The following is a 56,657-nucleotide window of genomic DNA, read 5'->3' as shown; positions in this document are numbered from 1 at the left end:
ATGCCGAAGCGCTGCTGCGCGGAGGTCCCGGAATGAACACCGTCCTGGTGCCGCCCGGCCGCACATGGTGGCTCGCGTCGGCCTTCATCGTGTGGTGCGTGGCGCTGGCGGTGCTCTATGCGCTGCATGCCGTCGGCTGCGCCTTCGGCTGGTCCACCGGCGCACTGCGCTGGAGCCTCGTGCTGGTGTTCGTCGCGCACCTGCTCGTGATCGGCTGGATGTGGCGCAAGTTCGCCCGCGGACGGCCCGACCCGGCCACCGGCAAGACCGGCAGCTTCCTGCACGAAGCCATTCTCTGGACCGTCATCGCGGCCTTCGCCAGCACGGTGTTCGCGCTCGGGCCGCCGCTGCTGCTCACGACCTGCATCTGAGGCCCGCATGCGAAGCAGGACCGTCTGGGCCGCCATCTACCTGCTGTTCATCCTCGCGCCCCTGCTGGCGCTGCTCGCGGGCGCGATGCCGCCGGCCCGCGACTTCTGGACCGAGTTCTCGGTGGCGCTCGGCTACAGCGGGCTCGCGATGATGGGGCTGCAGTTCGGACTCACCGCGCGCTTCCGGCACGTGACCGAGCCGTGGGGCGAGGACGTCATCTACCACTTCCACCGGCGCATTTCGCTGATCGCCGTGGCGCTGGTGGTAGTGCACCCGGCCATCCTCGTCGCGGCGGGCTCGGAAAAGCTGGCGATGCCCGATTCGGTCGCCGACGTGCCGATGGGCGCCGTCTTCGCGGTGCTGTCGCTGGGCTCGGTGGTTCTGCTGGTGATCATGGCGCTGTGGCGCGTGCGGCTGAAGATCAGCTACGAGTTCTGGCACATCAGCCACATCGTGCTCGCGGTGGCCGCGGTCGGCGGCGGACTGCTGCACATGGTCGGCTGGGGCTTCTACCTTGCGGACCCATGGAAGCGCGCCCTGTGGATCTGCATGACGATCTTCTGGATCGCCCTGCTCTTCTACGTGCGCCTGTTCAAGCCGCTCTTCATGCTGCGCCGCCCCTACCGCGTGACCGAGGTGCGCGCCGAACGCGGCGACACCACGACGCTGGTGATGCGCCCCGATGGCCATGCGGGATTCCGCTTCACGCCGGGCCAGTTCGGCTGGCTCACGCTGTGGGGCAGTCCTTTCAGGATCACCGGGCATCCGTTCTCGTTCTCGTCGAGCGCCGAGGCGGGCGACGGGCGCGTCGAGATGACGATCCGCAACCTCGGGGACTTCACCCAGGGCATCGCCAAGGTGCCGGTGGGCCGGCGCGTCTATCTCGACGGACCCTACGGCGCGTTCACCATCGGCAACCCGGCCGACATGCATGTGCTGATCGCGGGCGGCATCGGCATCACGCCGATGATGAGCATGATCCGCACGCTCGCCGACCGCGGCGACAAGCGCCCGCTGATCCTGCTCTATGGCGGCAAGGACCTCGCATCGATGACCTTCCGCGAAGAACTCGATGCGCTCTCCCGCCGCATGGACCTCACGGTGGTGTACGTTCTTTCGAGGCCCCCGGCAGGCTGGACCGGCGAGACCGGCTACATCGACGCCGATCTGTTCAAGCGCCACCTGCCGCCGCACTATGCCGATCACGAGTACTTCATCTGCGGGCCGGACGTGATGATGGATGCGATCGAAATCGCGCTCGGCGAAATGAAGGTGCCAATCGGGAAGTACCACTCGGAGCGGTACAGCTTTGTTTGAGATGACGCACCGCGCGGTCGAAGCATTCCTTGAGCCGGCCCTGTGCCTTGGCCGCAGCTTGCACGAGCCGCCGCAGCATGACGCTCATTGCACCGAGCCTGTCGTGACTGCCAACTCGACTAGATCACGCGGAAATGATGAGTCCCATCCGCCCCGAGTTGCGCAACCAGCCCGAATTCCCAGTCCAGGTAGGCTTGCATCGCTTCCGCGGGTGCGTCAGTGCCCTCGTAGGGCCTGCGATAGCGGTCCGTCGGCGGCGTGGCGACGTTCTTCCAGCCGGACTCGCCCGGCTGACCGGCCGCGAACCACGCCGCATTGCCGCCGGCGAGCACCACCACTTCGGCGTCGCTGCCGCGTGCGTTCAAGTGGCCTCGCAGATCTCGCGCTGCGAAGCGCGCGAGCAGGCTGCTGCCGCAGGTGAGCACATAGTGGCGCGCGGGCGGGATCGCATCGAGCGCCTGCGGCAGCTGCGCCCGGATCGCGAACCACGCGCCCGGGATGTGCCTGCGCGCGTGGTTGACGCCGGCCGTCACGTCGATCACTGCCGTGCGCTCCGGCGCGTCGCGCAGGCATTTCGCGAGCTGCTCCACGGAGATCTCGTGCACGATCGGTGCGTCGGGATGCACCGCCGGCGCGGCGCCGCGGACCTTGCGCGCCGCAGCCGGATGGTCCTCCACCACGTACACCTCCCACCCCATCTGCGCGAGCCATGAGGCCGTCATTGGTGCGCGCACGCCATCATCGTCCGCGAGGACGATGCGCGCGCCCCGCACCGGCGCCTGGTGGTCGGTCTCCTGCACGAGCTGGCCGCCAGGGGCGCTGCCAAATCCCGGCAGGTGCCCGGCCTCGTATTCCTCGGGGGTGCGCACGTCGAAGCGGTAGACGGTGCGATCCGGCAGCTCCAGCGACTCGATGGCATCGAGCGACACCTGCTTCACGCCTGCGCGACGCGCCACATCCTGCGCGCTGGCCCGCGCGGCCGCACGGTTCGCCTCGGCAGCCTCGGGCGCGCGCCGCGATGCCTGATGGTCGAGGACCTGCCCCGCGAGCTTCCAGCCGATGGTGCCGTTGCGCAGCGCAGCGACCGGGTTCGGAATGCCCGCGTTGACCAGCGATTGCGTGCCGATGATGCTGCGGGTGCGTCCCGCGCAATTGACGATGACCTGGGTGGCCGCATCCGGCGCGAGTTCGCGCACGCGCAGCACCAGCTCGGCGCCCGGTACGCTGGTGGCCGTCGGAATGCTCATCGTCTGGTACTCGTCGAAACGGCGCGCATCGAGCACGACAACATCGGCCTTCGCGTCGATCAGCGCCTTCACTTCCTGTGCCGACAGCGACGGCGTGCGCCGCTCATGCTCGACCAGTTCGCCGAACGCCTTGCTCGGCACGTTGACGTCACGGAACAGCTCGCCGCCCGCTTCGCGCCAGCCGTCGAGGCCGCCTTCGAGCAGGTGCACCCGCGTGTAGCCGAGCCCGGCGAGTCTTGCGGCGGCAATCGGCGCAAGGTCCGCGCCCGCGTGTTCGCCGTAGAGCACGATGAGCGTGTCCCGGCGGGGAATGCGGCGCCAGGCTTCCAGCTCCAGCCTCGAGAGCGGCAGGTTCGCGGCCCACAGCGGATGGGCCTGCGCAAAGGGGTCTTCCTCGCGCACGTCGAGAAGCGCGATCTCCCTGCGCGCCAGCAGTTGCTCGCGCACGGCGGCAAACGAAAGGGTCGGAAATCTGGATGTCATGATTGGCGAAGCTCGGCAGAACGGTCCCACAAGTCGGGAAGTTGCGTATTGGAATAGCCCGAAACGAAGGGCTTGCGCCCGCCGGCGGTAGGGTAAGTGTGCCGCCTCACGGCACCGATGTTGGCGCCGTAGACATGAATGCTGATCGACACGCGGTCGTCATACGCGTTGTGCACCCGGTGCACGTCGCCTACCAAGGGCGACACCGCTTCGACCTCTCCCGGTTCGAGCCGAACCGCAGGACCGTGCGATTCAAGCAGCGCATCGCGCTCCCGATAACGCTGGCTGTACTCCGCGCCTCGCAGCATGCCGATCAGGCCCCAGACCGTGTGGTCATGCACCGGCGTGGCTTGCCCCGGGCCCCAGACGAAGCTCACCACCGAGAAGCGCCCGGTCGAATCGGCGTGCAGCAGGAACTGCTGGTAGCGCTCCGGGTGCGGCAGTGCGAATGCCTCGGGCAGCCAATCGTCGCGCGACACCAGCTGACGCAGCAGGGCCGCGCCTTCGCGCAGGATTTCCGGCTCGGCCGGCCGGCGGTCGAGCAAGTGTCCGAAGCGAACGACGAAGTCGCGGAGGGGGGCAATGGAAGAGGCGCGCGCCACAGGTGCCGCCCCGCTCATGCTGCAGCCACCAGTGCGGCCTTGCCAGCATTGACCAGGATCGCGTCGTTCTGCGGCGTGTGGATGCGGCTGCACAGTACATCGCGATAGTGCCGCTCCAGCGGGTTCTGCCGCGTGAGGCCATGATTGCCGCTCAGTTGGAGTGCAAGCTCGACCGCCCGGATCGAATGGCTCGTGACCGAATATTTGAGCAGGCCGCTTTGCGTGGCCGAAGGCGGCTGGCCGGCATCGGCTCGCGCCGCAGCCTGATCGAGCAGCACGCGACTTGAGTGCAGCAGCGCTTCGATCTCGCCCACGTTTTCCTGCACGCGCGGCAACGTAGCCAACGGGGCTCCCAGCCCGCTCGGCGCTCGCCGGTTGACAAAGCCCAGCAGCCAGTCGCGCGCGGCCCTCGCCACCGCGTCGTAGAGCGTCCCCAGCAGCACGGTCATCCACACTTGCTGCGTCGCATGGGCATCGATGTCGGTCTGACTGCCAGCGTCTGGTGCCCATGCGGCGGGCGCCCGCAGGTCGGCCGCATGGTCGAGCGGGATCGCCACATCCTCGAACACCACCTCGTGACTACCCGAGGCGCGCAGTCCCAGATGATCCCAGCTTGCGATCACGCGCACGCCGGGCGCATCGCGGGGCACCAGGAAGACGCCCACGCGTGGCGAAGCCTCGTCGGTGCGGCCCCAGACCGCGAGCCAGCGCAGGCCCTCGATGCCGGTCGTGTAGAGCTTGTGGCCGCTGAGCCTCCATTGGTCGCCCTCGCGCTGCGCGATCGTCGCCGGCAAGCCTCCGCGCGCGGGCGAGCCGAGCGCAGGCTCCACTCGCAGCGCGTTGATGAGCGCCCCGTCGCGAACCGAGTCACGCAGCACACGTTCGCGCAGGTGCGCCGGCCAACGACTGTCACCGCGACCGATCGCCTGATGTTGCAGCCAGGTCATCGTGAGGATCAGCGCCGTCGCGGGTTCACCGTAGGCCACCGCCGCCAGCACGCGGCGTGCGTCCTGCAGCGACGCGCCGCTGCCGCCATGCACGCGCGGTGCGACGAGCGCGATCAAGCCGTGCTCGTGCAGCGCCGCGAAGTTGTCGTGAGGAAAGGCGCCGCTGCGGTCGTGGTCGGCCGCGGTTTCGGCAAAGCGTGCAGAGAGGCTCTCGAGCAGCGCGTCATCCGCTTCGGGGGCCACCGGAAGGCGGCGCAAGACTGGGGAACTCATGGGCAGGGACCTTATCGGCCGCCTCCCGCGCGTGGAACGACGGAAGACGCATATTCAAAGTCGATTTCCTGCCTTCGCGTTGCAGCGGCCGAGCGGTACGGTCACGCCTCATCCCCTCCCCTCTTTCACTCTCCCAGCAAGGACACGCAACCATGAGCGACATCGAATTCATCGGCATGATCCAGAGCCAGAAGGTCTCCGAGATCCATCCGGCGCGCGGCCCCGCCATCGACCGAGACTACGTGCGCGCCTTCGCGCAGGCGCACGAGCAGGCGGGCTTCGACCGCATCCTGGTGCCGCACCATTCGACCAGCCCTGACGCCACGTTGACAGTGGCCTACGCCGCCTCGGTGACCGAGCGCATCCACTTCATGCTCGCGCACCGGCCGGGCTTCGTCGCACCGACACTGGCCGCGCGCCAGTTCGCCTCGCTCGACCAATACAGCGGCGGGCGCCTCGCGGTGCACTACATCTCGGGCGGTTCCGACGACGAGCAGAAGCGCGACGGCGACTGGCTGGACCACGACCAGCGCTACGCGCGCACCGACGAATACCTCGACGTGCTGCGCAAGGTCTGGACCGCCGACAAGCCCTTCGACCACGAAGGAGCGCACTACCGCTTCCAGAGCGCCTTCTCGGAGGTGAAGCCGGTGCAGACGCAGAACGGCAAGCCGCATGTGCCCGTCTATTTCGGCGGCGCATCGGAAGCCGCCATCCCGGTGGCCGGCAAGCACGCGGACGTCTATGCGCTCTGGGGTGAATCGCTCGATCAGGCGCGCGAACTGACTGGCCGAGTGCGCGCCGAAGCGGCGAAGCATGGCCGCAGCCTGCGCTTCTCGGTGTCGTTCCGCCCGATCCTCGCCGACACCGAGGAGAAGGCCTGGGCCCGGGCCGACGCCATCCTGGCCGAGACGCGCCGCCTGCGCGTGGTGCAGGGCTTCGGGCGCGGCGGTCCGCAGCAAAGCGAAGGCGCGAAGCGCCTGCTTGCCGCTGCCGAGAAGGGAGCGCGCCTCGACAAGCGGCTGTGGACCGCCATCGCGCAGGAGATCGGCGGCCGCTCGAACAGCACCGCACTCGTCGGCACACCCGAGCAGGTGGCCGATGCGCTGCTCGACTACTACGACCTCGGCGTCACCACCTTCCTGATCCGTGGCTTCGACCCGCTGGAAGACGCCATCGACTATGGCCGCGAACTGATCCCGCGCACGCGGGAGCTGGTCGCGCAGCGCCTGGCCGCACGCCGCAAGGCCGCCTGACGCCGGCATGCATCCACGCCACCGAAAGGCCATGAACGCCATGAACGACATACATCTCTCACGACGCGGCGTGCTGCGTACCGGCGGCGCCGCCGCCGTGGTCGCTGCGAGCGGCCTGATCACCACGCGCGCCTGGTCGCAGCAGCGCAAGCTCACCTTTGCATGGAACGCATCCGCCTTCTGCCTCTCGCCCGTGGTGGTGGCGCAGGAGCGCGGCTTCTTCGAGAAAAACGGCCTGCAGGTGGACCTGATCAACTACACCGGCTCCACCGACCAGTTGCTCGAATCGCTCGCGACTGCGAAGGCGGATGCGGCGGTCGGCATGATCCACCGCTGGCTCAAGCCGCTCGAATCGGGCTTCGACGTGAAGATCGTCGGCAGCTCGCACGGCGGCTGCGTGCGGCTCGTGGGCGTGAAGGAAGCCGGCGTCACCGACCTGCAGAAGCTCAAGGGCAGGACCATCGGCGTGTCGGACATCGCGAGTCCCGGCAAGAACTTCTTCTCGATCCTTCTCAAGAAGAACGGCATCGACGCCGACAAGGACGTGACCTGGCGCCAGTACCCGGCGGACCTGCTCGACATCGCCGTCAACAAGGGCGAGATCCAGGCGATCGCGGACGGCGACCCCACGCTCTACCTGATCGAGAAGCGCAACAAGGGCCGCTACCAGGAAATCGCCTCCAACCTCTCGGGCGAATACAAGGACAAGGTGTGCTGCATCGTCGGCGCGCGTGGCGAACTGGTGCGCAACGAGAAGCCTGTCGTGGCCTCGCTGGTGCGCGCGATCGTGCAGGCGTCGGACTTCGTCGCCGAGAACCCGAACGAATCGGCGCGGCTCTTCGCGAAGTACTCGCCCAAGGTGCCGGTGGAGGATCTGCAGGCGCTTCTGGGCACGTTGACGCACGGGCATCATCCGACCGGCAAGAGTTTGCGCGACGAGGTGGAGTTCTACGCGCGCGACTTCAAGTCGGTTGGCGTTCTCAAGCAGAACACCGATCCGGTGCGGCTGGCGAACCATGTCTCGGTGGACGTGCTGGCATGACGACGGCGGACCACATCCTTGACGCACCGGCTTCGCAAGCGGCGCCATCGCACCGGGCGATATGGCGACGCGTGGAACTGGTGGCTCACACGCCCGCGGCGCTGTCGGAGTCCATCACGGAGGGCATCTGGCGCACCGGCCTCGCCGCGGCCTTGGCCTGGTTGGCGCTCGGCGTGCTCACCATTGCCTGGCCCAACCGCGAAGTGGGCTTCAGCGACTGGAACTTCACGCAGGAGTTCGGCGGCGCCGCCATCGCGGTCGCCGCGCTCCTGCTGCTGCTTTCGTTGCTCGGCGCGCGCGCCGGACACATCGCGCAGCGCCTGCGGCCCGCCGGCCAATGGCTGATCGCGGCGCCCGTGCTCCTTGCACTCTGGGAAGTGCTCACCGCCAAGCTCGGCGTGTTGCCGCCGCCCTTCTTCGCACCGCCGCAGAGCCTGATCGACGTCGCCTACGAAGATTGGGGCCGCCTTGGCCTGTCGACGGTGCACTCGCTGCGGCTGCTCGCCCACGGCTTCGTGCTCGGCGCCGTGGTGGGATTTGCGACCGGTGTGTGGATCGGCTGGTCGCGCATCGCGGGCTACTGGGTGCACCCTCTGCTGCGCTTTCTTGGCCCGGTGCCGGCTTCCGCGCTGCTGCCGCTGGCCTTCTTCTTCGCACCTTCGAGCTACGCGGCGGCGGTGTTCCTCGTCGGGCTCGCAACCTTCTTCCCGGTCGCGGTGCTGACCTGGTCGGGCGTGGCCTCGGTCAACAAGAACTACTACGACGTGGCCCGCACGCTCGGCGCGCCGGAGTGGTTCCTGGTGCTGCGCGTGGCGGTCCCGGCCGCGCTTCCGCAGGTCTTCGTCGGTCTGTTCATGGGCCTCGGCGCATCGTTCTCGGTGCTGGTCACGGCCGAGATGATGGGCGTCAAGGCTGGGCTCGGCTGGTATCTGCAGTGGTCCCAGGGCTGGGCGGCCTACGCCAACATGTACGCGGCGCTGCTGGTGATGGCCGTGCTGTGCTCGGGCCTCATCACGCTGCTCTTCGCGGTGCGCGATCTCGCGCTCTCGTGGCAGAAGGGAACGGTCAAATGGTGAGCACTGTAGAAGCAACGAAGACCGGCGCGCACATCGGCATCCGCAACGTCAGCCACTGGTTCAAGCAACGGGACGGCGTGCTGCAGGTGCTCGACGGCATCGATCTCGAGGTGCGCCCCGGGGAATTCGTTGCGTTGCTCGGGCCCAGCGGCTGCGGCAAGTCCACCTTGCTGCGGCTGGTAGCGGGGCTGGAGCCGGCGACCACCGGCACGCTGACGCAGGACGGCGAGCCGATCACGCGGCCCGATCCGTCGCGCATCGTGGTGTTCCAGGATCCGACGCTGTACCCGTGGCGCAACGTGTGGGACAACGTCGCACTCGGCCTCCAGGCGCGCGGGCTCCTGAAGGCGCAGCGCTCCCGCGTCGACGACGCGCTCAAGCTCGTCGGCCTTTCGGAATTCGCGAAGAGCTTTCCGCATCAGCTCTCGGGGGGAATGGCGCAGCGCGTCGCCCTGGCGCGTGCATTGGTCAACGATCCGCGCCTGCTCGTGCTAGACGAACCGCTGGGCAAGCTCGATTCGCTGACTCGCATCGCCATGCAGAGCGAACTGGTGAACCTCTGGCAGCGCACCGGCTTCTCCGCGTTGCTGGTAACGCACGACGTGGAGGAAGCGCTCTTCCTCGCGAACCGCGTGATCGTGCTGAGCGACCGGCCGGCGCGCATCGCCGCCGAGCTGACGGTGGACCTGCCCTACCCGCGCCATCGCGGGCATCCGCGGCTGGCCGAGCTGCGGCATGAAGCGTTGCGCCATCTCGGCCTCGACGACACCTGGTGACCATTGACAGTTCCCGAATGGCTCAACACCCTGATCGGAATGCTGCAGGGCACGCAGGAAGGGCTGCTCCGGCTGCTGGCCTGGATCGGCCTCGCGGGAACGAGCCACGGCCAGCCCGCGTGGCCTTGGCCGCTTCGACTGTCGGGCGAGAACCTGCCGATCGATCTCGGGCAGGCGCGAAGGCTCGCTCTGGGCCTCGGCTTTCTTGTGACCGCAGGGGTCGCGATCGTGCTCGCCTGCGTCTGGCGACGGCCCCGCCGGTATCTGTTGGCAACCGTGCCATTGCTGCTGATCGTCGCGCCATGGCCTGCCGCGCAGGTGGTGCTCGTGCCGGCATACCCGACGAGCTTTCATCGTTCGCCGACCGGCTTCAGCGCGTCGTCGATCGCGCTGGGGCAGGCGCTCTATGCACACCATTGCGCCGGTTGCCATGGCGACGACGGACGCGGCCAGACGCCGATCGCGGCATCGCTTTCGGTGTGGCCACCGGACCTCGCCGGCCCCCTGCTCTGGCGGCGCGCCGACGGCGACCTGCTATGGCATGTGCGCCACGGCATGAAGGACCGGCAAGGCACGATGACGATGCCGGCCTTCTCGCCACTGCGCGACGAAGACGGGTGGGCGCTGATCGACTTCATGAAAGCGCAGGGCGCTGGGCAGAGCCTGCGTGCCCGCGGCGTGTGGATCCGGCCGATCGGCCTGCCCAACGCCGAAGTGCACTGCGAGGGCCGCGAACCGCGCGCCCTGTCGAGTTGGCGCGGACAGCGCATTCGTATCGTGGCGGCGTCCATGGGCGGAGCCCCCGTGACCGAGGACCCGCGAATGACGACCGTGTTGTTGCGCCCCGGGCATGACGACACCGGCCGGCAGCAAGCCGAATGCGTCATCGAGTCACGCGATGCATGGAAAGCCTTCGCCCTGATCGCGGGCACCGATCAGCTCGCAGGCACGCAACTGCTCGCCGACCGCGATGGCTGGCTCCGCGCCCTCGGTGCGCCGGGCAGCGGCGGTTGGTCGGAGGACGACCTGCTCTGCCGCTCCGATACCGCCGCGGCCGCGTCCTCCACGCCACCCGCCGACGGCCTCGGCGCGCTCGTCGTGCGCATGGACGCCGAGCCGGTGCGCTTTCTCAAGGGCGGCTTCGTCCATTGAGCCGCCCTTTTCAATCTCTTCATTCAAGGAGCTATTCATGAATCATTCGTCCCGCCGCCAGTTCCTCGGCCGCACGCTCGCAGGCGCGGCCACACTGGGATTGCCTTCTGTCGCGCTGCACGCGCAAACTCGTGCGGTCCTCAAGGCCGGCGACCAGAAGGGAGGCCTTCGCGCACTGCTGGAAGCAGCAGGCGCACTCGAAGGCCTCGACTACGACATCCAGTGGTCGGAGTTTCCGGCTGCTGCACCGCTCGCCGAAGCACTCAACGCCGGTGCGGTGGACTCTGGCCCCATCGGCGATGCGCCGCTGATCTTCGCGCTGGCCGCGGGCACGCGCGTGAAGGCCATCGGTGCGAACCGGTCCGATTCCTACGGGACCGCCGTGCTCGTGAGGCCCGACTCGCCACTCAAGACGGCGTCGGACCTCAAGGGCAAGAGCATCGCGACCAATCGCGGCTCCATCGGTCATTTCGTCACGCTCAAGGCCATCACCACGGCCGGCCTCAAGCCGGAAGACGTGAACATCCGCTTCCTCGCGCCAGCGGACGCCAAGCTCGCGCTCACGCAGGGTTCGGTCGATGCATGGGCCACGTGGGAGCCCTACACAGCACTCGCCGAGACCAGCCACCACGCGCGAGTGCTGGTGGGCGGCCGGGGCCTGCTGCCTGGCTTGAGCTACCTGGCTGCCACCGATGCCGCCATCGCAGCCAAGCGGCCCGTGCTTCAGGACTTTCTGCAGCGTGTGGTGAAGGCGCAGGACTGGTCTTACCGCAACGTCGATGCCTTCTCGGCCACGCTCGCCAAGATCATCGGCATTCCACCCGAGGCCGCGAAGCTGCAATTCGAGCGCCGGCAGCAGAAGTGGGTACCGATTGATGCGCAGGTGATCGCCGATCAGCAGCGCACCGCGGATTTTTATCACCAGGTCGGCCTCATCAGGCAGGCGCTGGATGTGCGCCCGACCTTCGACACCGGTTTTGCGACCAGCGCCTGAACGCAAAGGTCTGGGTGAATCGAGTCTGTACGCTGCAGAGTGACCTGCCGATGCGTCGTATACGCACGCGTCGACGCCCGCGTAGCTCACTGGCGTCTTGGGGCGGCCCACTACCGCTTCTGAAGTGGGAATGGAACCATGCACGCCGGGGATCTCCAGCCACTCGCCCAGCTTGAAGCAGGCCCCCGCTGCTCAACGCAAAGGTGCCATCTCGAGGCGCGCGCACAGCGGCAACGCGAGCGCCGGCAACAGCGCCATCAGCAGGAATGCGCCGCCTCCGAGGCGTGCATACAGAATGCCGGATGACACGGTCAGCAGCGCTGTGAGCAACGCCGGTCCGAGTGCATAGAAGGCTTGACCCGTCGCAGCGAGATGCGGAGGCACAACGGCCCGCATGAGGCGCATGCAAGCGAGATGCAGAAGCGCAAAGGTCAATCCGTGCAGCGGCTGTACGAGTGCAAGCACTCCAGCATCGGTCGTGGACGCCATCACCCCCCATCGCAGCACGGCCGCCGCGGACGCGATTGCCGCTGCACCGCGCGGCCCGAGTGCATCGATCAATCGAGGACCGATCAGGATGAAGACCAGCACCTCCGCAACCACGGCCTCCGACCAGAGAATGCTGGAAGTGGCTGGACCGATGCCGGCCGCGTTCCATCGGATGACCGCGAACGCGTCATGCATTGCATGGCTGCCGTAGACAAGGGCCGCGACAAGCAGAATGCGCCGGAACGCGGCGATGCCCAACAGTTCTCCGAGCGCCCTCGAGGACGACGCTTCGGGGCCTGCATCGGCGTGGCTTTCGGACACCGGCAACAGCAGGGTGCTTGCTGCGGCGACCACAAGCAAGGTGCCCTGCATCCATGCGATCGACGTGAGTGCCGCCCACCCGATCACCTGGCCGGCAGCCAGCGTTCCGAGAACGAAGGCAGCCGAGGCCGAACCGCGAACCCATCCATATTCAAAATTCGTTCCGGGCGCGGCGCGCGACTTGGAAGCATTTAACGCCAAGGCATCGGCAAGCGATGTCGTCGGTGTCAGTGCGGCTTCATGGCAGAGGCGAACGATCAGAAAGATCCAGAACCCTGCTACCCATGGAAGGGTGAATGCAAGGCAGGCAGCAAGGGCAGCAGCCGCAGCCAGTACGTGGCGCAATCGTTGCGACCGGTCCGCGAGTCGCGCCGTCACCGGTCCTGCGATCAGCCGTACGACAGTGCTCAGTCCCAGCAGGAGTCCGATCTGCTCGGGTGTCATCCCCCGCGTTTCGAAGAAGCGGGGCCAGAAGGGCGAGGCCACCCCGAACGAGGCGTACATCGACACATAGACAAGGACGAACGAGCGTAGCGCACGAGACCGGGTCGTTCGCATGGTGTCATGCATATGCTTTGCACGAGCGCGGGACGAAGCCTTCATCGCCGCGGCGGAATCGCCCACACGCCGTCGCCGCCGATGGCGTAGAAGTCGCGCCCGGGCGCCGGCTCGATCGTCCACCCACCCGTGAATTCGCCGAACGCCGGAAGCACCGCCTGACCGATTTCAGCGACGAAGCAGGGCAAGCGAACACTGTCACGCCCTTTTCCATGCAGGCGGCAGACCGGATGCAGATGTCCGGCCAACACGAAGTGGGTCGGATGGGATTGCGGATGATGGCAACAGGCAAAGGGCCCGAGGAGCCAGGGCTCGTCGACGATGGAAATGCCCAAGGACTGCGGCGGATCGCCGGCGCGGCTGTCGTGATTGCCGCGAACGAGCGTCATGCGCACGCGGCGGCGATGGTTGCGCCAATCGCCCAGCGCTTCCAGCAGGCGCGGCGTCCGCGCCTGTCGGGCGTGCAGGAAGTCGCCGAGAAAGACGATCGTGCTCGCATCGAGCGAGCCGACGAGCGCATCGAGCCGGTCGAGGCTCCCCCCTGTCGTGCCCGCGGGCACGGGCTGGCCGAGCGCGCGGAAGGTCTCGGCCTTGCCCAGGTGCAGGTCCGCGACGAACAAGGTACGTTCCGCCGGCCACCACAGCGCGCGCTGCGGCAGCAGATGCAGGCGTTCGCCGGCCCAGAGCACCTCGCAAAGGCGACCGGCTGTACGAGGGGCGCTGGAAACCATGGTGCTAGTTTGCGCGCCGCTGCCGCGCACTCCGGCGTTGCCTGCCGCCCCGCTCGGGCCCGGCCGGGGCCTGCGAATCGCCCGTTCCCTCGACACCGAACACGAGGTTCGACCGCACTGCCCCCGGGTCATTCGCCGCCGCGCCCGGCTCGCCACCGGCCGCCTTTTCGAGCTGCGCCACCATGCGCGCGATGCGGTCGCCCACGTCCTCGTTGGAGAGCTTCTCGCGGAACAGCTCGACCATCAGCGGGAAGGCGAAGGGCGTCGGCCTCGCCAAGTTGTGCAAGGTCAGCCGCTGGGCCGCCATGCGACGCAGGCTCGCATGCAAGCGGCCGATCTCGAGCTCCTGCGACAGCAACTCCTGCTCCGCCTGCGTGAGCAGGCGGTTCGCAGGGTCGTACTTGCGGAAGACCTCGTAGAAAAGTGACGACGAGGCCTGGAGCTGTCGGTTGCTGCGGCGCTCGCCCGGATAGCCCTGGTACACCAGTCCGGAGATGCGCGCGATCTCGCGAAAGCGCCGCCGCGCGAGTTCGGTCGCGTTGAGGCTCGCGAGCACTTCGCGCAGCGGCGCGGCCCGCTCGCCCTCCCCGCCTTCATGCGACGTGTGCAGCAGCCGGGGCAGCAGCGCAGGCCAGTCCACCGGGGTCGCGCTCAGCAGTTCGAATCCGTAGTCGTTGACCGCGATCGAGAAGGTTGCCGGTGCATGCTGCGCCACCCGCCACGAAAGCAGGTTCGCGAGGCCCATGTGCACCGGACGCCCCGCGAAGGGATAGAGAAACAGATGCCAGCCTTCGCGGGTCACCAGCGTTTCGGCCAGAAGCGTCTCTGGCGTTGGGAGCGCCGACCATTTCTGCTGCAGTTCGAGCAGCGGACGCACGCGCTCCATTTCGGGCGAGTCGTAGCGGCCCCCGTCGGCGAGCGCAAGCTGCTGCACGACCGCATCGGCGAGCGTGCTGCTGAGCGGCATGCGGCCGCCGTTCCAGCGCGGCACCACCGGCCTGCGACCGCTCGCACGACGCACCAGCGCAGTCATCTCGTGCACCCGCACCAGCTCCAGCATGCGGCCGCCGAAGAGGAAGCAGTCGCCGGGCTTCATTCGTGCGATGAAGCTTTCCTCGACCGTGCCGAGCTTGGCGCCCTGAAGGTACTGAACGCTCATGCTGGCATCGCTCACGATGGTGCCGATGTTCGAGCGGTGGCGGCGCGCGAGCCGCGCATCGGGGACGCGCCAGAGGCCATCGTCATCCGGCAGCGCGCGGCGGTAGTCCGGGTAGGCCGTGAGCGACGGGCCGCCCCGCGAGACGAAATCGAGGCACCACTGCCAGTGCTCGCGCGAGAGATGTGCATAGGCGGCCGTGTCGCGCACCTCGTCGTAGAGCGCATCCGGCGCGAAGCCTCCGCCCAGCGCGACCGTGACCAGGTGCTGCACCAGCACGTCGAGCGGCTGTTCGGGCGAATGCCGCTCTTCGATGTGCCCGGCCGCGATGGCCGCTCGTGCGGCCGCGCCTTCCACCATCTCGATGCTGTGCGTCGGCACCAGCGTCACGCGCGACGGCCGGCCCGGTGCGTGCCCGGAGCGACCCGCCCGCTGCAGAAGCCGCGCGACGCCCTTGGGCGAGCCGATCTGCAGGACGCGCTCCACGGGCAGGAAGTCCACGCCGAGATCCAAGCTCGAGGTGCAGACCACCGCACGCAGCGAGCCGGTCTTGAGCCCGAGTTCCACCCATTCGCGCACCGCTCGATCGAGCGATCCATGATGCAGCGCGATCTGCCCTGCCCACTCGGGCCGCGCATCGAGCAGCGCCTGATACCAGATCTCCGCCTGCGACCGCGTGTTGGTGAAGACGAGTGCGGTGCGGCTCGCGGCGATCTCGTCCGCCACCTGCGGGAGCATCGCGATGCCGAGGTGGCCTGCCCACGGGAAGCGATCGGCGCGTGGCGGCAGGAGCGAGTCGATGACCAGCGTCTTGGGCACCTCGCCCTGCACCAGCACGCCATCGCTGCCGGCGAGCAGCGTGCTCATCGCCTCTTCGAGATTCCCCACCGTCGCGGACATGCCCCAGACCTGCAAAGCCGCGTTCCAACGCCGCAATCGTGCGAGCGCGAGCTGGACCTGCACGCCCCGCTTGTTGCCCAGCAGTTCGTGCCATTCGTCGACGATCACCAGGCGAAGCGTCCCCAGCCTGTCCTTTGCATCGGGGCGCGACAACATCAGCGACACGCTCTCGGGCGTGGTGACCAGAACCGTGGGCAGCCGCCGGTCCTGCGCAGCGCGCTCGGACGACGAAGTGTCGCCGCTGCGCGCGGCCGCGCTCCAGGCTCGCACCGACGGCGCAAGCGCCTCCAGCGACTGCTGGATCGAGCGCAGGGTGTCGGCCGCGAGCGCACGCATCGGTGTGATCCAGAGCACGCGGAGGGGCGCGGGTTTCGTCGTCGGCTCAGCCCCGTGCGGATCGGCCAGCGCGAGGAGCGCGCCCAGCCACACGGCGTAGGTCTTGCCCGCACCGGTCGTTGCATGCAGCAGGCCGGAATGCCCGTCGCCGATCGCCTGCCATACCGCGCGCTGGAAGGCGAACGGCTGCCAGCCGAGCGACGCGAACCAGCGCTCGACGGCTTCCTCGATGCCCCGTGCAGCACGATTGCTCATGGGCGGGACGTTAGTGCAGAACGGCTGCGCAACGCCGCGCGCAGCGGCTCCGACCGGTGTAGGCGGAGAGCGCCACCTGCGTCGCCCGAGGCTGGCTGAGCTGTGGCGACCTCTCCTGCGGGGCGGGGCCAGCCACGGATCGATCCGGCAGAGACGCCCGCCGTGGCGCGCGCCTGCTGCCGCAGGCCAGTTCAACGTGAAGCGTTCGGCGGCGGCTTCGAAGCGCTGCGCTTGCGCGGGGTGGTGGCCTGCCTGGCTTCGCCCCGGGTCCGCTGCTGCACCTGTCCGCAATGGGTCTCCTGGCCCGGGCCGGTCTCGATCAGTGGAATGAGGGGCGCGAGCGGGCCGACCAGGGACAGTGCCGCCACCGCAGCGCCGCGCACGACGAGCGGTCCCTTCCTGAGCTGGTAGTCGGGATGGGAGAAGGTCCCGTACAGGCGCACCGGCGTTCGCAGCGAGAGCAGGCCCACGTGCTTGGGCTTGGGCGCCACGGTGAAGTCGAAACGCTCGTCCGCGAAGTCGAACCACCCGTCGCCCAGCACCTGCGTCTGCTCGGTGTCGATCACGAAGAGGCTCGATTGGCCGCGCCCGTTCTTCACGTCGAACACCGCGCCGCCGCAGTTGATGCCGATGTCCTTGTCGCCGCCCACCAGCAGCGTGATCACCTTGCCCATGTTCAGGCCGCTGGCGGCGTCGAGCAGATTGGAGACGCGGCCGTTGACCACCGTCGTGGCGATGCGCCCGTTGGATCTGGCAGCCGCGTCGGCAATGGAGTTGCCCTCCCCCGAAAGACGCAGCGTGGCGCCGACGCGGCCGGCGCCCTTGGCGATCACGCTGTCCTTCGGCACGAACTGGCCCAGCCGGATGCCCTGCAGATCGATCGCCACGTCCGCCTTGATGATGGGCTGGCGCGCGTCCAGCGTGGCCTGGCCCGCGAGGGTGCCGCCGGCGAATCCGAAATCGACAGGCGCGAGCTTCATCACCGCGTCGTTCAGGTGCAGCGAGGCCTTCAGGCTCTCCAGCGGCAGGCCCTTGGGCACCTTCAGGCGGGTGGCGTGCAGCTCGACTTCGGCGTCGATCTTTTGCAGGCGGCTGACCTCGAAGGAGCCGGCGGGCAGCAGGTGGTCGGGGTCGATCGTCTTCTGCTTGGCGCTGGCGGTGGGGCGGTCCCGTGTCTGCGCTTGGGTGAGTTTGGGCTTGCCGCCGGTCTCCCGCGTCTCGATGCCGATCAGCGGGCCCAGGTCGGCGAGGTCGAGGTAATTGCTGTGCAGGTCGGCCTGCAGCAGCGGACGGGGCTTCTGGTCGATATAGGCGCCCTTGCCGAAGACATCGGTGGACCCGATGCGACCGCGCAGGTCGTCCATGGTGTAGCGGTTGCCCTCGAGGACCAGGTGCCCCTCGAGGCGGTAGGGCGGCGAAGCCGGCAGCGGCAGGAGCAGGAACGGGTAGAGGTTGGCCAGCGTCTTGCCCTCGATGCGCAGCTGCGTGTCGATCCCGCTGATGCGTGCGGCATCGGCGATGGTGCCCTCCACCCACAGCCTGGTGGTGCCCGCATGCAGTTCGCCCTGGATCGGGAACGGAACGCCCGACTCCTGGAAGCTCAGCACCTCACCCGTCAGCGCCGTGCCGTCGAACCTGGCGCCGTGGTAGTTGCCGGTGAACTTGTATCGGGTCGAGTACCGGTCGTTGGCCGGTGCGGCGTCGGCGCTCTTCACCTTCTCCTGCCTGGCTGGATCGAAGGTCGCGGCTTCCACGTCCAGGTCGAAGGGCTCGCCATGGTCGATATAGCGCAGCCGGCCGTGGTCCACCGACAAGGTGCTGATGCGCAGCTTGCTGGGCGACGTGTCCGAAGGATCCGAGAGGATCCAGTTCCTGCGGTCGTCGGGCAGGCGCTCGAAGAGCAGTTCGGGCCGCGTGAGCGCCACCCGCGGCACAAGGATCTTCTCGGGCAGATCGCGCAGCGAGACGGAGAACTCCAGCTGCTCGACCTTGGCCATCGGCTGGTCTTCCCTGGACCAGTCCGCGTTGCCGAAGCGCACGCCGCGCATGCGGATGGTGGGCGCGAGGCCGAGCCGCACGTGGAGGTCGTCCATCCGGAACTCGCGACGGGTCTTTTGCGAGATGTAGCGCTCGATAGGCGGACGCACCCAGTTCCAGTCGAACAGCAGCACCACCAGCACGAGCAGGATCAGCAGGCCCGCGAAAGCGGAGCCGATCGGATGGCGTCGCAGCAGTGTGGCAGTGGGCAACGAGATGGGCCGGTCCATGGCGTGATCGCGGTTCGGAAGAAACAGCGCAGTGCTCAGGATGCCGGCGCGACGCGCGGCTGTCCATCCGGCACGAAGCCCGAGGCGTGGTCGCAGAGCTAGCGCTTGTGCACATGCACGACGCCGGTCATGAACGGATGCACGGTGCAGAAGTAGGCGTAGTCGCCCTCTTTCGGAAACGCGGCCTCGTACTGGTCGTCTGTATCGAGCGCCTTCGAGCCGATGACCTTCTCCTGCCCCTGCGCACTGGCCACGGTGTGCGGCACCTCGTCGTGGTTGATCCAGCGCACTCTGGCGCCAGGCGCGATCGTGATCTCCCGGGGTCCGAAGGCGAACTTGCTGACGTCCACGGTCGTGACGGCGTCGGCGGCTGCGCTGGCCGACAGGCCCGCCGCGACGCACGCGATCAGCGCGATCCCCGCGCCCCAGAGTTTCAGGTGGCTTCGATGGAACATGGCACGCACCTCCTCAGCCTTCGAGCGGCCGGTCGACCATGGCCAGTTCGTGCTTGCCGCGGACCACGCTGACCTGCCGCGTGCCGAGCAGCTTGCCGAGCTCGCCTGCGGGAACCTTCATGGGGCCGGGCTCGCCGATTCCCTCCTGGCCCGGCGTGGGCAGCGGATAGGCCAGCGACATCGCCGTGTGCATCGCGACGGTGCCTTCCACCTTCTGCAGCACCTGGTGGATGTGCCCGTTGAGGACCGTGACCGATCCGTAGGGACGCAGCATCGAAATCAGCTGGGCGGAATCGGCGGTGCCCCAGCCCCAGGGCTCCCAGACCGTCCAGAGCGGGATGTGGGCCATCACCACGAGCGGCGTCGAGCGCGAGACGCCGGAGAGATCGCGCTTGACCCAGGCCAGTTGCTCGTCGCCCAGACCGGCCAGCATGCCGGCCTTGAAGTTGAGCGTGTTGGTCAGCCCGATGAAGTGCACGCCGCCCTGGTCGAAGCTGTACCAGGCCCGGCCCTTGCCGTCGTGGTCGAAGAACTTCAGATAGCCATTGACCCCGTCGTCGATCGTGTCGTGCTCGCCCGGCACCGTGTGCACGCGGTCGACGCGGATCTCCGTGAGGATCTCCCTCGCACTGCCGAACTCCTCGGGTTTGGACAGATGACTGACATCGCCCGTATGCACGACGAACGCCGGCGCCTGGGGCAGGGCATTGATCTCTGCGATCGCATGGCGCAGGCTGCCGACGACATCGGGGTTGGCTTCCTTGCGAAAGCCGATGTGGGTGTCGCTGATCTGGACGAAAGTCAGCGCATCGGGTGAAGCCGCTGTCGGCGTACCGGCACCCGTCGCGCCGAGGGCGCGCGGTATGCCGCCGCTCACGGTCCAGACGATGGCCGCGCCGCTCCATGCGGACAGGCACCTGAGGGCTTCGCGACGGCCGGGAACGTGCGTGTTCATCTGCTTGCTCCTTTCAACGGATCGAAGGCCGTTGCAAGCTGCAGTACGCAAGCAGTCCCCTATTTATTCCCGCTTTCCGATGCGTGAATGCGTGGATGCGTCGATGTGCCTCTATCGGCCGCGGCGCGCAGCCTTCAGGACATCGGCGATCAGGAATGCGAGCTCCAGGCTTTGCGACCCATTGAGCCGCGGGTCGCAAGCGCTCTGGTAGCGACGGGCGAGTTCCTCGTCCGTGAGTTCCTGCGCACCGCCGCGGCATTCGGTGACGTCCTGGCCCGTCATCTCGAAATGCAGACCGCCGGGATAGGTGCCCGCAGCCTGATGCGCGTCGAAGAAGCCCCGAACCTCCTGCAGGATGCGGTCGAAGTCCCGCGTCTTGTAACCCGAGGACGAGGTGACCGTGTTCCCATGCATGGGATCGCAGCACCACACCGGATGGCGCCCGGCGCGCTCGACGGCACGCAGCAGCGGCGGCAAGGCGTCGCGGACCTTGTCCGCGCCCATGCGTGAGATCAGCACCATCCGGCCGGGCTGGTTGTCCGGATCGAGCCGGTCCAGCAGCCCCAGGACATCCGATGCCTTCGCCGTGGGCCCCAGCTTGACGCCGATGGCATTCCCGACGCCGCGCAGGTACTCGACGTGCGCACCCTCCAGGGCGCGCGTGCGCTCTCCCAGCCACAGCATGTGCGCCGAAGCGCCGAACCAACGGCCGTCCTGCTCGTCGAGCCGGGTCAGCGCTTGCTCATAGTGCAGGTGCAGCGCTTCATGCGAGGTGTAGAACTCGACCGCGTGCAACTGCGGCGCCCTGGCGGCGTCGAAGCCGCAGGCCTCCATGAACGCGAGCGACTCGGCAATGCGATCGGCCAGTTCCTCGAATCGCTCGCCCTGGGGGCTCTTTCGCACGAAATCGGTCGTCCAGCGGTGCACCTGATGCAGATCGGCGAACCCGCCCTGCGCCAGCGCGCGGAGCAGATTGAGGGTCGCAGCAGAGTGCGAATAGGCCGTCAGCAGTCGGGCAGGATCGGCTTGCCGCGCCCGCGCACTGAATTCGCTGGCGTTGACGATGTCGCCCCTGTACGAAGGCAGGCTGACGCCATCGATCGTTTCCGTGTCCGACGATCGCGGCTTGGCGAACTGCCCGGCGATGCGCCCGACCTTGATCACCGGCACCGAGGCGGCATACGTCAGCACCACCGCCATCTGCAGGATGACCCGGAAGGTCGACTCCACCGGCACCTGACCGAACTCTTCGAAGCTCTCCGCGCAATCCCCGCCCTGCAGCAGAAAGGCCTCGCCGCGGGAAGCGGCGGCCAGGCGCGCCTTCAACTGCGAAATCTCGCCCGGGAAGATGAGCGGCGGCAGCTTCGCAAGGCGGGCCTCGACGCCGGCGAGGACATCGGCGTCGTCATACACCGGCAGCTGCTGCGCTGCGCGCGATCTCCATGATGTCGGTTCCCACGGATTCATGGTCGCTCCCCTTGAGGTGGGTTCTGGCGGCGGACCTGCACGGTCTGCCGACTGCGTCGGAGACAAGACTATCAGGGTGCATTCGCCGATGCACGCCTACTGCATCCGAGAAGTCATTGCCTTGATCCAGATCCAAGAACGAGGCGGCGGATGCGCCTAGAGTCGGTCCACGCTCCTGAAAGATCGCGGAGGTTTCACATGACAAGCCAGATCGCGCAATGGCATGCCGAACACGGCAATTTCTCCCTGCTTCTCAGCATTCTTGAAGAACAGGTCGCCCGGTTTCGCGACGGGGAGAGTCCGGACTACCACCTGATGCTCGAAATCGTCTCCTACCTGCGGGAGTTCGGAGACTGCTATCACCATCCGCGCGAAGACGCCGCGTTCGACATCCTCGCGGCGCACGATCCGCAAATGCGACTGCCGATCAACCGCCTGCTGCAGGAGCATCGCGTCATCGCGGTGGCCGGCGAAGAACTGGTCGCGCGCCTGAACCAGGTCATCAGCGATGCCTACGTCCTGCGCGCGAGCGTGGAAGCGGCGGCGGCGCTCTACCTCGCCTACTACCGGCACCACATTGCCACGGAAGAAAGACTGGTCCTCCCACGCGCCCGGCTGCTGCTGAGTGCGCAGGACTGGGACGCCGTCGCGCGTGCCGCTCCGTCGTACCCGGATCCCCTGTTCGGAAGTTCGCCCACGGCAGCCTACCTGAGGCTGGCCAGGCTGACGGCAGAGCGGACCACGGCGCAGGCGCGACAGGAAGACGTGGCCGCGCCCTGACCGGCGAGGCGCGCTGCCCCAGAACTTCCGAGGTGTCCCGGACCCGGAAGAAGAACACAATGGGCGCCCCCGGACCCGCCGATCGGAGGCCATCCCATGTCGATCCAGACCGCGCTCACCCAGCGACTGGGCATCCGCAACCCCGTCCTGCTGGCCCCCATGGATGTCGTCGCCGATGCGAGGCTCACCTCGGCCGTGAGTGCCGCCGGCGGGCTCGGAATCCTCGGCGGCGGCTACGGCGATGCGGAATGGCTGACGCGCGAGATCGCGCGGCTCAAGGAAACGCAGGTCCGGTTCGGCATCGGCTTCATCACATGGAGCCTCGCGAAGCAGCCCCACCTGCTCGATCTTGCGCTGGAGAGCGCGCCCGCGGCGATCATGCTGTCCTTCGGCGATGCGGCGCCCTTTGCCGAACCGGTCAAGCGGTCGGGCGCCGCGCTGATCTGCCAGGTGCAGACGCTCGACATGGCGCGCAAAGCGGTGTCCGTCGGCGCGGACATCCTCGTGGCCCAGGGCACCGAGGCCGGCGGGCACGGTGCCTCGCGCGCCACCCTGACGCTGGTGCCGGAACTCGTCGATGCGATCGGCCCGGATGTGCCCGTGGTCGCCGCTGGCGGCATCGCCGACGGCCGAGGACTCGCCGCGGCGCTGATGCTCGGCGCGTCGGGGGTGCTGATGGGCACGCGCTTCTATGCCACGAAGGAGGCGGCCGTTGCCGCCGAAGCCAAGGCGCGCGTCCAGCGCGCGACCGGCGACGAGACCGCGCGGGGCCTGGTCTTCGACATCGTGCGCAAGCGGGTGTGGCCCGTACCTTTCACGGGGCGCTGCCTGCGCAATGCGCTTGTCGAGCGTTGGACGGGACGCGAACTCGAACTCGTGCGCCACGCCGATGAAGAGCACGCGAAGTTCCTCGCGGCCCGCGAGGCCGGGGACTTCGACATCGCCGCCGTGATCGCCGGCGAGGCCGCCGGACTCGTGCGCGACATTCCCTCTGCCCGCGAAGTGGTCGAGCGCGTCAGCCGGGATGCCGAGGCGCTGCTCGACGGCGCGAGCCAGCGCCTCCGGGCCTGATTCGCGAAAAAGGCGCGGACGGACGGGCTGGCTTCGTTGTTATCTTTGGTATTACATTCCCGACACACCGAGCTTCCCCTTCCACCCACAACTTCTTCGGGGGTGTCATGAGAATTCAGTCCAATTCGCGCGCCCCGCACGCCGCGCAAATGCCGTTCAGCAAGGATCCAGCAGAGGTCAGGGACCGGTACGACTGGACGCTCAGTTCCCTGGAACAGGAATACCCGGTCATCGATCCCGACTCGAGCGAATACGACGAGGCGTTGATGTTCGACGTGTATCGCCGGCTGAAGCGGCTCGTGTGGAGTGGCATCCCGCCCGCTCGTGCCCTGGAACTCGCGGCCTCCGAGGTGCTGCGGCCGTTCTCGCACTGATTGATCCGCGCCCGCGCGTGATCTGCGCCCGCGCGGAGACGATCTAGGGTAAACCCTGATGATTAGGGGTTTACCCTATATAATGGACGCCTCACCAAAGGAAAGTCCACATGATCAACGCCATCCTCTGCCTTGTCGCCGTCTTCGGAGTCGCCGCTTTCGGGCTTGCAAAGCTCGGAATCAAGGAAGTCGCGGAACGCGGTTGAGCCCGCTGCCGCAACCTGCGGCAGTGCCCAGAGATCAGCATACGGTCCCCTGCATCGTCAGGACGGATCGCCCCTCCGACACACGCATCCGCTACGCGCGAGCCTTCGCTGCGTGTCGTCGGTTCCGAACGGCACTCGCCAGTTCGTCCAGCACCGGAACGGTCTGCCTGAAGCTGATGCAGGCATCCGTGATCGAGACGCCCCGCTTGAGCGCCACGCCGGGAACCAGATCCTGCCGGCCCTCCTCGAGGTTGCTTTCGATCATCACGCCGGTGATGCGTCCGTCACCCGCAGAAATCTGCTCAGCCACATCGTGAGCCACCGCGATCTGCCGGTGGTGCTGCTTGCTGCTGTTGGCATGCGACACGTCGATCATGACCTGCTCCCTGAGGCCACTCGCGCGCAGCGCTTCGCAGTTCGCGGCCACGTCCGCGGCTGAATAGTTCGGCGTCTTGCCGCCGCGCAGGATCACGTGGCAGTCGTCGTTGCCGCGGGTCTCGAAGATCGCGGCCATCCCCATCTTCGTCATCCCCATGAAGGCATGCGGCGCCAGCGCGGCGAGGATCGCATCGGCCGCGACCTTGATGCTGCCGTCGGTGCCGTTTTTGAAGCCGACCGGGCAACTGAGTCCGGACGCCAGTTGGCGATGGCTCTGGCTCTCGGTGGTCCGGGCGCCGATGGCACCCCATGCGATGAGATCGGCGATGAACTGCGGACTTAGAAGGTCGAGGAACTCGGTGCCCGCAGGAAGCCCCAGCAGCGTCAACTCGAGAAGCAGGCGACGCGCGCGCTCCAGGCCCTCGTTGATGGCGAAGCTGCCATCCAGGTGCGGATCGTTGATGTAGCCCTTCCAACCCACGGTCGTGCGCGGCTTCTCGAAGTAGGTCCGCATGACGATCAGCAGGTCGTCCTCGACGCGGTCCGCTTCCTTCTTCAGCAGGTGGGCGTATTCGATCGCCTGGTCGTGGTCGTGGATCGAACAGGGTCCGACCACGACGATCAGCCGGTCGTCGCGGCCATGCAGGACATCGGCGATCGACGAGCGCGCCGCTTCCACCAGGGCGAGGGTGTCGTCCCGAACGGGAACCCTCTCCTGCAGCAGCGCAGGCGTCATCAGCGGGCGGACCGCGCCGATGCGCACGTCGTCGATGCGGGTCGTGTCGATGGTGCTGTCGCGGGAGCCGATCTCGGCGTCGTGGAGGGGGTCGTCGAGCTTCGTCATGTCTTTCGGGTGAAGTAGCCCCGCATTTTCCCTCACGGACCGCTCGCGACATCGTTCAGGCGCTGGCTCAATCTGAAGCACATTGCTCCGCGAAGGCACACGCCCTGGCGCGACGCTGGCACACGCGAATGGCGTCGCCGAACTCGAAATCGTTGCGCGACAAGGACTTGCGTCCTCGGCCACCCCCTTGGCACGCACTGGCCCGCCGATTGCGAAGTGCTCCATGCGATTCCTTCCTCAACCTCAACGGAGATGAACCCATGGACATGGCTGAAATGCGCAACCTCGGCATTGCGAACCCCTTCAAGAAGCAGTACGGCAACTACATCGGCGGCGAGTGGGTCGCGCCGATCGACGGGCAGTACTTCGACAACCTGACCCCGGTCACCGGCAACGCCTTCACGAGCATCCCGCGCTCCAACGCGAAGGACATCGAGGCCGCGCTGGACGCCGCGCACAAGGCCAAGGCCGCATGGGGGCGCACCTCGCCGACCGAGCGCGCCAACATCCTGCTGAAGATCGCCGACCGCATGGAGCAGAACCTGCAGACGCTGGCGGTGGCCGAGACGCTCGACAACGGCAAGCCGCTGCGCGAGACGATGGCCGCGGACCTGCCGCTGGCCATCGACCACTTCCGCTACTTCGCGTCCTGCGTGCGGTCGCAGGAAGGCGGCATCAGCGAGATCGATCATGAAACCTACGCGTACCACTTCCACGAGCCGCTCGGCGTGGTCGGCCAGATCATCCCGTGGAACTTCCCGCTCCTGATGGCGGTGTGGAAGCTGGCGCCGGCGCTCGCTGCAGGCAACTGCGTGGTGCTGAAGCCCGCCGAGCAGACGCCCGCCTCGATCCTGGTCCTGATGGAAATCATCGGCGACCTGCTGCCAGCGGGCGTGATCAACGTCGTGAACGGCTTCGGTCTCGAAGCCGGCAAGCCGCTCGCATCGAGCCCGCGCATCGCCAAGATCGCCTTCACCGGCGAGACCACCACCGGCCGGCTGATCTCGCAGTACGCGAGCCAGAACCTCATTCCGGTCACTCTGGAGTTGGGCGGCAAGTCGCCCAACATCTTCTTCGAGGACGTGCTCGCGGCCGACGACGCCTTCTTCGACAAGGCATTGGAAGGCTTCACGATGTTCGCGCTGAACCAGGGCGAGGTCTGCACCTGCCCGAGCCGCGCGCTGATCCAGGAGTCGATCTACGACCGTTTCATGGAGCGCGCGATCCAGCGCGTCGAAGCGATCACGCAGGGCCATCCGCTCGACACCGGCACGATGCTGGGCGCGCAGGCGTCGCAGGAGCAGATGGAAAAGATCCTCTCGTACATCGACCTCGGCAAGCAGGAAGGCGCCCAGTGCCTGACCGGCGGCGCGCGTAACGTCAAGAGCGGCGAACTGGCCGGCGGCTACTACATCAAGCCGACGGTGTTCAAGGGCCACAACAAGATGCGCATCTTCCAGGAAGAGATCTTCGGCCCCGTGGTGTCGGTGACGACCTTCAAGACCGAAGAAGAGGCGCTGGAGATCGCCAACGACACGCTGTACGGCCTCGGCGCCGGCGTCTGGAGCCGCGACGGCGCGCGAGCCTTCCGCATGGGCCGCGGGATCCAGGCAGGCCGCGTGTGGACCAACTGCTACCACCAGTACCCGGCCCATGCCGCGTTCGGCGGGTACAAGCAGTCGGGCATCGGCCGCGAGAACCACAAGATGATGCTCGACCACTACCAGCAGACGAAGAACCTGCTGGTGAGCTACAGCCCGAACAAGCTGGGCTTCTTCTGAACGGAGCACGCATGAGCGATCGAAAAGCCGGCGGTTCCTCGGCCCCGGCAGTCGCTCGCGTGTCCGTGACGCCGGCCGCGCAGGCGCTCATCGAGCGCCTGCGCGCGGCGCATGGGCCGCTGATGTTCCACCAGTCTGGCGGCTGCTGCGACGGCAGCGCGCCGATGTGCTTTGCGCTCGGGGAGTTCATCACGGGCGATGCCGACATCTGCCTCGGCGAAATCGCGGGCACGCCCTTCTACATGAGCCGCTCGCAGTTCGAGTACTGGGAGCACACGCACCTGATCATCGATGCGGTACCCGGCAACGGCGGGATGTTCTCGCTGGAGCGGCCGACCGGCATGCGCTTTCTCACGCGCTCGCGGCTGTACGAGGATGCGGAATGGCAGGCATTGGAAGCGCAGGGCCGGCCGTAGCCGGGCCCTGCATACGCCATCAGGCGTGACTCAAGGCGCCTGCCAGGCGACGTTGGCGCCTTCGAAGATCTTGCGCAGCCGCCCGTCGGCTGCCAGGTCGTTGATGCCGGCCTGCAGGGCCTGCGCGAGGTCCGTCGCATCCTTCTTGACCGCCATGCCCACCGCCCAGCCGTTGCGCTGCACGCGCGGGGAAGGCAAGGGTGCGATCGCGAAGCGCGCATCGCCGCGCAGCACCGATTCCATCTCCGAGGCGAGCCCGGCGGCGGCGGGAAATTCGCCGCGCTGCAATGCGCGCGCGGCTTCGGCGCCGTCCTTCCATTGCGTGACGAGCTGGTTCCGATAGGCACCGCCGTCGGCGCCGATCATCAGCCAGCCGGCCAGCGTCTGCCCCGGCACCGCCACCTTCGCATCGCCCAATGCCGACAGGCTGTCGAGCTGCGGCAGGCGATCCAGCCGGCGCGCCACCACGACGCGCTCGCGGTAGTACGGCGCGAAGATCCGCGCCTGCGGCGTCTCGTCGATCAGCGGCTTGTCGACCGGCACATGCATCAGCACGTCCGCCGGACCGAAGCCCAGGTAGTGGCCGCGCCAGACCATGTTGCGCAGATCGTCGCCCATGTTCTCGTCGGCATTGAAGGGCAGCATCGACAGCTTGACGCCGAGCGCATCGGCGAGCGCCTGCGCCAGTTGCACGTCGATGCCCTTGCCATCGACGTGGAACGGCGGCATGTCCTTGTAGAGCGCGACCGTGAGGGTGCCGCGCTCGCGGATGCGGTCCAGCGCCGCCGCGCGCGCGGCGAGCGCCGGCGCGCCGAGGCTGGCCGCGCCGATCCATCGAAGGACGGCGCGGCGCGATACGTGTGAAGCGCGCATCGTGGGCTCCTAGAGCGGCTTGTCGCGACGTGTCTCCAGGTAGGCCTTGATCGACCAGATCGCTTCCTGGTTCATCGTGCCTTCGAACGGCGGCATATAAACGGCACCGTTTCGTGTCCGGCCATGGCGCACCGTGGTCAGGAAGTAGTCGTCGATCTCCTTCGCGCAGGCGGCCTTCTTGGGCGCATCCTTCATCGTGGCGCAGTCGTTGTCGATCTTGCGCAGGTCGGGCGCGATGCCGCCGGAGATGGCCTCGATGCCGTGGCAGCGGGCGCAATTTTGGTTGTAGGCGGAAGTGCCGATCTTGATCGCGGTGGCATTGCCGCGATACGGGTTCTCCGCGCGCCAGTCCTTGCCGAGTTCCGGCAGCCCCGCGGTGTCCACGGCCTGCGGGGTCACGTCGCCATGCGACCAGGCCAGGCCCGCGCAGGTCAGGCTCAGTGCAGCGGCCATCAGCTTCAATCCCTTGCGGGTCCCTTGGTACAGGCCAGGGCCTGTCAGCGGCTTGGTGTCCATCGTTTCATCTCCGTTCGCGTTCAATTGATGACGCTCACGAATCCGCAAACGCTGTGCCACGCGAAGTTGTTGCAGGCGGGAACACAAATTGCGTGAATTGCCCTGCGTGTGGCATCCTTTCGAGGTGCCAGGCGAGAAGTGACAAGAGAGGCCGTGTCCCCTGTGCCAAAACGGGACACCACGTCGCGAAGAGACCGAGAGTATTTCTGGATAGACACAGATCACCTGCTCAATAGAGGCAGTGGAGACAAGACCATGGTTGCACCCCCACGAGAGCTGGCCGCGCCTGCCAGGACCTGGACCACACCCGAAGCCCTGCCGCTCCCGCAGCAGAAGGAACGCACCGAACTCATCGAACAGTGGCACCAGCGCTGTTCGGCACTCGGGCTGACGCGCGTCGAACGGCCCGATTTCGAGCCCCTGATGCGCGGCGACCTCGCAGTCGCGCGCGAGCGCAACCAGCGCCTGTTCACGCACGCGGCGCCGGTCATGGAAATGCTGTTCGAGCAGATCGTCGACACCGAAAGCATGATCGTGCTGGCCGACGTCAGCGGCACCATCCTCCACTCCGTCGGCGACGATCGCTTCCTGCAGCGCGCGGACAAGGTCGCGCTGACGCCAGGCGTCAACTGGGCAGAGCATTCCAAGGGCACCAACGCCATCGGCACGGCGCTGTTCGAGGAAGCGCCGACCGTCGTGCACGGCGGCGAACATTTCATCCACGCCAATCATTTCCTGACCTGCTCCGCGGCGCCGATCTTCGACCCGCGCGGCAACATGCTGGGCGTGCTCGACGTCACCGGCGACCAGCGCTCCTACCACCGGCACACCATGGGCCTCGTGCGCATGTCGGCGCGCATGATCGAGAACCAGTGGCTGTCCGACGACTACGGCAACCGACTGCGCCTGCACTTCCACAGCCGGGTCGAATTCATCGGCACCCTGCTCGAAGGCATCATCGTCGTCGGCGCGGACGGCAAGATCCTCGGGGCCAACCGCAGCGCGCTCGACCAGCTCGACATGAGCAGCGCGGCCTTGCGCATGCACAGCCTGACCAGCCTCTTCGGCACGACCGCACCGGCGGTGTTCGACCACTTCCGCTCGCCGCTTCCGACGCCGATGACGCTGTGCCTGTCGAACGGCCGCCAGTTCCATGTGAGCGCGCGATTCAACGGGCCCCAGCGATCGATGGCAATGGAACCACGGAGCGCGCCCGTCGTCGACTCGGCAGGTCTGCGCTCCGGGGCCGGCGCGGAGCCCCGGCTGCCTGCCGGCGTGCTGGCGGGCGCCACCGCGCACTCGGCCGACGGCACGCTGTTCTCCGGCCTGCACTACCTCAACACCGGCGATCCGCAGATCGGCGCACTGATCCAGAAGGTGCAGCGCGTCATCAACCGCGACATCCCGCTGCTCATCCTCGGCGAGACGGGCACGGGCAAGGAACTGCTCGCACGCGCGGTGCACCAGGACTCGAACCGCGCGAGGCAGCCCTTCGTGGCGGTCAACTGCGCGTCGATTCCCGAATCGCTGATCGAGGCCGAACTCTTCGGCTATGAAGACGGCGCCTTCACCGGCGCGCGCCGCAAGGGCGCGGTCGGCCGCATCGTGCAGGCCAACGGCGGCACCCTGTTCCTCGACGAGATCGGCGACATGCCGCTGGCGCTGCAGGCGCGGCTGCTGCGCGTGCTGCAGGAGCGGCAGGTCACGCCGCTGGGCAGCCTCAAGTCCATTCCGGTCGATATCGCGGTGATCGGCGCGACGCACCGCAAGCTGCGCGACATGATCGAGGCCGGATCGTTCCGCGAAGACCTCTACTACCGGCTCAACGGCCTCGTGGTGAAGCTGCCCGCGCTGCGCGAGCGCCACGATCTCGACGTGGTGGCGCGCCGCATCCTGTTGAGCGATTGCCCGCACGGCACGCCGGAGATCAGCGCGCGGGTGATGGCGCTGTTCAAGGCCTATGCATGGCCCGGCAACGTGCGCCAGCTCGCGAACGTCCTGCGCACCGCCGCCGTCATGGCCGCCGGGGAAGGACAGATCGAGGAGCACCATCTCTCGGACGACTTCCTGGAGGACGCGCGCAGCGGGCGCGCGCCCTCGCCGCCGCAGGTCTCCATGCCGATCCGCGTCGCGCCGCCGGTCGCGGAAGCGATGCCGATGCATTTCACCGAACCTTTGGGCGAGCGCAGTGCAGAGCCCGAGGCCGAGTCAGGTCCCGCTCAGGCAACGGCGGAGCCCGCCACGCCGCGCACGCTCGGCGAAGCGGAAGTCGAGCTGATCCGCAGCACGCTCGCCGCGGCCAACGGGAACATCTCGGTCGCCTCCAAGCGCCTGGGCATCAGCCGCAACACCATCTATCGCAAGCTGCGCTGGGGCAAGTGACGCCCTAGGGACTTCCCTGTACCGTCGTCGAACGGCGCTGTACCAGCCTGGAACACTCGATGCCAGCGCCTGCTGCCGCAGGCCTTCGGCTTGCGCGTTTGGCGCCTTCGGACCCCCATTCATCAGGGCAATCCCCAGTCTCTTTCGCCTGCGCCGCGCCGTGCCGCCACAGGCACGCGATTTGCGCAAGTGAACAGGCCCGAATGGCAATCCCGCCCGGGCCTGTTCCGCTTCCAAGGAGACACCATGCAATGGTCGACACCCGCGTTTGAAGACATGCGCTTCGGCTTCGAGATCACGATGTACATCTCGCACCGCTGAGCCATCACGCACCGGTGGCGCGCGGCGACACCCGCGCCGCCACCGGCCCCCATTCCTTCACCGACCTCTCATGAAAATACTCGTGCTCGGCTCCGGCGCCGGCGGTGGCTTTCCGCAGTGGAACTGCAATTGCCGTCAGTGCGCCGGCCAGCGCATCGGCGACGTCGAAGCGCGTGCGCGCACCCAGAGTTCGGTCGCCGTCTCGGCGGACGGCCAGTCGTGGGTGCTGCTCAACGCCTCGCCCGACATCGGCCAGCAGCTGCGCGGCCAACCCCAGCTTCATCCGCGTCACGGCGTGCGCGACACGCCGATCAAGGCGGTGATCCTGATGGACGCGCAGATCGACCACGTCACCGGCCTGCTCGGCATGCGCGAAGGCCCCTGCATCGACGTCTATGCGACGCCTTGCGTGTTCGAGGACCTGACCACGGTCTTCCCCGTGATCAGCGTGCTCGAACACTATTGCGGCACGCGCTGGCACATGCTGGCGGTCGCCGGCACCCAGCGCAGCGCGAGCTTCACGGTCGACGGCTTTCCGTCGCTGCGCTTCACGGCGGTCGCGATTCCCGGCAAGGCCCCGCCCTATTCGCCGCACCGCGGCGAGCAGACGACCGGCGACAACATCGCGCTCCTGATCGAGGACCTGGACGACGGCAGCCGCCTGTTCTATTCGCCGGGCCTCGCCGAGGTCGGCGCGAGCGAACTCCAATGGATGCGGGACGCCGACTGCCTGCTCGTGGACGGCACGTTCTGGGTCGAGGACGAGATGCTGCAGGCCGGCCTCAGCCGCAAGACCGCGCGCGAGATGGGTCACCTGCCACAGATGGGCGACGAGGCGCGCGTCGGCATGGTCGACGTGATGCTCACCACCGGCGCGCGGCGCAAGGTCCTCATCCACATCAACAACAGCAATCCGATCCTGGACGAGACGAGTGCGCAGCGCCGCGTGCTCGATGGCCATGGCATCGAAGTGGCCTACGACGGCATGGAGATCACGCTATGACGGCAACACTGACAGCCCCGAGCCCCGCCCCCGCTCCTTTGAGTTCGCGCGAGGCGGCTCGCCATGAACTCCAGCGCCTGTGGGACGGCGACGAGTTCGAAGCCCGCCTTCGCGCCTGCGAAGCGCGCTATCACATCCACCACCGCTTCAACCAGCGGCTCAATCGCGGCGAGCTCCAGCCTTTCCAGGTGCGCGCCTGGGTGGCCAACCGCTTCTACTACCAGGTCAACATCCCGCGCAAGGACGCGGCGGTGATGTCCAACTGCGAGGACCGCGCGGAGCGCCGCCGCTGGATCCTGCGCATCCTCGACCACGACGGCCGCGGTGACTTCACGGGCGACGACGCCGGCGGCATCGAGGCCTGGGTGCGGCTGGGCGAGGCGGTCGGGCTCGATCGGGCAGACCTCTGGTCGCATCGTCACGTGCAGCCGGGCGTGCGCTTCGCGGTGGACGCCTACGTCAACTTCGCGCGACAGCGACCGTGGGAGGAAGCCGCGATCTCCTCGCTGACCGAGATGTTCGCGCCGAAGATCCACGCCGACCGGCTCGCCGCATGGCCGACGCTCTATCCGTGGATCGACGTCGAGGGCCTCGCCTACTTCCGCAGCCGGATCCCGCTCGCCACGCGCGACGTCGAGCACGGCCTGGAAGTCGCGCGCCGCTGGTGCACCACGCGCGCCCGGCAGGAACGCGCGGTCGGCATCCTTCATTTCAAGCTCGACATCCTGTGGTCGATGCTCGATGCGATCGAGCGCGGCTTCCCCGACGACATGCCGCTGGAGCAACGACCATGATGGAACGCGACGAACGCCCACGCATGTCGAGCCTCTACCGGATGCAGTTCGAGGCGACGCAGGACCACTGGGTCCTGCTCTACCCCGAAGGCATGGTTCGCCTCAACCTGCCCGCCGCCGAGATCCTGCAGCGCTGCGACGGGCAACGCACGGTGGACGAGATCGTCGCCGAGCTCGAAGCCGCCTTCGAGCAGGCCTCGCTGCACGAAGACGTGATCGGCTTCCTCTGCCAGGCGCGCGAGCGCGGCTGGCTGCAATAGACACAGGGCACGAGCATGGAAGCGCGAGACCCCGGCAAGGTTCGGCCGCCCTTCTGGCTGCTGGCGGAGCTGACCTACCGCTGCCCGCTGCACTGCGTGTTCTGCTCGAACCCGGTCGACCATGCGCGCCACGGCGACGAGATGGACACGGCGAACTGGAAGCGCGTGCTGGGCGAAGCGCGGGCCCTCGGCGCCGTGCAGCTCGGCTTTTCGGGCGGCGAGCCGCTGCTGCGCGACGACCTCGAAGAACTCGTCGCGCATGCGCGCGGGCTGGGCTTTTACACCAACCTCATCACCTCGGGCGTCGGCCTGACCCGCGCATGCGCCAAGGCCCTCAAGGCGGCGGGACTCGACCACATCCAGCTCTCGTTCCAGGACTCGACGCGCGAGCTGAACGACTTCCTCAGCTCCACGAAGACCTTCGACCTGAAAGCCAAGGTCGCCGGCATCATCAAGGACGAGGGCTATCCGATGGTGCTGAACTGCGTGATGCACCGGTTCAACCTGCAGCATGTCGGGCGCATCATCGAGATGGCCGAACGCATGGGCGCGGACTTCCTCGAACTGGCCAACACGCAGTACTACGGATGGGCTTGGCTCAACCGTGCCGCGCTGATGCCGACGGCCGCCGAACTGCGCGAGGCGGAGGCGGTGGTCGACACGCACCGCGCGCGGCTGGCGGGCCGCATGAAGGTCATCTGGGTCTCGCCCGACTACGCCGATGCGAAACCCAAGCCCTGCATGGCGGGCTGGGGCGCGGTGTTCATGGTCGTGGCGCCGGACGGCCTCGCGATGCCCTGCCACAGCGCCCGGATGCTGCCCGGCCCGCCGCTGCCCGATCTGCGATCGATGCCGGTCCGCGAGGCCTGGTACGACAGCGAGGCCTTCAACCGCTACCGCGGCCAGGCGTGGATGAGTCCGACCTGCAGCGGCTGCGAAGAGCGGCACCACGATTTCGGCGGCTGCCGCTGCCAGGCCTACCTGCTGACCGGCGATGCCGCGGCGACCGATCCCGTCTGCACGAAGAGCGCGCATCGCGGCCGCATCGACGAGATACTCGACGCCGCGACGCTGCGCAGCCGCGAAGTCCCTGAACAGCCGCTGCGCTTCGTTCCCGGTGCGGCGCGCGACGCGGGGCTCGTGTTTCGCAGCGACCAGAACTCGCTCGCACTCAGCGCAGCCGGTATCGCGTCATGCTGAAGGTCCAAGGCCTCACTCAGCGCTACGGCTCGCGCGTCGCGCTGGACGCGCTGAGCCTGTCGATCGCGCGCGGCGACTTCGTCGTGCTGCTCGGCCCGAACGGCGCGGGCAAGTCGACCTTGTTCCAGGTGCTGACCGGCCTCTTCGCCGCCGACGAGGGCGATGTGGAGGTGGCGGGCCTGTCGATGCGCAGCGATGCGCGGCGGGCGCTCTCGCACATCGGCGTGGTGTTCCAGCAGCAGTCGCTCGACCTCGACCTGAGCATCGCGCGCAACCTGCAGTTCCACGCCGACCTGCAGGGCCTGCCATCGCACGAAGCGCGCGAGCGCATTGCCTTCGAGGCCGCGCGCTTCGGCCTCGTCGCGGACCTGCAGCGCAGCGTGCGCGAGCTGTCCGGCGGCAACCGGCGCAAGGTCGAGCTGGTGCGCGCCCTGCTGGCGCGGCCGGACCTGCTGCTGATGGACGAGGCCACGGTCGGGCTCGATCCGCAGTCGCGGCGCGACCTCATCGACGGCCTGCGTGACGAAGTGCGCCAGCGCGGCGTCACCGTGCTGTGGGCCACGCACCTCGTGTCGGAAGCCGAGCACGCCGACCGCGTTCTGGTCCTGCATCGCGGGCGCCTGCTCGCCAGCGGCACGCCGGCACAAGTCACGTCCTCTCTCGGCGGCGACACGCTGGAAGCGGCCTTCCTGAACGCCACGCGACAAGCGGGATGACGACATGAACCGATCGAACCTTTCCCTCGTGGCTTTGGCTTTCGCCCTGGCCGCACCGCTCGCCGCCGCGAAGGACAGCCAGCTCGCCTACATCTCCAGCGAGAAGGACCACGCCATCGCGATGGTCGACCTGAAGACGCTGGCGGTGATCGGCGTCATCCCGACCTGCAAGCGCCCGCGGCACATGCAGCGCCTCCATGGCGATACGCAACTGATGGTGGCCTGCAGCGACGCGGGACGCGCCGACGTCATCGATCTCGCGACGCGCAAGCCGGTCGCGCGCGTGCCGCTCGGCGAGGACCCGGAGGTGTTCGACCTGTCGCCCGACGGCAGGACGGCCTATGTGTCCGCCGAGGACGACGGCGCGCTCAACGTGTTCGACATCGCGGCGAAGAAGCTCGTGAAGAGCGTGCCGGTCGGCAAGGAACCGGAAGGCGTCAAGCTGTCGCCCGACGGCCGGCGCGTGTACGTGACCTCGGAGGTCGCGCACATGGTGCACGTCATCGATGCCCACACGCTCGAAGTGATCCGGAACATCCCGGTCGGCCAGCGGCCGCGCCGGCTCGCCTTCTCGGCCGATGGCCGCGAGCTGTGGGTGACCAACGAGCTGGGCGGCAGCGTGAGCGTGATCTCGACCGGCGAGCTCAAGGTGGTGGCGACCCTCCCCTTCGAGGTCAAGGGCATGCGGCCCGACGACATCACGCCGGTGGGCATCGCGCGTTCGCCGGACGGCAGGACGATGTATGTCGGGCTCGGTCGCGCCAACCACGTGGCCTTCGTCGATGTGGCATCGCGCAGGACAACCGCGCTGGCGCTGGTGGGCAAGCGCGCGTGGAGCGTAGCGACCAGTCGGGACGGGTCGAGGCTCTTCGTGGTCAATGGCCTGTCGGACGACATGACGGTAGTGGATACCGCGACCGCCAAGCCTCTGAAGACCATTGCGGTCGGACGCGTGCCGCACTCGGTAGTCGTCGATGACTGAACTCGCCCGTCTTGCGATGGTGGTGGTGCTCGCGCTCGCCAGTGCGGCAGTCGGCGCCGCCACGTTGACGATCGGCATCGTGCAGCGCGCGGACGACGATCGGCTGGATCCGGCGCGGGTTGCACTCGCCTATCCCGGCCATCCGGGCGGGCGGGCACGCGATGCAGTCGACATGGCGATCGAGGAGAGCCGCTTCGAACTGCAGGCGGCGGGTCTGCAGGTGAACGTCGGCGTGCGCGACGTCACGTCGGCGGAAGATGCATCGACCCGGTTGCGACAGCTCGACAAGGCGGGAGCCGTGGCCGCACTGCTCGACGTTCCTGCCGCGTGGATCGCGGCCGGCGCGGCGGCCACGAGCGAGATGCCCATGATCAACGTCGGCGAAAGCGCCGACGCGCCTCGCCAGCAACTCTGTCGCGCCAATCTGTTCCACACGCTGCCGAGCGAGCGCATGCGTGCGGATGCCCTGGCGCAGGCGCTGCTCGCGCGCAAGTGGATGCGGGTCCTTCTGATCCACGGCCCCGGCGCCGACGATGCGACCCGTCTGGCGCTGGCGCAGGGCGCGCTGAAGCGCTACGGGCTCAGGCAGGTCGCGGCAAGGCCATTCAAGCTGTCCGCCGACCCGCGGGAGCGCGACCTCGCCAACCCGCTGCTCTTGACCGGCCCCGCCGCGATCGGCAGCGACTACGACGTGGTCTGGGTGGTCGACAGCGACGGCGAATTCGCGCGGACCCTGCCCTACCGGGTCGCGCTGCCACGTCCGGTGGTCGGCGATGCCGGCATGACCGCGCAGGCATGGGCGCCGCACTTCGAGCGCTACGGTGCACCGCAACTCGAACGCCGATTCATGCGCGCTGCCCAACGCCCGATGACCGGCCACGACTGGGCCGCCTACATCGCAACCAAGGCCGTGCTGCAAGCCGCACTGGCACAGCCCACGCAGCGCTCGGCGGCGAAGCTGAACGCTGTGCTCAACCAACCCGACTTCGCGCTCGACGGCTTCAAGGGCGTTCGACTGAGCTTCCGCGCCTGGGACCACCAGCTTCGCCAGCCGCTGCTGCTGACCGACGGCGTCGGGGTGATCGGCACCGCGCCGGTCGACGGCGTGCTGCATGCGAAGAACGTCCTCGACACGCTCGGCACCGATGCGCCCGAATCGCCCTGCAGGAGCGCGCCATGAGATCGGCCGCCCGCCACCGCGAGGTCCGGCATGCGGTGCAGGCGCTGCGCGCGATCGTGCTGCGCGAGCTTCTCCGGTTCTGGCAGCAGAAGACCCGTCTCGTCTCGGCGCTGGTGCGGCCGGTGCTGTGGCTCGCGGTCTTCGCGGCCGGGCTCCGCAACGTCTTCGGCGTCGCGATCATCGCGCCCTACGACAGCTACATCCCCTACGACGTCTACATCGCGCCGGGCCTGATCGGCATGGTGCTGCTGTTCAACGGCATGCAGTCGTCGCTCGCGATGGTCTACGACCGCGAGATGGGCCTGATGCGGCTCCTCTTGACCGCGCCGCTGCCGCGCTGGTGGGTGCTGCTGTCGAAGATGTTCGCGACCGCGCTGCTGAGCCTGGTGCAGGTGCTGGCCTTCGTCGCGGTCGCGGCCGTGCTCGGAACCGAGCTGCCGGTCGCGGCGCCGGCTTCGTTGCACGCGCTGTTCGCAACGCTGGCCTGCGCGCTGATGCTGGCGTCGCTCGGCCTGCTTCTCTCGGTGTACGTGCGGCAGCTGGAGAACTTCGCCGGTGCGATGAACTTCGTGATCTTTCCGATGTACTTCCTCTCCACGGCGCTCTATCCGCTGTGGAAGCTGGAGGAATCGGGCGCGACGTGGGTGTACCGGGTGGCGCAGTTCAACCCTTTCACGCATGCGGTCGAGTGGATCCGCTTCGCGCTCTACGGCAAGGATCCGGGGATCGCGCCACTGGTCGTGCTCGGCACGCTGGTCGTCTGCTTCACGCTGGCCTGCCGCGGGTATGACCCGCAGCGTGGCTTCGGCGCCCTGGCACAGAGAGGCACCGCATGACCACGCGGCGCAGGCTGCTTCACTTGGGGGCCGTAGCGGCGACGTGCGCGGCCGCGCCGTGGATGCCGGCGCGTGCGACCGACACCGCCTTCCCGCGGCGCGCGCTGTCGCTGTGGGTGCCGTGGGCCGCCGGCGGCGGGACCGACATCACGCTGCGCGTGCTCGCCGAGCTGGCGGGGGAGCGGCTCGGCCAGCCCATCGTCATCGAGAACCGCGGCGGCGCCGGCGGCACGCTGGCCATGCCGGTGCTCCAGCAATCGCTACCCGATGGCTACACGCTCGCGCAGATGCCGCAGACGGTGTTTCGCGCGCCGTTCACGCAGAAGGTGGCGTGGGACCCGATCCGCGACACGACCCCCATCCTGCAGATCAGCGGCGTGACCTTCGGCCTGCTGGTGCCGGCGGCGAGCCCATTGGGCAGCGTGGCCGATCTGCTTGCCTATGCAGCAGCACACCCCGGCCGGCTGACCATCGCGACGAATGGCGTCGGAACCACGCCGCACGTGGTGCTCGACGCGCTGTTCGCGAAGCACGGCCTCGACTTCATCCACGTGCCCTACAAGGGCGTGGCCGAGCAGATGATCGCGCTCTCGTCGGGACAGGTGATGGCCGGCGTCAATGCCAACGGCTTCGCGCCCTTCGTGGATTCGGGCCGCCTGCGCATGCTGGCGACCTTCGGCGCGGCGCGCTCCCGCCGCTGGCCGGACGTGCCGACGATGAGCGAGCTGGGCCATGGCATCGTGGCGATGTCGCCCTATGGGCTTGCCGGGCCACGCGGCATGGCGGCACCCGTCGTCCAGCGGCTGCATGACGCCTTCAAGAGCGCGCTGCTCGACCCGCGGCACGTCGCCGAACTCGCAAAGTACGACCAGGAGGTCGCGTACCTCGACAGCGCAGCCTATGGCCGCAGCATGCGCGAGGCCTATGCGTCCGAGAAGCGCACCGTGGAGCGCCTGGGCCTCGGCCCGGCGTGAGGAACATGCGGCGATCGTGGATCTGCTGGATCGCCGCGATGCTGCTCGCCCTCGCAGGGCATGCAGCGGCCGGCGTGATGACGCGCGCCGGGATCCAGAAGGCGCTGCCGCCGCCGCTGACGGTCGGCGAGCGCGATGCGCAACTGCCCGTCTGGCCGATCTTCAAGCAGGACGCGACCACGACGGTGCTGGCCGGCTATGTCTTCGAGTCGATCGACTTCGCACCGATCCCCGGCTTCTCGGGCACGCCGTTCAACCTGCTCGTCGCGCTCGACCCCAAGGGCACTTTCCTCGAAGTGCGCGTGCTCTCGCACCACGAGCCGGTGTTTCTCGAAGGACTGGGCGAAGGGCCGCTGTTCCGCTTTGCGGATCAATACAGGGGGCTGTCCCTGCAGCAGAACATCAAGATCGGTTCCAACGCCAACCGGGGAGAGCAAAGCAGCAGCGCCAACGTCTACATCGACGGCGTGGCCAAGGCGACGGCCTCGGTGCGCATCCTCAACCAGAGCCTGCTGTCGTCCGCGCTGCGCGTGGCGCGCGCCAGGCTGGGCTTCGCGGCGGGGCAGGACCCGGATCGGGTCGCACGCGTGCGGCAGGACACCTATTCGCCGATGAACTGGGAGGCGCTGCTGAAGGCCGGGCTCGTCAGCCACGTGCGCATCACGCAGGGCATGGTCGACAAGGCCTTCGACGGCAGCGGCGTGGAGCAGCCCGCCGCCGGACACGAGAACGACACCTTCTCGGACGTCTACATCGCCTGGCTCAGCGCACCGCCAGTGGGGCGCAACCTGATGTCGGACGCCGGGTGGAAGCACCTGCTCGGCCGCATCGACGAGGGCGACCACGCCTTCCTCGTGATCGCTTCCGGCCCCTACACCTTCGTCGGCGACCGCTTCGTGCGCGGCGCGGTGCCGGACCGGCTGACCCTGAAGCAGAACGAGCTGCCCCTCGAACTGCGCGACCTCGATCTCGACGAGCCGCTCGCCCTGCCGGCGAGCCTGCGAGGCGCCGATGCGAAGGTCTTCCGCGTGATCGGGCCCGCCGGCCTCGACCCGACGCATGCGCTGGACTTCGCGCTCCGCGTGACGCGCGAAAAGGGCATCGTGTACCCCGAGCGCATCGCGCGCAGCTTCGCGCTGCGCTACACGCTGCCCGCCGAACAGGTCACGATGCCCGCATCGGACGATAAGGGTTGGCAGGGCATCTGGCGCGCGCGGGCCTGGGAACTGGCGGTGCTCGCGGCCGCGCTGGCTTGGCTGACGGTTGTTCTGGCGCGCCCGAAGTGGATCGTCGCCACGCCTGCGCGCCTCGCGCGATTTCGCACCGGCTATCTCGTCTTCACGCTGGTGTTCATCGGCTGGTTCGCGCAGGGACAGCTGTCGATCGTCAACATCACGGCCGTGGTGCAGGCGGTCGCCTCCGGGCGCGACCTGGGCTTCCTGCTGTACGACCCGATGACGGTGGTGCTGTGGGCCTTCGTCGCGCTGACGCTGCTCGTGTGGGGGCGCGGCACCTTCTGCGGCTGGCTCTGCCCGTTCGGCGCCCTGCAGGAACTGCTGGCGCAGGCGGCGCGGTTCGCGGGCGTGCGCCGCATCCGGCTGCACCGCGAGCTCGACGCGAAGCTCAAGCGGGTGAAGTACGGCGTGCTCGCCGTCATCGTCGGCTTGGCGGTCATGTCGCCGGCGTGGAGCGATCGCGCGGTGGAAGTCGAACCCTTCAAGACCGCGATCACGCTGGGCTTCGTGCGCTCGTGGCCCTTCGTGGCATGGGCCGCCGGATGGCTGCTCGCGGGCGCCTTCGTCTACAAGGGCTTCTGCCGCTACCTCTGCCCCCTTGGCGCCGGCCTCGGGCTCCTCGGGCGCGTGCGGCTGCTGCGCTGGATTCCACGCCGCAGTGAATGCGGCACGCCCTGCCAGACCTGTCGCCACCGCTGCGAGTACCAGGCCATCCGGCCCACGGGGACGATCGTCTACGAGGAGTGTTTCCAGTGCCTGGATTGCGTGGCGATCCACGACAGTGCGCAGCGCTGCGCACCGCTCATCGCGAAGGAGCGCGACCGCGTCATTCCGATCCGTCCGTTGCCCGTCGCGGCGGGGAGCAGGACATGAAACGTCGCCAGTTCCTGCACGCGGCGCTCGGCCTCGGCGCGCTCGGCGGCTTCTCGGCCCTGTCGCCGGCGGTGGTCTCGCTGCACTGGTCTCGGCGCTCGATGCTGGGCTTCGGCACCACGCTCTCGCTGCAGGCCGGGCACGAGGATGCGAATGCGTTGGAGCGCGCGCTCGATGCCGCCGTGCAGGCGCTGCGCCGCATCGAGGGGCAGATGAGCCTCTTCGACCCCGGCAGCGCGCTCTCGCGCCTGAACCGCGACGGCCTGCTGCGATCACCGCCGGCGGAACTGGTCGAAGTCCTCGACATCGCGCACGACGTCTCGCGCGACAACGACGGCGCCTTCGACGTCACGGTGCAGCCGCTGTGGCTCGCGTTCGCCGCCGCGCAGCGCGCCGGGCGCCTGCCCAGCCCGCAGGAAGTGCGGGATGCGCGCGCCAGGGTGGACTGGCGCGCGCTGCAGGTTTCGCCGCGCCTCGTCCGGTTCGACATGCCGGGCATGGCCGCGACGCTCAACGGCATCGCGCAAGGCTACGCGGCCGACCATGTGCGCGCGGTGCTCGCATCGCACGGCGTTCGCCATGCGCTGGTCGATGCGGGCGAGTTCGCGCCCTTGGGGTCCAACAGCGAGGCGAGGCCCTGGACGCTCGGCATCGCCGACCCGCACACCGAGTCCGCGCTGATCGCGCGCCTGATGGGCGACGGGCGATGCGTCGCCACCTCCGCCGACAACCTCACGACCTTCAGTGCCGACCATCGCCACCATCACATCTTCGATCCGCACACCGGCTATTCGCCCACCGGACTCTCGGCAGTGACCGTGGTGGCGCAATCCGGCGCGCTGGCCGATGCCCTGACCAAGGTCTTCTTCGTCGCCGGGCCTGCGCAGGCACGGGCGCTTGCGCATCGGTGGAATGTCGACGCGCTGTGGGTCGACAAGGCGGGCCGCTGGGAGGCCACGCCCGGCCTGCGGATCGACGGGGCGTGACCCGAAGGACCATGAAACCGCTCCGGTCCCAAACCAGGAGTACCGCGGAACCGGCTTTGCCGGGCCGCTGGTATTGCCCCCGGTCGGGGGTGGAGAGCGACACGAAGTGCGCGAGCCTGGGGGAGAGTTCTATCCCCCGAAGGTGTAGCGCAGCCCCACCCACGCGGCGCGCGGCGCGCCCGGCGACATCAGGCTCGCGCGGCTCACCGGGTAGTCGCCGTTCGCGTTCTGCGGAAGCCCCCGTGCGATGTAGGCACCGCTCGCGGTGAAGCCATTCGTGCCGAGCTGCCCGCCCGTGGTGTACCGGGTGTTGAACAGGTTCGCGACCTGCACGAAGAACTTGAGATCGGAGCGCGGCTTGTAGTCGACCCCGAGGTTGAAGACCGCATAGCCCGCGCTGCGGCCGGGCCCGGTGTAGTACACGCCGTCGGGCACATGCAGCCCGTTCTCGTTGCCGCGCAGGTTGGCACCGCTCGATGCCAGCATGTCCACGCCGATGCGCCACTGCGCGTTCGGCTCGTAGTCAGCGAACAGCTTGAGCACCTGCGGCGGCAGCATCGGGATGCGGTCGCCTGGCCGGATCTGGATGTTGCCGTCGGTGCCCGGGAAGCCGGCCAGTGCCTGGTTGTTGCTGCTGTTGCCGGAGCCGCCGAGCGTTTCGGCGCTTCGGTAGGTCGCATCGAGCAGCATGAAGTTGCCGCCCACGGTCAGGCCGCGCGCGGGCTTGGCGCTCAGCCCCATCTCGACGCCCTGCCGGCGCGTCTTGCCGAAGTTCCTGAAGTAGCCGAAGCCGCTCGAATCGTCCGCCACGAACAGCAGGTCGTCGCGGTTGTCGGAGCGGAACACGCCAAGGTTCCAGGCGATGTCGGGCTGCATCACGCCGCGAAGTCCGGCTTCGAACGTGGTGGTCACCACCTGCTTGAGCGGCGGATCGCCTGCGAAGGAATTGGGCAGCTTGCAGGGGCTCGCCGGGTCGGCGCAGCCAAGTTCGATGGCGGTCGGCGCGCGGCTGCCCTGGTTGGCGCCGGCGTAGAGCGTCACGGACTCGCTCGGCGCGAAGGTCATCCCGATCGCGGGATTGAAGCGGCTGAAGGTGTAGCGGCCGTCCAGCGAGCCGGGGCCGCCGCCGGGCTGGAGCTGGTCGGTGTTGTCGACGGTGGTGCGGTTGTAGCGGCCGGAGAGCGTGAGATGCGTGCGCGCATCGAGCGCGATGGTGTCGGTGGCATACACGCTGCCGGTGCTCGAACGGCTTTTCAGGCCGACACGTGCGTCGAAGGCGTTCTCCGAATCCTGCGTGCCGTCGGCGAAGGCGCCGGGGCCGAACACCGGCGTGACGGTGCGGTCCGGGTTGATGTAGCCGAACTGCGTGCTCTGCCCGAAACGGACGCGGCTCGCATCGTAGGCCGCGCCCATCACGAAGAGGTGTTCGAGGCTGCCCGTCTTCGCCTCCGCGGAGAGCTGCCCCGCGAGGCCGTAGTTCTGCTGCCGCGTCTCGGTGCGGTTGATGAGGCCGTTGCACTTCTCGTTGGGTTCGGTGTTGAGCAGCGCGTTGGCGATGCAGCGCCACTTCGGGAACGGCGTGTTCGACGCGTTGGCGCCGCTCGCCGGGTAGCCGGTGAAGCCCGCGGCGGCCAGCGCGGCGCGCTCCGCCGCGTTCGGCTGGTAGACCGACTCGCCGAGCGCCTCGTCGTTGACGTCGCCGTTGAAGGTGCTGGTCCTGATGTTGCGGTAGTACGTGTTGCCGGACAGCGTCCAGGTGTCGTTCAGCGCCTGCGTGATCGCCAGGTTGACGAAGGCCGACTTGTTGCGCGTGTTGTCGGGGATCGTGCGCACGCTCGACCAGTCGCGCTGCAGCGCGCCGAGTTCCTGCGTGCCGTTGCCGGTGAGGTCGTTGTCGGCGAACGCCGTGGTCAGCGAGATGCTGCCGTCGCGCGTCACGCGGCCGACCTTGGCGAAGAGCTGGCGCACGTCGGAAGGCGAGTCCACGCGCCAGCCCTTCTCGTGGAAGCGGTTGCCGCTCACGAACCAGTTCCAGCCGCTGTCCTTGTCGCTGCCGCCGGTCTCGAACTCGGCGGCCGCGCGGCCCCAGGAGCCGCCCATCACCTGCACCGAGGTGCCGGGGTTGTGCAGCCCGTCCTTCGTCTGGATGGCCAGCGCGCCGCCGAGCGTGTTGAGGCCGAACAGCGGGTTGCTGCCCGGCATCAGCGCGATCGTGGAGATGGCCGAGCGCGGGATCAGGTCCCAGCTCACCACATCGCCGAAAGGCTGGTTCAGCCGCACGCCATCCATGTATACCGACAGTCCCTGCGGCGTGCCGAGCAGCGGCGACGCGGTGAACCCGCGGTAGTTGATGTCGGGCTGGAAAGGGTTGCCCTGCGTCTCGTTGACGGTCACGCCGCCGATGGCGCGCCGGAGAAAGTTGCCGAGGTCGGGCGAATGAAAGCGTTCGAGGTCCGCATCGGTGGCGGTCTGCACGTTCGAGGGCAGGTGGTCGCGCGGCACGTCGATGCCCGGTAGCGGCGTCGGCGCGATCACCACGATGGTCGCCAGTTCGGCGGGCTCGTCGGCCTCTTCCGCCACGGCCCGGGTCGACTGGCACAGCAGCAGACCGGCGGCCGCGAGCGGTGCCACGGCAAAGGCAGGGAAGCGCGCGTGCCGCCTCATGGCCTGGGTCTCCGCGCGCGTCCCTGCCCGGCTTCAGGCAGCACCCGGCTTCGGGGCCCAGGCCATGCACCAGCCTTCCGCCGCGATCTGCTTGCGGCCGAACATGGCGCATCCGCCCCACGGGTCCGTCGCGGACCCTTGCCACATCGCGCAGTTCACGCAGCGCTGCGTCGCCGCGTGCTTCGGGTACTTCTTCGCGTCGACGGCCTTGGTGTCGTGCTTGTAGCCGAGGCTCACCGCGGTCTCGTCGGATTCCTCGACGCGCGGCGGTGCGGCCAGCGCCGCTGCGGGCACCAGCGCGACGATGCAGGTGCCGGCCATCGCGCGGCCGGTGAAGGCCCTGCGCGTGAGGCCGATGGTCTTGCCTTGGTTGATTTCCTGCATTTCATCGCCCCTCAGTTGGACGCCACCTGGGTCGCGCCGCCGGCCTTCGCCGTATGCGATGCGCCGCCACCCGCCCCGGGGATCTTGAAGACCCAGACCATGCCGCCCTGCTCGAGCAGGTTGACCTTCTTGGCCACCTCGCCGCCCCACAGCGGCACCGCGCCGCCCCAGCCGGAGACCACGGCGATGTACTGTTCGCCGCCCTGCATCCACGTGACCGGCGGAGCGACGACGCCCGAGCCGGTCTGGAACTGCCAGACCACCTTGCCGGTCTTCGCATCGGCCGCCTTCAGGTAGCCCTCCGGCGTGCCCCAGAACACCAGGTTGCCGCCGGTGGTCAGCACGCCACCCCAGAGCGGCGCGCTGTTCTTCACTTCCCAGGCGATCTTGCCGGTCTTCGGGTCGATGGCGCGCAGCGAGCCGATGTAGTCCTCGTTGAGCGGCTTGATGGTGAAGCCGGCGCCGAGGTAGGCCGCGCCCTTCTTGTACGCGACAGGCTCGTTCCAGATGTCCATGCCCCATTCGTTCGCGGGCACGTAGAACAGCTTCGTGTCGGGGCTGTAGGCCATCGGCATCTGGTTCTTGCCGCCGAGGAAGCCGGGCGCCGCGAACACCGAGCTGCCCTTCTTGCCTTCGGGCGCCTCGGTCGGATTGCCGGGGCGGTTGTCGGCGATGAAGTTGGGCCGGCCCGTCTTCAGGTCGATGCTGCTGGCCCAGGTGATCTTCTTGACGAAGGGGAAGGCGTTGAGGAGCTGGCCGGTGGTGGCGTCGTTCACGTAGAAGAAGCCGTTGCGGTCGGCCTTGCCGCCCACGCGCTTGCCGTCCATGTCGAAGGTGACGAATTCGTTGACGCCGTCGAAGTCCCAGCTGTCGTTGGGCGTGCCCTGGTAGCTCCACTTGATCTGGCCGGTCTTGACGTCGATCGCCACGGTCGAGCACGAGAAGAGGTTGTCGCCCTCGCGCAGGTGGCTGTTCCACGGTGCGGGGTTGCCGGTGCCGAAGTAGGCCAGGCCCGTCTTGGCATCGTAGGTGCCGCCGAGCCATGTCGTGGCGCCGCCGGTCTTCCAGAGGTCGCCGGGCCAGCTCTTGTTGACGGTGCCCGAGATGCCGTTTTCCTTCTTGTTGCCGTCCTTGTCGTAGACGTAGCCCATGTGGCCTTCGACCGTCGGGCGGGTCCACAGCAGCCTGCCGGTCTTCGGATCGCGCGCCTCGACGCGGCCGACCACGCCGAACTCGCCGCCCGACACGCCCGTCAGCATCACGCCGTCGGCAATGATCGGCGCGGCCGTGGCCGAATAGCCGGCGGCGTAGTCGTCGATCTTCTCCTTCCAGACCACGTCGCCGGTGTTCTGGTCGAGCGCGACCAGTTGCGCGTCGAGGGTCGCGAAGATGACGAGGTTGTCGTAGAGCGCAGCGCCGCGGTTGACCACGTCGCAGCACGGCATGATGCCTTCGGGGAGGCGGTGCTCGTACTTCCACAGCTTCTTGCCGGTGGTCGCGTCGAGCGCAAAGATGCGTGAGTACGACGCGGTCACGAACATCTTGCCGTTCGCGATCACCGGCTGCGATTCCTGTCCGCGCTGCTTCTCGCCGCCGAAGGAGAAGGCCCACACCGGCAGCAGCTTCGACGCATTGGCCGCGTTGACCTGCTTCAGCGGCGAATAGCGCTGGCCCTGGGTGTTGATCCCCCAGGTGAGGACGTTGCCTTTGGCCGTGGCCTCCGACTGGATCATCCGGTCCGTGACCTGGGCATGGGCCGTCGCGGCGGCCAGACCGACCGCGATGAGCGCGGTCAAGAGCTTCAGTTGCATGGTGTCTCCTTGCGGGGTGGATCGTGGATCGCGGGAACGCTCGAAGTGAGCACCCTCCGTGGCTTGAGGGGGCAAGTGCCATGCCATGTGCCCAGATCCCCTTGCAGCCGCGCGGGCGGCCCATCGGCGGGTGCCGGCGTGCGGGTTTTCCCGTTGAACTGCTACAGGGTTGAACAATCGCGCGGGGCGGAGCGTGGCATCGCGTCACAGCGGACGGATACGGTTGCGCACGCCATCGCGGATGGAACAATCCACCCATGTCCGATCCCGTCACCGCACCATTCGGCACCTGGCCCTCGCCGATCACCGCCCGGCACGTGGCCTCTGCCCAGACCACGCTGGCCGAGGTGCTGCAGGACCGCGGCGATGTCTGCTGGATCGAAGGCCGGCCCACGGAGGCGGGGCGGCAGGTGCTGGTCCGGCTGGGCTCGGACGGCAAGCCGGTCGACGTCACGCCGGCGCCCTTCTCAGCGCGCACGCGGGTGCATGAATACGGCGGCGGTGCCGCGCTGGTGTCGCAGGGTACGGTGTATTTCTCGAACTTCGCCGACCAGCGCCTCTACCGCATGGACGACGGCGTCCCGGTGGCCCTGACGCCGCCCTCCGAGGGCGCCGCGCTGCGCTATGCCGACGGCCTGATCGACGACCGGCGCCGTCTCTGGATCGGCGTCCGCGAGGACCATCGCGCATCGGGCGGGGAGGCGGTCAACGACATCGTCGCCGTGCGCCTGGACGGCGGCGATGCCGGCAGCGTGATCGTGCAGGGCAGCGACTTCCATGCATCGCCGCGCCTGAGCCCCGACGGGACCCGGTTCGCATGGCTCGCGTGGAACCATCCGGACATGCCGTGGACCGCGGCCGAACTCTGGCTCGGCGACTTCGACGGCACCGCGATCACCAACGCGACGCACATCGCAGGAGGCAAGGACGAATCGGTGTTCCAGCCCGAATGGTCGCCCGACGGCCTGCTGCACTACGTGTCGGACCGAAGCGGCTGGTGGAACATCTACCGGCGCAATTCGGACGGGACCACGACGAACCTGTGCCCGATGGCCGCGGAATTCGGCCGCGCGCAATGGGGCTTCGGCATGTCGACCTATGCCTTCGTGTCGGCGCACGAACTCGTGTGCGCCTACATCGAAGACGGCATCGGCAGACTCGCGCGACTCGACGCGCGCGACGGCACGCTCATGCCGTTCGACCTGCCGTACACGGATTACTCGTCCGTGCGTGCCAGTGGCCGCAAAGTCGTGGTCAAGGCCGGCGGGCCGCATGTCGCGGCGGCCGTGCTGGTGGTCGATGCAGCCACCGGCGATGCAAGCGTCGCCTGGCGCAGCGCCAGCGTGGCGGACGACCCGGCGCTGCAGGGCCATGTCTCGGTGCCCCGGCTCATCGAGTTCCCCACGCCACGCGGCGGCACCGCCTTCGCGCTGTTCTATCCGCCGGACAACGCCGGCTTTCGCGGCCCGGCCGGAGAGCTTCCGCCGCTGGTGGTCAAGTGCCATGGCGGCCCCACCTCCTCGGCATCGCGAAGTCTCGACCTGCGCACGCAGTTCTGGACCAGCCGCGGCATTGCCGTCGTCGACGTGGACTACAGCGGCAGCACGGGCTATGGCCGCGCCTACCGCGATCGCCTGCAGGGCATGTGGGGCGTGGTCGATGCGGAAGACTGCGCGGCCGCCGCCTCGTACCTTGCCGCGAGCGGGCAGGTCGACGCGACACGCGTGGTGATCACCGGCGGCAGCGCCGGAGGATTCACGGCGCTGCGCTGCCTCACCCATGAGGACCCGGCGATCCGCGCGTGCTTCCGGGCCGGCGGGAGCCACTACGGCGTGAGCGACCTCACCGCACTCGCGCACGACACGCACAAGTTCGAATCGCGCTACCTCGACTGGCTGGTCGGACCGATCTCCGATCCGCAGCCCTACCTCGACCGCGCGCCGGTGCGCCATGCCGATCGGCTGGAAGCGCCCGTCGCGTTCTTCCAGGGCGACGAAGACAGGATCGTGCCGCCCAGCCAGACCGAGGTCATGGTGGCGGCCTTGCGTTCACGGGGCATCCCGACGCTCTACCTGCTCTTCGCCGGCGAGCAGCACGGCTTCCGGCAGGCACCGAACATCGAGCGGGCGCTCGAAGCCGAAGCCGCGTTCTTCCAGGCGGAGGCCTTCGGCAGGAACGCGCCATGAGGTCTAGATCTTGCGCCAGCTGATCAGACCGTCCCACATCTTCTTCCAGTACTGGTCCGGTTGCGCATCCGGTTCCAGCGCGTCGAACCACTCGAGAAGAACATTCGGGTTCTTGTCGGGTTCGTAGGTGATTCTGCTGCTGAAGACCGGCCCGTCCTTTCCGCCGAAGTTGAAACGGCCAAACAGGAGTTGCTTTCCCCTCGGCTGTTGCGCCTGGTAGTTGAACTCCTGTGAGCCCAGCCGCATCTGCGCCGTGAGCTTGCCATCGCTCGTCAGGTCGATCCGAAGCGTGCGCGCGGCGAAGAGTCCGAGAATCGTCGGCTCTCCCTTGAAGAGTTCCCGGTACTCCGGCTTGTAGGAGCCGGGGAGACCTCGCACGTCGACCGGCGCCTGTTTCGCTTCCGTCCTGGCGCGCGGCGGCGCCGGGAACGCGACGAATCCCGATTGCAGGTGGAATCCCTTGCGCGCCTTGTTGGACGGATCGCTCGGGCTGGGCTTGGGATCGCCTCGCGCGTAATCGGCAGTCATCACCTGTTGGCCCTGCGGGACGTCTCCAACGGGCTTCGTGATGCTGCTGATGTACATCTTCTTGAAATGGACGATGTCACCGGCGGAGTGCACGCCGGTGGGGCCGGCGAGGACGTCGGGTTGATCCGGCACTTCGACGACCATGGTGACTCCCACGCCATAACCCTGATTGCGCCAGTTCTCGATTTCCGGAGTGAGCTCCTTGAGCCGGTCGACTGCCATCTGGACTTCATGGCCCTGCAAAGCGCTGAAGAGGGCCGCGTTGATCATGGCAGCAGCCCCTTCGACGCCTCCCTTGACCTCCTGCTGGGCGATCGCCGGCTCGGGGATGCGGATGGGCTCGACCACCTGGCCTCGTCCCTCGAAGGGGCCGGTGGACCTGCCCGTGGGCGCCTCCTGCGTCCCTCCGCCTCCGCCGCGGCGATTGGCGACTTCGGACACTTTGCCTGCGCGCAGAGAGCCGGTCTTTTCGGTCTTGCCTCCCCGTCCGCCAAGGCTGCGGTCGGTGGTTGGCGCGCGGCCGCGCGAACGATCACCGGTTGGCCTCGTGCGGCCGCGGCCTCCGGTTTCGGCCGCATCGGGAAGCTCCGGACGATCAGCCGTCTTTCCGACCTCTTTGGCCTTCGCGGCTTCCTTGATCCTGATGGCCTCGTCGCGAGGATTCGGGAGGGTCTTGTCGGGGTCGACGATCACCGAGATCATGATTCGCCCACCCTTTTCGCGCGGCATGACACGAACGCAGTCATGACACAAGGGGCGCGACACCACCAGGCCATCGACGTCCACGCCTTTCTCCTGCCTGTAGGCCTTGATCAGCTGTTCTGCATGTTCCAGCCCGCCCGATCCCGGGGGCGGACCGTCGTTCGGCCCGTATTGCCGGGCGGGTCCCTGAGGTTTCTTTTCCGAAATGCCCTGCTCCGTATCTCCCACATAGAAGAGGTTGAGCTTCTCCGCGGCTTTGCGAATCTCGGGCCCGTTGGGGATACCGGCGACGGCATACACGAGCCTCGGATCCTCGCCCGTGTTCCCTCGGCTGACCATGGCGATCGCAATGACGCCGTTCGCCTTGAGCTCGATCCGGACCTTGCGGGGTAGCGCTTCATAGAACTGGCGCAGAGCGTTCTCGAGAAACTGCATCGCGTTCTCGTGAATGACGCCTTCCGGAACCTTGTTCCTTTGCAGCGCCATCGTGGCGTTCTGCTGAACGACGTGCGTGAGCTCATGGGCGATGAGCCGGCGACCCTCTTGCGCGCCCGGCGAGTAGCGCCCTTCGTTGAACACGACATCGTGCCCCACCGTGTATGCATGAGCACGGACGTCACGCGCGGAGCCGGCGGCAAGCGCATCGGAATGGACGCGCACGCGCGCGAAGTCATAACCGAAGCGATGTTCCATGTCGCGCCGGACCGCCGGGTCGAGGGGACGGCCTGCGCTCGCCAGCGTTTGCATGACGCTTTCGGGAACCTGCTCGGAGGCGCCGTTGGTTCCAGACGAGTACGGCCGGATCGCGAGCGGAGCGCCTCCGCCATCGGCTTCGACGACCCGTGAAGCGATGCGATCAGCCTCCTGCTCATGAACGTCGCCCGGCTCGCTGATCTCGAGCTTGGCCTGAAGCTCGGCGTGGCCGGTGCATTTGTCGCACTCGCAGTTGGCTGCGCAGCTTCGTTGAAGGGCGACGCGCGGAGAGATCGGGACCGAGCTCCAGTCCCAAGCCGCCGTGGGAGGCGCTACCGCATGGACCGGTTGAGGACCTGGGCTGCGCTGAAGCACTCGAACGGACGATCGGGTCGCAGAAAGGCCGGCCTTCGGATTCGCCGGCGGGATCTTGAACACTTGCGTGCACCCTCCGGAGGCCGTCCCTGGAAGACCACGAGTCTCGAACGCCCCGACAGCAAGGTCAAGGGCCGAGTCCTCCGCGACGCGATCTACAACACGCTGCCCCGCGGCGGGCCGATCGCGGCCACCGTGCGGGTGCTGGACTGAGCATCGAACGCCACTTGCAGGCAAACTGCGCGGTCCGCCCGTCCGGGCGGATCTGAAATCAAGTGGATCGAAACTCAATGAACAGTGCAAAGAAACGCGTGATCGGCATCAGCGGGAGCCTGCGCAAGGACTCCTTCAACACCATGGCGCTCAAGCTGGCGGCCTCGAAGCTGCCCGCCCATGTGGAAATGGACATCCTCGACTGGCGAAGCGTGCCGCCCTTCGATGCGGACCTGCTGGCCGAAGGATTTCCGGCGAGCGTGGCCGCCATCCGCGAGCGCATCGCCGGTGCCGATGGCGTTCTCATCGTCACGCCCGAATACAACTTCTCGGTGCCCGGCATGCTCAAGAACCTGCTCGACTGGGTGTCGCGCGGCGCGGACCAGCCGCTGGCCCGCAAGCCGGTGGCGATCCTCTCGGCGTCTGCCGGCCCGCTGGGCGGCGCGCGGGTTCAATACGACCTGCGCAAGGTGCTGCTGTTCATGAACGCGATGGTCCTTGCCAAGCCCGAGGTGTTCATCGGCAATGCGGCCGCCAAGTTCACGGCGGAGGGCCACTGCACGGACGAGGACACCGGCCGCTTCGTGCACCTGCAGATGCAGTCCTTCGCGACCTGGATCGACGAAGTCGCCCGCATGTCCGCGCCTGCCTGACGCGCGCGCCGAGCCCGGCGCAGGAGGGTCAGTCTTCGCGCCGGCGCCATTGGTGCCCGCTGAGGGCATCGCGCAAATCCCGGCTCGTGCGCTCCAGCAGCTGCTGGAGCTGGGCGAGGCGCGCGGGTTCCATGCGCGCGTTGGCCGCCGCGACCGTCACCGCGCCGATCACCTGGCCGAGACTGTCGAAGAACGGCATGCCCACCGCGGTCACGCCGGGATTCACCCGGTTGCGGATCACCGCATGGCCACGGCGCGTGGCCTCTTGCAGCGACTGCGCGAGCAGCTCGGGCGGGAAGCCCCAGTGGCGCTCGATCCTCGCGGTCACGTTCTCCAGGATGCCCTTCCGCTCGTCCGGCGGCAGGGCCGAGAGGATCGCGAGCCCGCCGGCGCCGAGCCCGAGCGGACGCCGGCTGCCGATGTGAAGCGTGACCACGCGCAGCGGCGTCGGGCCCTCGGCGACGTCGATGCACACCGCCTCGTCGCCGCTTCGCATGATGAGGTAGGCGGTCTCGCCCGCGTCGCGGGCCAACGCTTCGAGGGCCGGGCGAAGCAGGCCGCGGATGTCGAACTGCTGCGCCGCCGCGAGGCCGATCTCGTAGGCCAGCGGGCCGACGGTGTAGTGGCGGCTGGATTCGATGCGCATCGCCAGCCGCTCGTCCTGCAGCTGCTGCAGCAGGCGATGCATCGTGCTGTTGGGCAGGCCCGCGGCCTTGGCCAGGTCGGTCAGCGCGAGGCCGCGGCGCCCGGCGGTCGCCAGTAGCCGGAGCACCGCGGCGGCGCGGTGCAATGCGCCGTCACGGCTCGCTGCGGCTGCATCGTCGTGCGCCGCATCCGCATGCGATCGAGGGGCGCCCTCGCGGACGACGGAACGTGTGTCAGGTTGATGTGATGCCACGCGATTTGATCAGCTTGTCCCAGAAGCGCATCTCCTCGCGAATATAGCGGTCCATCTCGGCGGAATCGCTGGGCGTGGCCTCCATGCCCAGCTCCGCGAGCTTCTGCCGCACGGCGGCGAGCGCGAGCGCCTGCCGCATCTCGGCCGACAGCGCCGACACGATGTGGGGCGGCGTGCTCTTCGGCACCACCAGGCCCTGCCAGGCATAGATGCCGGACGGCGCGAAACCGAGTTCCTTCAGCGTGGGCACGTCGGGCAACTGCGCCATGCGCTGGTCGCCGGTCACCGCGAGCGGAACCAGCCGCCCATCCTTGATGAAGGGCAGCGACAGCGACGGCGAGATCACCGCCACCGGCAGCTGCTTGCCCGCGACATCCTGCATGGCCGGCGAATCGCCCTTGTACGGCACGTGCTGCGCCGTGATGCCGCCCGAAGAAGCGAGCACCTCCATCGCCATGTGGTGCGGCGTGCCGACGCCGGCGGAGCCGTAGTTGAAGCTCTTGCCCTTGCGGGCATCGGCCACCAGTTGCTGGAGCGAGGTGATGCCGCTGCCTGGATGCGTCGCGACGATCAGCGGGAAGCGCGCCATCAGGCCCACCGGCACGAAGTCCGTGAGCGGGTTGTAGCGGACCTTGGGATAGATCGCGGGATTGAGCGCGAGGATCGCGATGTCGGCGGTCAGCAGCGTGTAGCCGTCGGGCTCGGCGCGCGCGACGCTCTCCGCGGCGATCATGCCGGCGGCGCCCGCCTTGTTGTCGACGATCACCTGCTGGCCGAACTGCGTCGACAGCTGTGCAGCGACCGTGCGCGCGAGCACGTCGGTGCCGCCGCCGGGCGGAAAGCCGACCACCCACTTCACGGTCTTGGTCGGATAGCCCTGGGCGAGCGCCCAGGGACTGAGCATCGCGAGCGTGGTGCCGGCAGCGAAGGTCCTGCGCGTCATGCGGGGAAGGGAAGCCATGGAGTCTCCTTTTGAGTTGGAACGGGGATCCGGGCGGCGACGGCCGTGCCGACGTCAGGCGTGCGCAGGCACCGCACCGTCTTCGACGGGCGAGCCCGCGAACAACGCATCGCCGAGTTGTGCGAGGAGCGCCTGCAGGCCGGCTGCATCGCGGGCGATGCCGAAGACATATCGGTCGGGCCGCACGATGACCGCGCGCGCACCGAGCGCGTGAAGCCAGCGCCCGAAAAGGCCGTCGCGCTCGCGCACTGCGAGCACGCCCTGCGGCGCACGCTCCGCTTGCGTGGCCACGACGACATCGCGGCCGCCGATGCGCTTCCAGAGTCCGGCGGAAGCGGCATCGAACCATTCGCGAGTCTCCAGGGCGTCGGTCACGAACAGGAAGCCCGGCGGCAGCAGGTTGTCGAGGCGGCGCACGGCCTCGCCCTGATGCACCCAGGGCTGCACGAAGAGTTCGCCCGCGCCATCGGCCCGGGTGCCGTCGTCGTTGCGCGCGATGAGCCCCGTCTCCAGGTTCGGAATGAACTTCTGCCGCACGGTTTCCGAACGCCCCGCGGCGAGCCGTTCGCCGAGTTCGCGATCGCGCTCGCGCGCCGCCTGCGGATCGAGCTCGCCGATGATGAGGCCGAAGTCCTTCGCGTGGGTCACGATGGTGCGAACGTGCTGCTTGCGTTCCAGCCCGTAGCTGTCGAGCAGGCTCGCGTCGAAGCCCAGCCGCTCCACGCCGTCGATCTTCCATGCGAGGTTGACCGCATCGCGGATGCCCGCGCACAGGCCCTGGCCGAGGAAGGGCGGCATCTGGTGCGCCGCGTCCCCCATGAGGAACACGCGCCGGCTGCGCCATTCGTTGGCCACCAGCGCATGGAAGCGATAGACGGCCGAGCGGCACAGTTCAAGGTGGGTGGTGTCGGCGAAGCTCGACAGCACCTCGATCACCGATGCCTCGGTCCGGAAGTCGTCGGCCGTCTCTCCCGGCAGCAGCTTGATCTCCCAGCGCCGCAGGTTGCCGGGGCCGACGATGTAGGTGCCCGGCCGCGAAGGCCTGCAGTACTGCACGCATCGCTCGGGCAGCGCCACCGGGCCGCGCAGCCACGCGTCGACGACGATCCACCACTCGTCGAATTCGAGATCCTCGATGGTGGTGTCGATGCCGCGCCGAACCGCGCTGCGGCTGCCGTCCGCACCGATCAGGTAGCGCGCGGTGTGGCTCCGCATCGCGCCGTCTTCGATCCGCCGCACGTTCACGCGCACGCCGTCTTCGAAGGGTTCGTGGCCGGCGAATTCGTGGCGCAGGAAGGTCGCGACCTGCGGATGGCGCGCGACGCCCCGTCGCAGCGTGGCTTCGAGTTCCGGCTGCACGAACATCCAGGCCGGCTCCCAGGCCAGCAGGTGCGGCGGCGGCGCCGGATAGAAGCGCTTGATCACCTGCCCGTCGATGCCGACGAAGTCGGTGCCCGGATGCGGCGAGGTGGTGGCCGCGATCTCGTCGGCCAGTCCGCATTCCTGGAAGACGCGCATGACTTCCTGGTCGGCGGTGATCGCGCGCGGCTTGTCGTAGATCGCGTCGGCCTGGTCGAAGACCGCAATGCGGTAGCCGCGCTGCGCCATGAGCTTCGCGAAGGTCGCGCCGCTCGGGCCGTAGCCCACGATGGCGATGTCGAAGTCGAAATCAGTCGTCTGGCGTGTGTCCACGGAAGGTCTTCCTTTCATTGCTGCTGGATCTGCGCGTCGCGGACTACCTTCTTCCACTTCGCGACCTGCGTGCCGACGAAGGCGCGGGTGTCCTGCACATCGGCCGAGGGCGTCACGATGCCGCCGGTGGCCTCGAGCTGCTTGACCACGTCCGGCGACTTGAGCACGCGCAGAAGCGCCGAACGCAGGCGGGCGGCGACATCCGGCGGCAGGCCCCTGGGCGCGGCCACGGCGGTCCACGAGGTCACCTCGTAGCCGGGCACCACGCGCGCGACGGGCGCCACGCCCGGCAGCAGCGGCGAGGGCTCGGGCGAGGTCACGCCCAGCGCGCGCAGGCGGCCGCCTTCGATCTGCGGCCTCGCGACGGTCACCGAATCGAACAACAGGTCCACGCGTCCGGCGACGACGTCCTGCACGGGCGCACCGCCGCCCCGGTAGGGAATGTGGTTGAGCTGCACGCCGGCCATCGACTGGAAAAGCTCGCCCGAG

50 protein-coding genes are annotated in these 56,657 nt (G+C 68.2%); 29 read left to right on the top strand and 21 right to left on the bottom strand.

Going from position 1 to position 56,657, the window contains the following annotated elements; translation table 11 throughout:
* Nucleotides 1-32: 32 nt before the first annotated feature.
* The gene (locus WKW77_RS27415; RefSeq protein WP_340360057.1) at nt 33-371 is read left to right on the top strand and encodes a hypothetical protein; all 339 of its coding nucleotides are present in this window, start codon (nt 33-35) and stop codon (nt 369-371) included.
* 7 nt (nt 372-378) lie between these two features.
* Nucleotides 379-1,689: a ferredoxin reductase family protein gene (locus WKW77_RS27410; protein WP_340360056.1), complete on the top strand. Its 1,311-nt coding sequence runs from the start codon at nt 379-381 to the stop codon at nt 1,687-1,689.
* 119 nt (nt 1,690-1,808) lie between these two features.
* Here WKW77_RS27410 and WKW77_RS27405 read toward each other — a convergent pair whose 3' ends face one another.
* Genes WKW77_RS27405 through WKW77_RS27395 form a run of 3 tightly spaced genes read right to left on the bottom strand, consistent with a single transcriptional unit; the run spans nt 1,809 to nt 5,241 of the window.
* Nucleotides 1,809-3,419 carry a rhodanese-related sulfurtransferase gene (locus WKW77_RS27405; protein ID WP_340360055.1) on the bottom strand — a complete coding sequence of 537 codons (1,611 nt, stop codon included), beginning with the start codon at nt 3,417-3,419 and terminating at the stop codon, nt 1,809-1,811.
* Nucleotides 3,416-4,039 carry a cysteine dioxygenase family protein gene (locus WKW77_RS27400; protein ID WP_340360054.1) on the bottom strand — a complete coding sequence of 208 codons (624 nt, stop codon included), beginning with the start codon at nt 4,037-4,039 and terminating at the stop codon, nt 3,416-3,418. Before WKW77_RS27400 ends, WKW77_RS27405 begins: the two co-directional genes overlap by 4 nt.
* Nucleotides 4,036-5,241: an acyl-CoA dehydrogenase family protein gene (locus WKW77_RS27395; protein ID WP_340360053.1), complete on the bottom strand. Its 1,206-nt coding sequence runs from the start codon at nt 5,239-5,241 to the stop codon at nt 4,036-4,038. The genes WKW77_RS27400 and WKW77_RS27395 overlap by 4 nt, the downstream gene beginning before the upstream one ends.
* A 152-nt stretch (nt 5,242-5,393) precedes the next feature.
* Here WKW77_RS27395 and WKW77_RS27390 point away from each other — a divergent pair, with 152 nt between their 5' ends.
* Genes WKW77_RS27390 through WKW77_RS27365 form a run of 6 tightly spaced genes read left to right on the top strand, consistent with a single transcriptional unit; the run spans nt 5,394 to nt 11,537 of the window.
* Nucleotides 5,394-6,497, top strand: coding sequence for an LLM class flavin-dependent oxidoreductase (locus WKW77_RS27390; RefSeq protein ID WP_340360052.1), 1,104 nt, complete (start codon nt 5,394-5,396; stop codon nt 6,495-6,497).
* A gap of 40 nt (nt 6,498-6,537) precedes the next feature.
* On the top strand, nt 6,538-7,539 hold the full coding sequence (locus tag WKW77_RS27385) for an ABC transporter substrate-binding protein (RefSeq protein WP_340360051.1): 1,002 nt from the start codon (nt 6,538-6,540) through the stop codon (nt 7,537-7,539).
* Nucleotides 7,536-8,615 carry an ABC transporter permease gene (locus tag WKW77_RS27380; RefSeq protein ID WP_340360050.1) on the top strand — a complete coding sequence of 360 codons (1,080 nt, stop codon included), beginning with the start codon at nt 7,536-7,538 and terminating at the stop codon, nt 8,613-8,615. Before WKW77_RS27385 ends, WKW77_RS27380 begins: the two co-directional genes overlap by 4 nt.
* Complete coding sequence (locus WKW77_RS27375; protein WP_340360049.1) at nt 8,609-9,391, top strand: ABC transporter ATP-binding protein; 783 nt, start codon at nt 8,609-8,611, stop codon at nt 9,389-9,391. Before WKW77_RS27380 ends, WKW77_RS27375 begins: the two co-directional genes overlap by 7 nt.
* Before the next feature lie 39 nt (nt 9,392-9,430).
* Nucleotides 9,431-10,543 carry a c-type cytochrome gene (locus WKW77_RS27370; protein ID WP_340360150.1) on the top strand — a complete coding sequence of 371 codons (1,113 nt, stop codon included), beginning with the start codon at nt 9,431-9,433 and terminating at the stop codon, nt 10,541-10,543.
* 37 nt (nt 10,544-10,580) lie between these two features.
* Nucleotides 10,581-11,537 carry an ABC transporter substrate-binding protein gene (locus tag WKW77_RS27365; protein ID WP_340360048.1) on the top strand — a complete coding sequence of 319 codons (957 nt, stop codon included), beginning with the start codon at nt 10,581-10,583 and terminating at the stop codon, nt 11,535-11,537.
* Nucleotides 11,538-11,729: 192 nt separating this feature from the next.
* On the opposite strand, the gene WKW77_RS27360 is transcribed toward WKW77_RS27365, so the two are convergent.
* The 7 genes from WKW77_RS27360 to WKW77_RS27330 form a co-directional block, all read right to left on the bottom strand.
* Nucleotides 11,730-12,917 (bottom strand): MFS transporter, encoded by a 1,188-nt coding sequence (locus WKW77_RS27360; RefSeq protein ID WP_340360047.1) that lies wholly within the window; start codon nt 12,915-12,917, stop codon nt 11,730-11,732.
* Between the two features lie 29 nt (nt 12,918-12,946).
* A complete protein-coding gene (gene pdeM, locus WKW77_RS27355) occupies nt 12,947-13,636 on the bottom strand; it encodes a ligase-associated DNA damage response endonuclease PdeM (protein ID WP_340360149.1) in 690 nt (229 codons plus the stop codon).
* 4 nt (nt 13,637-13,640) lie between these two features.
* On the bottom strand, nt 13,641-16,283 hold the full coding sequence (locus WKW77_RS27350; protein ID WP_340360046.1) for a ligase-associated DNA damage response DEXH box helicase: 2,643 nt from the start codon (nt 16,281-16,283) through the stop codon (nt 13,641-13,643).
* A 191-nt stretch (nt 16,284-16,474) separates the two neighbouring features.
* The gene (locus WKW77_RS27345) at nt 16,475-18,550 is read right to left on the bottom strand and encodes an AsmA family protein (protein ID WP_340360045.1); all 2,076 of its coding nucleotides are present in this window, start codon (nt 18,548-18,550) and stop codon (nt 16,475-16,477) included.
* Nucleotides 18,551-18,648: 98 nt separating this feature from the next.
* The gene (locus tag WKW77_RS27340) at nt 18,649-19,005 is read right to left on the bottom strand and encodes a plastocyanin/azurin family copper-binding protein (protein ID WP_340360044.1); all 357 of its coding nucleotides are present in this window, start codon (nt 19,003-19,005) and stop codon (nt 18,649-18,651) included.
* A 13-nt stretch (nt 19,006-19,018) separates the two neighbouring features.
* Nucleotides 19,019-19,960, bottom strand: coding sequence for a metallophosphoesterase family protein (locus WKW77_RS27335; RefSeq protein ID WP_340360043.1), 942 nt, complete (start codon nt 19,958-19,960; stop codon nt 19,019-19,021).
* Nucleotides 19,961-20,071: 111 nt separating this feature from the next.
* The gene (locus WKW77_RS27330; RefSeq protein WP_340360042.1) at nt 20,072-21,427 is read right to left on the bottom strand and encodes a class II 3-deoxy-7-phosphoheptulonate synthase; all 1,356 of its coding nucleotides are present in this window, start codon (nt 21,425-21,427) and stop codon (nt 20,072-20,074) included.
* A 198-nt stretch (nt 21,428-21,625) separates the two neighbouring features.
* On the opposite strand from WKW77_RS27330, the gene WKW77_RS27325 reads away from it, so the two are divergent.
* The 3 genes from WKW77_RS27325 (at nt 21,626) to WKW77_RS27315 (ending at nt 23,652) form a co-directional block, all read left to right on the top strand.
* Nucleotides 21,626-22,207 (top strand): hemerythrin domain-containing protein, encoded by a 582-nt coding sequence (locus tag WKW77_RS27325; protein ID WP_340360041.1) that lies wholly within the window; start codon nt 21,626-21,628, stop codon nt 22,205-22,207.
* Nucleotides 22,208-22,303: 96 nt separating this feature from the next.
* Nucleotides 22,304-23,278, top strand: a complete 975-nt coding sequence (locus tag WKW77_RS27320; RefSeq protein ID WP_340360040.1) for an NAD(P)H-dependent flavin oxidoreductase — start codon at nt 22,304-22,306, stop codon at nt 23,276-23,278.
* A gap of 107 nt (nt 23,279-23,385) precedes the next feature.
* Nucleotides 23,386-23,652: a hypothetical protein gene (locus WKW77_RS27315; RefSeq protein ID WP_340360039.1), complete on the top strand. Its 267-nt coding sequence runs from the start codon at nt 23,386-23,388 to the stop codon at nt 23,650-23,652.
* Nucleotides 23,653-23,949: 297 nt separating this feature from the next.
* Here WKW77_RS27315 and WKW77_RS27310 read toward each other — a convergent pair whose 3' ends face one another.
* Nucleotides 23,950-25,080, bottom strand: coding sequence for a 3-deoxy-7-phosphoheptulonate synthase (locus WKW77_RS27310; protein ID WP_340360038.1), 1,131 nt, complete (start codon nt 25,078-25,080; stop codon nt 23,950-23,952).
* A gap of 260 nt (nt 25,081-25,340) precedes the next feature.
* On the opposite strand from WKW77_RS27310, the gene adh reads away from it, so the two are divergent.
* On the top strand, nt 25,341-26,861 hold the full coding sequence (adh, locus tag WKW77_RS27305; RefSeq protein ID WP_340360037.1) for an aldehyde dehydrogenase: 1,521 nt from the start codon (nt 25,341-25,343) through the stop codon (nt 26,859-26,861).
* Between the two features lie 11 nt (nt 26,862-26,872).
* A complete protein-coding gene (locus tag WKW77_RS27300; protein WP_340360036.1) occupies nt 26,873-27,277 on the top strand; it encodes a DUF779 domain-containing protein in 405 nt (134 codons plus the stop codon).
* A 30-nt stretch (nt 27,278-27,307) separates the two neighbouring features.
* Here the strand turns inward: WKW77_RS27300 and WKW77_RS27295 are convergent, their stop codons facing one another.
* Together WKW77_RS27295 and pedF are read right to left on the bottom strand one after the other, a co-directional pair.
* The gene (locus tag WKW77_RS27295) at nt 27,308-28,150 is read right to left on the bottom strand and encodes a transporter substrate-binding domain-containing protein (RefSeq protein ID WP_340360035.1); all 843 of its coding nucleotides are present in this window, start codon (nt 28,148-28,150) and stop codon (nt 27,308-27,310) included.
* A gap of 9 nt (nt 28,151-28,159) precedes the next feature.
* The gene (gene pedF, locus WKW77_RS27290) at nt 28,160-28,603 is read right to left on the bottom strand and encodes a cytochrome c-550 PedF (protein ID WP_340360148.1); all 444 of its coding nucleotides are present in this window, start codon (nt 28,601-28,603) and stop codon (nt 28,160-28,162) included.
* 318 nt (nt 28,604-28,921) lie between these two features.
* Between pedF and WKW77_RS27285 the strand changes: the two genes are divergently transcribed.
* The 13 genes from WKW77_RS27285 to WKW77_RS27230 all read left to right on the top strand — a co-directional run bounded on the left by WKW77_RS27285 (nt 28,922) and on the right by WKW77_RS27230 (nt 42,408).
* On the top strand, nt 28,922-31,048 hold the full coding sequence (locus WKW77_RS27285) for a sigma-54-dependent Fis family transcriptional regulator (protein WP_340360034.1): 2,127 nt from the start codon (nt 28,922-28,924) through the stop codon (nt 31,046-31,048).
* A 246-nt stretch (nt 31,049-31,294) separates the two neighbouring features.
* Entirely contained in the window at nt 31,295-31,369 is a 75-nt protein-coding gene (pqqA, locus tag WKW77_RS35080) for a pyrroloquinoline quinone precursor peptide PqqA (RefSeq protein WP_143044960.1), read from the top strand.
* Nucleotides 31,370-31,439: 70 nt separating this feature from the next.
* Nucleotides 31,440-32,372: a pyrroloquinoline quinone biosynthesis protein PqqB gene (pqqB, locus tag WKW77_RS27280; protein ID WP_340360033.1), complete on the top strand. Its 933-nt coding sequence runs from the start codon at nt 31,440-31,442 to the stop codon at nt 32,370-32,372.
* Nucleotides 32,369-33,166 carry a pyrroloquinoline-quinone synthase PqqC gene (gene pqqC / locus WKW77_RS27275; protein ID WP_340360032.1) on the top strand — a complete coding sequence of 266 codons (798 nt, stop codon included), beginning with the start codon at nt 32,369-32,371 and terminating at the stop codon, nt 33,164-33,166. Before pqqB ends, pqqC begins: the two co-directional genes overlap by 4 nt.
* Nucleotides 33,163-33,426: a pyrroloquinoline quinone biosynthesis peptide chaperone PqqD gene (gene pqqD, locus WKW77_RS27270; protein ID WP_340360031.1), complete on the top strand. Its 264-nt coding sequence runs from the start codon at nt 33,163-33,165 to the stop codon at nt 33,424-33,426. The genes pqqC and pqqD overlap by 4 nt, the downstream gene beginning before the upstream one ends.
* A gap of 15 nt (nt 33,427-33,441) precedes the next feature.
* Nucleotides 33,442-34,626 carry a pyrroloquinoline quinone biosynthesis protein PqqE gene (pqqE, locus tag WKW77_RS27265; protein ID WP_340360030.1) on the top strand — a complete coding sequence of 395 codons (1,185 nt, stop codon included), beginning with the start codon at nt 33,442-33,444 and terminating at the stop codon, nt 34,624-34,626.
* Nucleotides 34,620-35,342: an ABC transporter ATP-binding protein gene (locus WKW77_RS27260; RefSeq protein WP_340360029.1), complete on the top strand. Its 723-nt coding sequence runs from the start codon at nt 34,620-34,622 to the stop codon at nt 35,340-35,342. The genes pqqE and WKW77_RS27260 overlap by 7 nt, the downstream gene beginning before the upstream one ends.
* A gap of 4 nt (nt 35,343-35,346) precedes the next feature.
* Nucleotides 35,347-36,324 (top strand): PQQ-dependent catabolism-associated beta-propeller protein, encoded by a 978-nt coding sequence (locus tag WKW77_RS27255; RefSeq protein WP_340360028.1) that lies wholly within the window; start codon nt 35,347-35,349, stop codon nt 36,322-36,324.
* Nucleotides 36,317-37,504: a type 1 periplasmic-binding domain-containing protein gene (locus tag WKW77_RS27250; RefSeq protein ID WP_340360027.1), complete on the top strand. Its 1,188-nt coding sequence runs from the start codon at nt 36,317-36,319 to the stop codon at nt 37,502-37,504. Before WKW77_RS27255 ends, WKW77_RS27250 begins: the two co-directional genes overlap by 8 nt.
* Complete coding sequence (locus WKW77_RS27245) at nt 37,501-38,340, top strand: ABC transporter permease (protein ID WP_340360026.1); 840 nt, start codon at nt 37,501-37,503, stop codon at nt 38,338-38,340. The genes WKW77_RS27250 and WKW77_RS27245 overlap by 4 nt, the downstream gene beginning before the upstream one ends.
* The gene (locus WKW77_RS27240; RefSeq protein WP_340360025.1) at nt 38,337-39,314 is read left to right on the top strand and encodes a tripartite tricarboxylate transporter substrate binding protein; all 978 of its coding nucleotides are present in this window, start codon (nt 38,337-38,339) and stop codon (nt 39,312-39,314) included. The genes WKW77_RS27245 and WKW77_RS27240 overlap by 4 nt, the downstream gene beginning before the upstream one ends.
* Before the next feature lie 38 nt (nt 39,315-39,352).
* Nucleotides 39,353-41,422: a 4Fe-4S binding protein gene (locus tag WKW77_RS27235; RefSeq protein WP_340360024.1), complete on the top strand. Its 2,070-nt coding sequence runs from the start codon at nt 39,353-39,355 to the stop codon at nt 41,420-41,422.
* Complete coding sequence (locus WKW77_RS27230; RefSeq protein WP_340360023.1) at nt 41,419-42,408, top strand: FAD:protein FMN transferase; 990 nt, start codon at nt 41,419-41,421, stop codon at nt 42,406-42,408. The genes WKW77_RS27235 and WKW77_RS27230 overlap by 4 nt, the downstream gene beginning before the upstream one ends.
* 129 nt (nt 42,409-42,537) lie before the next feature.
* Here WKW77_RS27230 and WKW77_RS27225 read toward each other — a convergent pair whose 3' ends face one another.
* The 3 genes from WKW77_RS27225 to WKW77_RS27215 are packed head-to-tail and all read right to left on the bottom strand — an operon-like array spanning nt 42,538 to nt 47,267.
* Entirely contained in the window at nt 42,538-45,072 is a 2,535-nt protein-coding gene (locus WKW77_RS27225; protein ID WP_340360022.1) for a TonB-dependent receptor, read from the bottom strand.
* A gap of 33 nt (nt 45,073-45,105) precedes the next feature.
* Entirely contained in the window at nt 45,106-45,456 is a 351-nt protein-coding gene (locus WKW77_RS27220) for a high-potential iron-sulfur protein (RefSeq protein ID WP_340360021.1), read from the bottom strand.
* 11 nt (nt 45,457-45,467) lie between these two features.
* Nucleotides 45,468-47,267, bottom strand: a complete 1,800-nt coding sequence (locus WKW77_RS27215) for a PQQ-dependent methanol/ethanol family dehydrogenase (protein WP_340360020.1) — start codon at nt 47,265-47,267, stop codon at nt 45,468-45,470.
* A gap of 257 nt (nt 47,268-47,524) precedes the next feature.
* Between WKW77_RS27215 and WKW77_RS27210 the strand changes: the two genes are divergently transcribed.
* Nucleotides 47,525-49,453, top strand: coding sequence for a S9 family peptidase (locus WKW77_RS27210; protein WP_340360019.1), 1,929 nt, complete (start codon nt 47,525-47,527; stop codon nt 49,451-49,453).
* A gap of 3 nt (nt 49,454-49,456) precedes the next feature.
* Here the strand turns inward: WKW77_RS27210 and WKW77_RS27205 are convergent, their stop codons facing one another.
* A complete protein-coding gene (locus tag WKW77_RS27205; protein ID WP_340360018.1) occupies nt 49,457-51,814 on the bottom strand; it encodes an eCIS core domain-containing protein in 2,358 nt (785 codons plus the stop codon).
* Between WKW77_RS27205 and WKW77_RS27200 the strand changes: the two genes are divergently transcribed.
* Complete coding sequence (locus tag WKW77_RS27200) at nt 51,815-51,964, top strand: hypothetical protein (protein ID WP_340360017.1); 150 nt, start codon at nt 51,815-51,817, stop codon at nt 51,962-51,964.
* Nucleotides 51,965-52,041: 77 nt separating this feature from the next.
* On the top strand, nt 52,042-52,617 hold the full coding sequence (locus WKW77_RS27195; protein WP_340360016.1) for an NADPH-dependent FMN reductase: 576 nt from the start codon (nt 52,042-52,044) through the stop codon (nt 52,615-52,617).
* Between the two features lie 28 nt (nt 52,618-52,645).
* On the opposite strand, the gene WKW77_RS27190 is transcribed toward WKW77_RS27195, so the two are convergent.
* The 4 genes from WKW77_RS27190 to WKW77_RS27175 all read right to left on the bottom strand — a co-directional run.
* Nucleotides 52,646-53,515, bottom strand: coding sequence for an IclR family transcriptional regulator (locus tag WKW77_RS27190; protein WP_340360015.1), 870 nt, complete (start codon nt 53,513-53,515; stop codon nt 52,646-52,648).
* Nucleotides 53,496-54,476: a Bug family tripartite tricarboxylate transporter substrate binding protein gene (locus tag WKW77_RS27185; RefSeq protein WP_340360014.1), complete on the bottom strand. Its 981-nt coding sequence runs from the start codon at nt 54,474-54,476 to the stop codon at nt 53,496-53,498. Before WKW77_RS27185 ends, WKW77_RS27190 begins: the two co-directional genes overlap by 20 nt.
* Before the next feature lie 54 nt (nt 54,477-54,530).
* Nucleotides 54,531-56,168: a bifunctional 3-(3-hydroxy-phenyl)propionate/3-hydroxycinnamic acid hydroxylase gene (locus tag WKW77_RS27180; RefSeq protein ID WP_340360013.1), complete on the bottom strand. Its 1,638-nt coding sequence runs from the start codon at nt 56,166-56,168 to the stop codon at nt 54,531-54,533.
* 14 nt (nt 56,169-56,182) lie between these two features.
* On the bottom strand, nt 56,183-56,657 hold a 475-nt coding region (locus WKW77_RS27175), incomplete at its 5' end, for a tripartite tricarboxylate transporter substrate-binding protein (RefSeq protein WP_340360012.1).

The organism is Variovorax ureilyticus (genome assembly GCF_037889935.1).
In the GTDB taxonomy this organism is placed as follows: Bacteria; Pseudomonadota; Gammaproteobacteria; order Burkholderiales; family Burkholderiaceae_C; genus Variovorax; species Variovorax ureilyticus.
This window is presented reverse-complemented; position numbering and strand designations above follow the sequence as displayed.

Coding starts and splice junctions, on each gene's coding strand:
- WKW77_RS27370 (WP_340360150.1), top strand. CDS start 9,431: ATGCTGCAGGGCACGCAGGAAGGGCTGCTCCGGCTGCTGGCCTGGATC.
- WKW77_RS27315 (WP_340360039.1), top strand. CDS start 23,386: ATGAGAATTCAGTCCAATTCGCGCGCCCCGCACGCCGCGCAAATGCCG.
- WKW77_RS27365 (WP_340360048.1), top strand. CDS start 10,581: ATGAATCATTCGTCCCGCCGCCAGTTCCTCGGCCGCACGCTCGCAGGC.
- WKW77_RS27335 (WP_340360043.1), bottom strand. CDS start 19,960: ATGAACACGCACGTTCCCGGCCGTCGCGAAGCCCTCAGGTGCCTGTCC.
- WKW77_RS27235 (WP_340360024.1), top strand. CDS start 39,353: ATGCTGCTCGCCCTCGCAGGGCATGCAGCGGCCGGCGTGATGACGCGC.
- WKW77_RS27380 (WP_340360050.1), top strand. CDS start 7,536: ATGACGACGGCGGACCACATCCTTGACGCACCGGCTTCGCAAGCGGCG.
- WKW77_RS27245 (WP_340360026.1), top strand. CDS start 37,501: ATGAGATCGGCCGCCCGCCACCGCGAGGTCCGGCATGCGGTGCAGGCG.
- WKW77_RS27255 (WP_340360028.1), top strand. CDS start 35,347: ATGAACCGATCGAACCTTTCCCTCGTGGCTTTGGCTTTCGCCCTGGCC.
- WKW77_RS27260 (WP_340360029.1), top strand. CDS start 34,620: ATGCTGAAGGTCCAAGGCCTCACTCAGCGCTACGGCTCGCGCGTCGCG.
- WKW77_RS27325 (WP_340360041.1), top strand. CDS start 21,626: ATGACAAGCCAGATCGCGCAATGGCATGCCGAACACGGCAATTTCTCC.
- WKW77_RS27185 (WP_340360014.1), bottom strand. CDS start 54,476: ATGGCTTCCCTTCCCCGCATGACGCGCAGGACCTTCGCTGCCGGCACC.
- WKW77_RS27415 (WP_340360057.1), top strand. CDS start 33: ATGAACACCGTCCTGGTGCCGCCCGGCCGCACATGGTGGCTCGCGTCG.
- WKW77_RS27395 (WP_340360053.1), bottom strand. CDS start 5,241: ATGAGTTCCCCAGTCTTGCGCCGCCTTCCGGTGGCCCCCGAAGCGGAT.
- WKW77_RS27210 (WP_340360019.1), top strand. CDS start 47,525: ATGTCCGATCCCGTCACCGCACCATTCGGCACCTGGCCCTCGCCGATC.
- pqqC (WP_340360032.1), top strand. CDS start 32,369: ATGACGGCAACACTGACAGCCCCGAGCCCCGCCCCCGCTCCTTTGAGT.
- WKW77_RS27310 (WP_340360038.1), bottom strand. CDS start 25,080: ATGACGAAGCTCGACGACCCCCTCCACGACGCCGAGATCGGCTCCCGC.
- WKW77_RS27375 (WP_340360049.1), top strand. CDS start 8,609: ATGGTGAGCACTGTAGAAGCAACGAAGACCGGCGCGCACATCGGCATC.
- WKW77_RS27400 (WP_340360054.1), bottom strand. CDS start 4,039: ATGAGCGGGGCGGCACCTGTGGCGCGCGCCTCTTCCATTGCCCCCCTC.
- WKW77_RS27195 (WP_340360016.1), top strand. CDS start 52,042: ATGAACAGTGCAAAGAAACGCGTGATCGGCATCAGCGGGAGCCTGCGC.
- pedF (WP_340360148.1), bottom strand. CDS start 28,603: ATGGCCGCTGCACTGAGCCTGACCTGCGCGGGCCTGGCCTGGTCGCAT.
- WKW77_RS27390 (WP_340360052.1), top strand. CDS start 5,394: ATGAGCGACATCGAATTCATCGGCATGATCCAGAGCCAGAAGGTCTCC.
- pqqD (WP_340360031.1), top strand. CDS start 33,163: ATGATGGAACGCGACGAACGCCCACGCATGTCGAGCCTCTACCGGATG.
- WKW77_RS27225 (WP_340360022.1), bottom strand. CDS start 45,072: ATGAGGCGGCACGCGCGCTTCCCTGCCTTTGCCGTGGCACCGCTCGCG.
- WKW77_RS27340 (WP_340360044.1), bottom strand. CDS start 19,005: ATGTTCCATCGAAGCCACCTGAAACTCTGGGGCGCGGGGATCGCGCTG.
- WKW77_RS27360 (WP_340360047.1), bottom strand. CDS start 12,917: ATGCATGACACCATGCGAACGACCCGGTCTCGTGCGCTACGCTCGTTC.
- WKW77_RS27405 (WP_340360055.1), bottom strand. CDS start 3,419: ATGACATCCAGATTTCCGACCCTTTCGTTTGCCGCCGTGCGCGAGCAA.
- pqqB (WP_340360033.1), top strand. CDS start 31,440: ATGAAAATACTCGTGCTCGGCTCCGGCGCCGGCGGTGGCTTTCCGCAG.
- WKW77_RS27330 (WP_340360042.1), bottom strand. CDS start 21,427: ATGAATCCGTGGGAACCGACATCATGGAGATCGCGCGCAGCGCAGCAG.
- adh (WP_340360037.1), top strand. CDS start 25,341: ATGGACATGGCTGAAATGCGCAACCTCGGCATTGCGAACCCCTTCAAG.
- WKW77_RS27350 (WP_340360046.1), bottom strand. CDS start 16,283: ATGAGCAATCGTGCTGCACGGGGCATCGAGGAAGCCGTCGAGCGCTGG.
- WKW77_RS27300 (WP_340360036.1), top strand. CDS start 26,873: ATGAGCGATCGAAAAGCCGGCGGTTCCTCGGCCCCGGCAGTCGCTCGC.
- WKW77_RS27345 (WP_340360045.1), bottom strand. CDS start 18,550: ATGGACCGGCCCATCTCGTTGCCCACTGCCACACTGCTGCGACGCCAT.
- WKW77_RS27295 (WP_340360035.1), bottom strand. CDS start 28,150: ATGCGCGCTTCACACGTATCGCGCCGCGCCGTCCTTCGATGGATCGGC.
- pqqE (WP_340360030.1), top strand. CDS start 33,442: ATGGAAGCGCGAGACCCCGGCAAGGTTCGGCCGCCCTTCTGGCTGCTG.
- pdeM (WP_340360149.1), bottom strand. CDS start 13,636: ATGGTTTCCAGCGCCCCTCGTACAGCCGGTCGCCTTTGCGAGGTGCTC.
- WKW77_RS27240 (WP_340360025.1), top strand. CDS start 38,337: ATGACCACGCGGCGCAGGCTGCTTCACTTGGGGGCCGTAGCGGCGACG.
- WKW77_RS27410 (WP_340360056.1), top strand. CDS start 379: ATGCGAAGCAGGACCGTCTGGGCCGCCATCTACCTGCTGTTCATCCTC.
- WKW77_RS27220 (WP_340360021.1), bottom strand. CDS start 45,456: ATGCAGGAAATCAACCAAGGCAAGACCATCGGCCTCACGCGCAGGGCC.
- WKW77_RS27230 (WP_340360023.1), top strand. CDS start 41,419: ATGAAACGTCGCCAGTTCCTGCACGCGGCGCTCGGCCTCGGCGCGCTC.
- WKW77_RS27320 (WP_340360040.1), top strand. CDS start 22,304: ATGTCGATCCAGACCGCGCTCACCCAGCGACTGGGCATCCGCAACCCC.
- WKW77_RS27285 (WP_340360034.1), top strand. CDS start 28,922: ATGGTTGCACCCCCACGAGAGCTGGCCGCGCCTGCCAGGACCTGGACC.
- WKW77_RS27385 (WP_340360051.1), top strand. CDS start 6,538: ATGAACGACATACATCTCTCACGACGCGGCGTGCTGCGTACCGGCGGC.
- WKW77_RS27250 (WP_340360027.1), top strand. CDS start 36,317: ATGACTGAACTCGCCCGTCTTGCGATGGTGGTGGTGCTCGCGCTCGCC.
- WKW77_RS27215 (WP_340360020.1), bottom strand. CDS start 47,267: ATGCAACTGAAGCTCTTGACCGCGCTCATCGCGGTCGGTCTGGCCGCC.